56 protein-coding genes (1 of these 56 running past the window's edge) are annotated in these 56,315 nt (G+C 60.2%); 30 read left to right on the plus strand and 26 right to left on the minus strand.

Features of this window, described 5'->3' with window-relative positions; genetic code table 11:
* Positions 1-1,715: hypothetical protein (locus Q0936_RS16665; protein ID WP_299378268.1), on the minus strand; the 1,715-nt coding region annotated here is incomplete at its 3' end.
* Between the two features lie 116 nt (positions 1,716-1,831).
* On the opposite strand from Q0936_RS16665, the gene Q0936_RS16670 reads away from it, so the two are divergent.
* From Q0936_RS16670 to Q0936_RS16695, 6 genes are all read left to right on the plus strand, one after another.
* Positions 1,832-2,113 (plus strand): rod-binding protein, encoded by a 282-nt coding sequence (locus Q0936_RS16670; protein WP_299297850.1) that lies wholly within the window; start codon positions 1,832-1,834, stop codon positions 2,111-2,113.
* Positions 2,103-2,462 (plus strand): flagellar biosynthesis protein FlgN, encoded by a 360-nt coding sequence (locus Q0936_RS16675; RefSeq protein WP_299378271.1) that lies wholly within the window; start codon positions 2,103-2,105, stop codon positions 2,460-2,462. The genes Q0936_RS16670 and Q0936_RS16675 overlap by 11 nt, the downstream gene beginning before the upstream one ends.
* Positions 2,463-2,667: 205 nt before the next feature.
* Entirely contained in the window at positions 2,668-4,041 is a 1,374-nt protein-coding gene (locus Q0936_RS16680; RefSeq protein WP_299140017.1) for a flagellin, read from the plus strand.
* A gap of 68 nt (positions 4,042-4,109) precedes the next feature.
* Positions 4,110-4,487, plus strand: coding sequence for a flagellar biosynthesis regulator FlaF (gene flaF / locus Q0936_RS16685; RefSeq protein ID WP_299140020.1), 378 nt, complete (start codon positions 4,110-4,112; stop codon positions 4,485-4,487).
* Positions 4,484-4,885, plus strand: a complete 402-nt coding sequence (gene flbT, locus Q0936_RS16690; protein WP_299140022.1) for a flagellar biosynthesis repressor FlbT — start codon at positions 4,484-4,486, stop codon at positions 4,883-4,885. The genes flaF and flbT overlap by 4 nt, the downstream gene beginning before the upstream one ends.
* A 2-nt stretch (positions 4,886-4,887) precedes the next feature.
* Positions 4,888-5,676 (plus strand): DUF1217 domain-containing protein, encoded by a 789-nt coding sequence (locus Q0936_RS16695; protein ID WP_299297846.1) that lies wholly within the window; start codon positions 4,888-4,890, stop codon positions 5,674-5,676.
* 42 nt (positions 5,677-5,718) lie between these two features.
* Here the strand turns inward: Q0936_RS16695 and Q0936_RS16700 are convergent, their stop codons facing one another.
* Complete coding sequence (locus Q0936_RS16700) at positions 5,719-7,083, minus strand: FliI/YscN family ATPase (protein WP_299378275.1); 1,365 nt, start codon at positions 7,081-7,083, stop codon at positions 5,719-5,721.
* Positions 7,084-7,164: 81 nt separating this feature from the next.
* On the opposite strand from Q0936_RS16700, the gene Q0936_RS16705 reads away from it, so the two are divergent.
* Genes Q0936_RS16705 through Q0936_RS16745 form a run of 9 tightly spaced genes read left to right on the plus strand, consistent with a single transcriptional unit; the run spans position 7,165 to position 11,719 of the window.
* Positions 7,165-7,557: a FlgB family protein gene (locus tag Q0936_RS16705; protein ID WP_299140029.1), complete on the plus strand. Its 393-nt coding sequence runs from the start codon at positions 7,165-7,167 to the stop codon at positions 7,555-7,557.
* Between the two features lie 11 nt (positions 7,558-7,568).
* The gene (gene flgC / locus Q0936_RS16710) at positions 7,569-7,961 is read left to right on the plus strand and encodes a flagellar basal body rod protein FlgC (RefSeq protein ID WP_299140032.1); all 393 of its coding nucleotides are present in this window, start codon (positions 7,569-7,571) and stop codon (positions 7,959-7,961) included.
* 25 nt (positions 7,962-7,986) lie between these two features.
* On the plus strand, positions 7,987-8,271 hold the full coding sequence (gene fliE / locus Q0936_RS16715; RefSeq protein WP_299140035.1) for a flagellar hook-basal body complex protein FliE: 285 nt from the start codon (positions 7,987-7,989) through the stop codon (positions 8,269-8,271).
* Position 8,272: 1 nt separating this feature from the next.
* Positions 8,273-8,542 (plus strand): flagellar biosynthetic protein FliQ, encoded by a 270-nt coding sequence (locus tag Q0936_RS16720; RefSeq protein WP_299140038.1) that lies wholly within the window; start codon positions 8,273-8,275, stop codon positions 8,540-8,542.
* 1 nt (position 8,543) lies between these two features.
* Positions 8,544-9,263 carry a flagellar hook-basal body complex protein gene (locus Q0936_RS16725; RefSeq protein WP_299140041.1) on the plus strand — a complete coding sequence of 240 codons (720 nt, stop codon included), beginning with the start codon at positions 8,544-8,546 and terminating at the stop codon, positions 9,261-9,263.
* A 10-nt stretch (positions 9,264-9,273) separates the two neighbouring features.
* Positions 9,274-10,059 carry a flagellar basal-body rod protein FlgG gene (gene flgG / locus Q0936_RS16730; RefSeq protein WP_299297844.1) on the plus strand — a complete coding sequence of 262 codons (786 nt, stop codon included), beginning with the start codon at positions 9,274-9,276 and terminating at the stop codon, positions 10,057-10,059.
* Positions 10,056-10,472, plus strand: coding sequence for a flagellar basal body P-ring formation chaperone FlgA (gene flgA / locus Q0936_RS16735; RefSeq protein WP_363323318.1), 417 nt, complete (start codon positions 10,056-10,058; stop codon positions 10,470-10,472). The genes flgG and flgA overlap by 4 nt, the downstream gene beginning before the upstream one ends.
* Positions 10,469-11,221, plus strand: a complete 753-nt coding sequence (gene flgH, locus Q0936_RS16740; RefSeq protein WP_299297842.1) for a flagellar basal body L-ring protein FlgH — start codon at positions 10,469-10,471, stop codon at positions 11,219-11,221. Before flgA ends, flgH begins: the two co-directional genes overlap by 4 nt.
* Positions 11,222-11,230: 9 nt before the next feature.
* Positions 11,231-11,719 (plus strand): flagellar basal body-associated FliL family protein, encoded by a 489-nt coding sequence (locus tag Q0936_RS16745; protein ID WP_299297840.1) that lies wholly within the window; start codon positions 11,231-11,233, stop codon positions 11,717-11,719.
* On the opposite strand, the gene Q0936_RS16750 is transcribed toward Q0936_RS16745, so the two are convergent.
* From Q0936_RS16750 to Q0936_RS16790, 9 genes are all read right to left on the minus strand, one after another.
* Positions 11,720-12,136 (minus strand): hypothetical protein, encoded by a 417-nt coding sequence (locus Q0936_RS16750; protein ID WP_299297838.1) that lies wholly within the window; start codon positions 12,134-12,136, stop codon positions 11,720-11,722. It lies immediately after the preceding gene.
* On the minus strand, positions 12,130-13,218 hold the full coding sequence (locus Q0936_RS16755; RefSeq protein ID WP_299378278.1) for a flagellar biosynthesis protein FlhB: 1,089 nt from the start codon (positions 13,216-13,218) through the stop codon (positions 12,130-12,132). Before Q0936_RS16755 ends, Q0936_RS16750 begins: the two co-directional genes overlap by 7 nt.
* A complete protein-coding gene (locus tag Q0936_RS16760) occupies positions 13,215-13,955 on the minus strand; it encodes a flagellar biosynthetic protein FliR (RefSeq protein ID WP_299166200.1) in 741 nt (246 codons plus the stop codon). Before Q0936_RS16760 ends, Q0936_RS16755 begins: the two co-directional genes overlap by 4 nt.
* Before the next feature lie 26 nt (positions 13,956-13,981).
* The gene (gene flhA / locus Q0936_RS16765) at positions 13,982-16,078 is read right to left on the minus strand and encodes a flagellar biosynthesis protein FlhA (RefSeq protein WP_299378281.1); all 2,097 of its coding nucleotides are present in this window, start codon (positions 16,076-16,078) and stop codon (positions 13,982-13,984) included.
* Positions 16,079-16,306: 228 nt separating this feature from the next.
* The gene (locus tag Q0936_RS16770) at positions 16,307-18,595 is read right to left on the minus strand and encodes a hypothetical protein (protein ID WP_299295674.1); all 2,289 of its coding nucleotides are present in this window, start codon (positions 18,593-18,595) and stop codon (positions 16,307-16,309) included.
* Positions 18,592-19,461, minus strand: a complete 870-nt coding sequence (gene motA / locus Q0936_RS16775) for a flagellar motor stator protein MotA (RefSeq protein WP_299140066.1) — start codon at positions 19,459-19,461, stop codon at positions 18,592-18,594. Before motA ends, Q0936_RS16770 begins: the two co-directional genes overlap by 4 nt.
* A gap of 67 nt (positions 19,462-19,528) precedes the next feature.
* Positions 19,529-20,134, minus strand: a complete 606-nt coding sequence (locus Q0936_RS16780; protein ID WP_299295676.1) for a hypothetical protein — start codon at positions 20,132-20,134, stop codon at positions 19,529-19,531.
* Complete coding sequence (locus Q0936_RS16785; protein WP_299295678.1) at positions 20,134-20,508, minus strand: hypothetical protein; 375 nt, start codon at positions 20,506-20,508, stop codon at positions 20,134-20,136. Before Q0936_RS16785 ends, Q0936_RS16780 begins: the two co-directional genes overlap by 1 nt.
* 9 nt (positions 20,509-20,517) lie before the next feature.
* Entirely contained in the window at positions 20,518-21,006 is a 489-nt protein-coding gene (locus Q0936_RS16790) for a flagellar basal body-associated FliL family protein (RefSeq protein ID WP_299295681.1), read from the minus strand.
* Positions 21,007-21,127: 121 nt separating this feature from the next.
* Between Q0936_RS16790 and fliF the strand changes: the two genes are divergently transcribed.
* From fliF to fliP, 4 genes are read left to right on the plus strand one after another with little or no spacing between them, the layout of a single operon-like run.
* The gene (fliF, locus tag Q0936_RS16795; RefSeq protein WP_299295682.1) at positions 21,128-22,759 is read left to right on the plus strand and encodes a flagellar basal-body MS-ring/collar protein FliF; all 1,632 of its coding nucleotides are present in this window, start codon (positions 21,128-21,130) and stop codon (positions 22,757-22,759) included.
* Positions 22,759-23,367: a hypothetical protein gene (locus Q0936_RS16800; protein ID WP_299140076.1), complete on the plus strand. Its 609-nt coding sequence runs from the start codon at positions 22,759-22,761 to the stop codon at positions 23,365-23,367. Before fliF ends, Q0936_RS16800 begins: the two co-directional genes overlap by 1 nt.
* The gene (locus Q0936_RS16805; protein ID WP_299140078.1) at positions 23,351-23,644 is read left to right on the plus strand and encodes a FliM/FliN family flagellar motor C-terminal domain-containing protein; all 294 of its coding nucleotides are present in this window, start codon (positions 23,351-23,353) and stop codon (positions 23,642-23,644) included. The genes Q0936_RS16800 and Q0936_RS16805 overlap by 17 nt, the downstream gene beginning before the upstream one ends.
* A gap of 3 nt (positions 23,645-23,647) precedes the next feature.
* A complete protein-coding gene (gene fliP, locus Q0936_RS16810; protein ID WP_299295684.1) occupies positions 23,648-24,373 on the plus strand; it encodes a flagellar type III secretion system pore protein FliP in 726 nt (241 codons plus the stop codon).
* Between the two features lie 303 nt (positions 24,374-24,676).
* Here fliP and Q0936_RS16815 read toward each other — a convergent pair whose 3' ends face one another.
* From Q0936_RS16815 to Q0936_RS16835, 5 genes are all read right to left on the minus strand, one after another.
* The gene (locus Q0936_RS16815; RefSeq protein WP_299295686.1) at positions 24,677-25,777 is read right to left on the minus strand and encodes a flagellar basal body P-ring protein FlgI; all 1,101 of its coding nucleotides are present in this window, start codon (positions 25,775-25,777) and stop codon (positions 24,677-24,679) included.
* Positions 25,774-26,781, minus strand: coding sequence for a flagellin (locus Q0936_RS16820; protein ID WP_299295688.1), 1,008 nt, complete (start codon positions 26,779-26,781; stop codon positions 25,774-25,776). Before Q0936_RS16820 ends, Q0936_RS16815 begins: the two co-directional genes overlap by 4 nt.
* 2 nt (positions 26,782-26,783) lie before the next feature.
* Positions 26,784-28,238, minus strand: a complete 1,455-nt coding sequence (gene flgK, locus Q0936_RS16825) for a flagellar hook-associated protein FlgK (RefSeq protein WP_299295690.1) — start codon at positions 28,236-28,238, stop codon at positions 26,784-26,786.
* 40 nt (positions 28,239-28,278) lie between these two features.
* Positions 28,279-29,580: a flagellar hook protein FlgE gene (locus Q0936_RS16830; protein ID WP_299146122.1), complete on the minus strand. Its 1,302-nt coding sequence runs from the start codon at positions 29,578-29,580 to the stop codon at positions 28,279-28,281.
* Between the two features lie 91 nt (positions 29,581-29,671).
* Positions 29,672-30,511, minus strand: coding sequence for a flagellar motor protein MotB (locus Q0936_RS16835; protein WP_299295692.1), 840 nt, complete (start codon positions 30,509-30,511; stop codon positions 29,672-29,674).
* 130 nt (positions 30,512-30,641) lie between these two features.
* Here Q0936_RS16835 and Q0936_RS16840 point away from each other — a divergent pair, with 130 nt between their 5' ends.
* Entirely contained in the window at positions 30,642-31,868 is a 1,227-nt protein-coding gene (locus Q0936_RS16840) for an MFS transporter (RefSeq protein WP_299295695.1), read from the plus strand.
* On the opposite strand, the gene Q0936_RS16845 is transcribed toward Q0936_RS16840, so the two are convergent.
* Positions 31,844-32,767, minus strand: a complete 924-nt coding sequence (locus tag Q0936_RS16845) for a rhodanese-related sulfurtransferase (protein WP_299295758.1) — start codon at positions 32,765-32,767, stop codon at positions 31,844-31,846. The genes Q0936_RS16840 and Q0936_RS16845 overlap by 25 nt on opposite strands.
* An 85-nt stretch (positions 32,768-32,852) precedes the next feature.
* On the opposite strand from Q0936_RS16845, the gene pncA reads away from it, so the two are divergent.
* The 3 genes from pncA (at position 32,853) to Q0936_RS16860 (ending at position 35,622) form a co-directional block, all read left to right on the plus strand.
* Positions 32,853-33,449, plus strand: coding sequence for a bifunctional nicotinamidase/pyrazinamidase (gene pncA, locus Q0936_RS16850; protein ID WP_299295698.1), 597 nt, complete (start codon positions 32,853-32,855; stop codon positions 33,447-33,449).
* Between the two features lie 57 nt (positions 33,450-33,506).
* A complete protein-coding gene (pncB, locus tag Q0936_RS16855) occupies positions 33,507-34,799 on the plus strand; it encodes a nicotinate phosphoribosyltransferase (RefSeq protein ID WP_299295701.1) in 1,293 nt (430 codons plus the stop codon).
* A gap of 109 nt (positions 34,800-34,908) precedes the next feature.
* On the plus strand, positions 34,909-35,622 hold the full coding sequence (locus tag Q0936_RS16860; protein ID WP_299295703.1) for a hypothetical protein: 714 nt from the start codon (positions 34,909-34,911) through the stop codon (positions 35,620-35,622).
* On the opposite strand, the gene Q0936_RS16865 is transcribed toward Q0936_RS16860, so the two are convergent.
* Positions 35,611-36,510 (minus strand): DMT family transporter, encoded by a 900-nt coding sequence (locus Q0936_RS16865; RefSeq protein ID WP_299295706.1) that lies wholly within the window; start codon positions 36,508-36,510, stop codon positions 35,611-35,613. The genes Q0936_RS16860 and Q0936_RS16865 overlap by 12 nt on opposite strands.
* 184 nt (positions 36,511-36,694) lie before the next feature.
* On the opposite strand from Q0936_RS16865, the gene Q0936_RS16870 reads away from it, so the two are divergent.
* A complete protein-coding gene (locus Q0936_RS16870; RefSeq protein ID WP_299295708.1) occupies positions 36,695-36,874 on the plus strand; it encodes a hypothetical protein in 180 nt (59 codons plus the stop codon).
* Here Q0936_RS16870 and arfB read toward each other — a convergent pair.
* The gene (gene arfB / locus Q0936_RS16875; RefSeq protein ID WP_299295711.1) at positions 36,871-37,293 is read right to left on the minus strand and encodes an alternative ribosome rescue aminoacyl-tRNA hydrolase ArfB; all 423 of its coding nucleotides are present in this window, start codon (positions 37,291-37,293) and stop codon (positions 36,871-36,873) included. The genes Q0936_RS16870 and arfB overlap by 4 nt on opposite strands.
* A gap of 77 nt (positions 37,294-37,370) precedes the next feature.
* On the opposite strand from arfB, the gene Q0936_RS16880 reads away from it, so the two are divergent.
* Positions 37,371-37,760 carry an STAS/SEC14 domain-containing protein gene (locus Q0936_RS16880; RefSeq protein WP_299295713.1) on the plus strand — a complete coding sequence of 130 codons (390 nt, stop codon included), beginning with the start codon at positions 37,371-37,373 and terminating at the stop codon, positions 37,758-37,760.
* A gap of 236 nt (positions 37,761-37,996) precedes the next feature.
* Here Q0936_RS16880 and Q0936_RS16885 read toward each other — a convergent pair whose 3' ends face one another.
* From Q0936_RS16885 to Q0936_RS16905, 5 genes are all read right to left on the minus strand, one after another.
* Entirely contained in the window at positions 37,997-38,638 is a 642-nt protein-coding gene (locus tag Q0936_RS16885; RefSeq protein WP_299146112.1) for a queuosine precursor transporter, read from the minus strand.
* Positions 38,639-38,703: 65 nt separating this feature from the next.
* Positions 38,704-39,534, minus strand: coding sequence for an esterase-like activity of phytase family protein (locus Q0936_RS16890; RefSeq protein WP_299295715.1), 831 nt, complete (start codon positions 39,532-39,534; stop codon positions 38,704-38,706).
* Positions 39,507-40,427, minus strand: coding sequence for a penicillin-insensitive murein endopeptidase (gene mepA / locus Q0936_RS16895; protein ID WP_299295718.1), 921 nt, complete (start codon positions 40,425-40,427; stop codon positions 39,507-39,509). Before mepA ends, Q0936_RS16890 begins: the two co-directional genes overlap by 28 nt.
* Before the next feature lie 2 nt (positions 40,428-40,429).
* A complete protein-coding gene (locus Q0936_RS16900) occupies positions 40,430-41,794 on the minus strand; it encodes an MFS transporter (RefSeq protein ID WP_299295721.1) in 1,365 nt (454 codons plus the stop codon).
* Positions 41,795-41,860: 66 nt separating this feature from the next.
* Positions 41,861-42,427, minus strand: coding sequence for an acyl-CoA thioesterase (locus tag Q0936_RS16905; RefSeq protein ID WP_299295723.1), 567 nt, complete (start codon positions 42,425-42,427; stop codon positions 41,861-41,863).
* A 123-nt stretch (positions 42,428-42,550) separates the two neighbouring features.
* Between Q0936_RS16905 and Q0936_RS16910 the strand changes: the two genes are divergently transcribed.
* The 3 genes from Q0936_RS16910 to yaaA all read left to right on the plus strand — a co-directional run bounded on the left by Q0936_RS16910 (position 42,551) and on the right by yaaA (position 45,770).
* The gene (locus Q0936_RS16910) at positions 42,551-42,832 is read left to right on the plus strand and encodes a YggT family protein (RefSeq protein WP_299146107.1); all 282 of its coding nucleotides are present in this window, start codon (positions 42,551-42,553) and stop codon (positions 42,830-42,832) included.
* A 92-nt stretch (positions 42,833-42,924) separates the two neighbouring features.
* Complete coding sequence (gene recQ, locus Q0936_RS16915) at positions 42,925-44,967, plus strand: DNA helicase RecQ (RefSeq protein ID WP_299295726.1); 2,043 nt, start codon at positions 42,925-42,927, stop codon at positions 44,965-44,967.
* A gap of 29 nt (positions 44,968-44,996) precedes the next feature.
* Positions 44,997-45,770 (plus strand): peroxide stress protein YaaA, encoded by a 774-nt coding sequence (gene yaaA, locus Q0936_RS16920; protein WP_299295729.1) that lies wholly within the window; start codon positions 44,997-44,999, stop codon positions 45,768-45,770.
* Here the strand turns inward: yaaA and Q0936_RS16925 are convergent.
* Positions 45,767-47,941 (minus strand): response regulator, encoded by a 2,175-nt coding sequence (locus Q0936_RS16925; protein ID WP_299295731.1) that lies wholly within the window; start codon positions 47,939-47,941, stop codon positions 45,767-45,769. The genes yaaA and Q0936_RS16925 overlap by 4 nt on opposite strands.
* 148 nt (positions 47,942-48,089) lie before the next feature.
* Between Q0936_RS16925 and Q0936_RS16930 the strand changes: the two genes are divergently transcribed.
* Together Q0936_RS16930 and pbpC are read left to right on the plus strand one after the other, a co-directional pair.
* Entirely contained in the window at positions 48,090-53,468 is a 5,379-nt protein-coding gene (locus Q0936_RS16930; RefSeq protein ID WP_299295733.1) for an alpha-2-macroglobulin family protein, read from the plus strand.
* Positions 53,465-55,459 (plus strand): penicillin-binding protein 1C, encoded by a 1,995-nt coding sequence (gene pbpC, locus Q0936_RS16935; RefSeq protein ID WP_299295735.1) that lies wholly within the window; start codon positions 53,465-53,467, stop codon positions 55,457-55,459. The genes Q0936_RS16930 and pbpC overlap by 4 nt, the downstream gene beginning before the upstream one ends.
* Here the strand turns inward: pbpC and Q0936_RS16940 are convergent, their stop codons facing one another.
* Positions 55,460-56,315 carry the end of a hypothetical protein gene (locus Q0936_RS16940; RefSeq protein WP_299295737.1) on the minus strand. It continues 1,187 nt past the right edge of the window, so only the last 856 of its 2,043 coding nucleotides appear in the window; its start codon lies beyond the right edge, outside the window — the gene reads right to left on this strand; its stop codon occupies positions 55,460-55,462.

Here is a 56,315-nt window from a genome sequence, read left to right on the forward strand (position 1 = left end):
GCCGATGCCGATGCCGATGCCGATGCCGATGCCGATGCCGATGCCGATGCCGATGCCGATGCCGATGCCGATGCCGATGCCGAGGTTGCAGTTTCACGACCCCAGACAGTCGACGGCAGTTGGGTCGAGGTCGGCATATCTTTCATCGGTAGCCCGTCGGTTTTGACTTGCACCGGGTACGCTTCGACTAGGGCATCCGACTTTGACATCATTGGTGATGGACGTGTTTCCGGCGACTCAGTTGGTGTTCTTGAGGTGAGCGGGGCGTGTTCCAGTCTGGTCACGACAAAACTGGTTTCATGGCGGGGCGTACTCACGCGACGAACTGGAGTCATGCGTGGGGATAACAAATCCGTTTCCAGTTTCCTCGCTGGCAGTGTCAGAGTCGCTGCTTGCCCAGACAGGTGACGTTCAAGCGTGGTCATCGGCTGGTGATTTGCTGTCCCCGTAGCAGTCGTCGACGGAATGGGCTTTGTCGCGGGCGCATCGTCGAGGTTGGTTTTGACAGTTACATCAGGTTGTGAAGTTCGATTGGGCAATTGCGTATGGCTATTGTCGGATGGCAATCCGGCCTGAAGTTTTGCCGCTGTAGTTACGTCTGCATCCAGAGGCTGCCGTGTTTGCTGCGCAATTTTTGCCGTGGCAGCGACTTCGACCCCTTGAGTGGGCATGTATACCTTGGCCGCAACTTCGCCAGGCGCGATACGTTCAACTACACCTACGTTTTGCGCAACACTTGGTGTAGCGCTTTGTGGGGTTGCTTTAGTAACCTGCGAGTGTGCTTGTGCCTTTGTCAAAGAAGGTGTGGTCGGTGCCGGTGCAAGAGGCCTGCCATCTTGACGTGTCTGCAAGTCGGGGTCTGGACCCGGTTTTGCAAGGATCGCCTCACGGGCGTCGGGTCGAACCTGACCAAGCGACTGCGCAGTTTGACCCGCGGGCGCATTGACCGTTTTCGAAGACGGCACAGGGGTTTCGATTTCCGTCCGGATCGCCGTTTCGATGGGGGTAGAGTACCGCGCTGGAACCACTGGAACGGGTTCGAGCGAGTGTTGCCGCGTCCGGTCAATATCGGCCGCCTTGTCTATCGGCGATGGAGCGGCGTTTTCATGCGGGGCGGTTGGCGTAGCTTTTGGAACGTCGACGGCCTTTGCCCCTGTACCTCGATCGACATGCTTTTCAATGGTTTCAGTCTTGGCCACAAAGGCTCGCTCTGGGCCAGGTACTTCGGTGGCTGTCCGGACCTCTGAATGAACCAGTTGCTCCGGCTCTGCAGGAACGCGCGCGCTTTCCTTTGGAGGAACTTCATTCTGCGACAGCGCGTCGTTTTCATCCAACGGATGAGCAGATCGATGAACCTTCTCCGGAGCGTCACGCGCCACCGCTCGGTCATCAAAACCAGTGGTTCGCGCCTTTTCGGTGGCGTCGATGTCGACATCTTGATGCGTTCTGCCAGCTTCCAATTCCCGTTCAGGATCATCTGAGGGTTGTTGGTCTTGATCCGCGCCAGTGGGCGCTTTCGCGCTATCATGATCTGTCTTGTCAGTACGCAGCGGGACACGGGCATCTTGGCGAACTGTGACAACGTCTGGAACAGGGCGCTGCGCGTTCAATGTCGCCTCGAATGTCTCACCTGTCCGCGCGTCCAAAACCAAGGCGTCTGACGCTCGTGCATGCACCGCTTGCGGCTTTGCGTCGTTTAACAGCGGTAAGTCCATGCGGTGCTCCGGGATTTCTTCCTCGTCACACCGACAATGGCTCAGGGATAGTTACCGGTTCTTTACCGATCGTCTGCCATGCTCCGGAAAATCGTTCGAATTGAAAGGATATTGGAATGGACGCTGCACTGGCTGTTTCTGGCGCGACTGCGCGGAAACCTGAGCGAAACGCTGACTTGTTTGGCGCTGCGCAGAAACTCGAAGCGACGTTTCTGGCGGAAATGTTGAAGTCTGCCGGTCTTGGGCAATCCCGTGACAGCATGGGTGGCGGCGCAGGTGAGGATCAGTTTTCATCTTTTCTGGTTCAGGCGCAGGCAGAGGAATTGGTGAAAACGGGTGGAATCGGGCTTGCCGAGGCACTGTATGAATCGCTGAAGGAGCGCCAAAATGAAGGATGATGCCATCGCCCATATCGTGGACGCCCTCGACGATCTTCTTGACGCTGAACGTGCCGCCTTGCTGCAGGGTAATCTGGATGATGTGTCGCGGCTTCACGCGCGAAAGGAACGCTTGATCGATGCGTTGAATCGCGAGGACGCGCTGGATGCTCAGTCATTCCTGCCCTTGCAAAACAAGGTTGCCCGCAATCAGGATCTGCTGAATTCCGCGCTGGAAGGTGTGCGTTCGGTGGCGCGCAGGCTTGCCGCAATTCGTCGTGTGCGCAAATCGTTGGAAACCTATGACGCGCAGGGGAAAAAGACCCAGGTGGACATTCGAACGGAACGGTCTGTGGAGAAGCGGGCGTGATTGTGTTGATTCAAATCCGAGACATCTGGATGGGGTGATTTAGGATTCCATTAGGGACTGGGACGCCATGGTGTCCGTGCACTCGGAAAGAGTGGCGCATGGTCCTGAAAAAGGGTGTGCATCTGTCAGAACGGCATTGGTCCGCCCCTTTTGTGGGGCGGCATGTAAACCCTGGCGCAAAGCGCCGAGATAAAAGGAAATGCACATGTCGAGCATTCTCACGAACAACAGCGCAATGGTTGCGTTGCAGACACTGAAATCCATCAACAAGAACCTGGCAATGACACAGGGCGAGATTTCGACCGGTAAATCCATTGCAAGCGCCAAGGACAACTCGGCCGTTTGGGCCATCTCCAAGGTGATGGAATCGGACGTCGCGGGCTTCAAAGCCGTGTCGGAAAGCCTGTCGCTGGGCGAAAGCACAGTCGCTGTTGCGCGTAACGCATCTGAAACCGTCACCGACCTTCTGACCGAGATGAAGGGCCGCATCGTTGCCGCCCAAGAAGAAAACGTTGATCGTGATGCCATCCAGGCGGATATCGACGCTCTGCAAGATCAGATCAGCTCGGTTGTTGGCGCGGCACAGTTCAATGGCCTGAACCTGATTGATGGCAGCAGCACCGATGCGCTGAACATCCTGTCTTCGCTGGATCGTGCGTCGGACGGCACTGTCTCGGATCGCCAGATCTCGGTTGATCGTCAAAGCCTTGCCGTTACAGGCACTGTTTCCGCGCAAGCTCTGGGTACGACGGCTGCGGGTACAGCGACCGCCGGTGGTGGTGATCAAGATGTCGCCAACGAGTACATTCAGGCTGGGGCAGACGATACCAACTTCGTCCTTGCGACCGACTACGACCGTGATGATGCCGCGACAGCGACGTCGACAATTGCTGACGGTGGCACATTGGACTTCACGTTCGGCCAGGTTGCCGAGGGTGTCAGCTACAGCATCACGCTGGATGACCTAAACATCAACACTGCCGATGGCAGCAGCACGCTGGGTATTCGCACGTTCGAATATGTCGCGACTGCGGATGACAGTGTGAACGATGTGACCAGCCAGCTGGCCAACCAGATCCAGTCCTTCTTTGACGCGGCGACTGACTCGGGTGAAGGTTACACCGTGACCGTCGATCCGGCAGGTACAGGGGCTGACAATGTTCTGCGCATCGGGAACACTGCCGGTGGTGGTGCTGATCCAATCCTGGTGTTCACCGAAGTGTCTGAAGGTGGAACACCGGGTGCTGGCGGGACTGATGGTCTGGCCGCAGTGCAAACCATTGATGTGACCAGCGATACGGGCGCAACCAATGCTCTGGGCGCAATTGATGCTCTGATCCAGACGTCTATCGACGCGGCAGCCACCTTTGGTTCGGCACAGAACCGGATTGAGACTCAGTCTGACTTCATCGGGCAATTGTCGGACTCGCTGAAGTCGGGCATCGGTTCCTTGGTGGACGCCGACATGGAAGAAGTTTCGGCCCGTTTGCAGGCGCTGCAAACACAGCAGCAGCTGGGTGTTCAGTCCTTGTCGATTGCAAACCAGGCGCCGCAAACCATCCTGTCGCTCTTCCGTTAAGCGATTATGGCGAGGCGCTAGTCTAGCGCCTCGCCCCTGATATTTTTCTCTTTTCAATGGGTGCAAGCGTGAACGCGACGTCTCAAGCAATGCGCGGCTACAACGAACATGCCGTTTCCACACGAAGTGACAGGCGCGCCGAATATGACGTCATCGCGCGCGTGACCCAAGGTCTTCGTGACCGAGCCGTCAACAGTAAGTCGGACTATGCCGGATTTGCGGAAGCGCTGCACACGAACCAACGGCTGTGGACCGCTCTTGTCGTGGATGTATCAGACGAGAAGAACCCACTTCCCGCTGAGTTGAAGGCACGCATCGCGTATCTTGCCGATTTTACCCGCCAACACACCCGCCAGGTTCTGCGTAAGAAGGCTTCGGTTCTTCCATTGTTGGAAATCAATATGGCGCTGCTGCGGGGTCTCAAAACAGAAGGTGCGCCGGTATGAGTGGTCTAATTCTGAAGTTGAGCCCCAAAGAGCGCGTTCTGATCAACGGGGCCGTCATCGAGAACGGTGATCGTCGCAGCCGTCTCGCCATTCTGACTCCTGATGCGAATATCTTGCGTCTGCGGGATGCCATCCACCCTGAAGAAGCCAAGACGCCTGTTCGACGCGTCTGCTACGCCGTTCAACTGGTCCTGTCAGGCGATGCCGTAAAAGACGATGCTCGACCGGCCCTGCTGCGTCACATCGAAGAGTTGAGCCAGGTTTTTGTAGACCCGGATAGTCGGAAACACCTGGATCTGGCGTCGCACGCTCTTGTGGTTGACGATCACTATCGGTGCCTGAAGGCATTGCGCATGCTTCTGCCCAGAGAAGAGCGCCTGTTGGCAGCCGGAGCTTAACGATGTTCCAGCCTGTTCTTGTCTCTTCGGGTATTGTTGGATGGCAATTTCTCCAACGGACCTACGATCAGCAGCTTGAGACTTTCTCTCAATCGGCAGCACAAAAACGGGACACTGACCATTTTGTCGAAAAGATCCGTTCGGTCACAAGCGCCGAAGAGCTGGTTTCGGACCGTCAACTGTTGACCGTTGCACTTGGCGCATTTGGTTTGCAGGACGACATCGACAACCGTTACTTCATCCAAAAGATGCTCGAAGAGGGCACGACGGCGGATGATGCACTGGCCAACCGATTCACAGATTCCCGCTACACTGAGTTTTCCGCGGCATTTGGCCTTGGACCTGGGGAAATCCGTGGCAGCCTACGCTCTGGATTTGCCGAAGGCATAGTTGACAGGTTTCAAGCAAACAGCTTTGAAATTGCTGCCGGTGCGCAAGATGAAACAATGCGTATTGCTCTTTATGCCCAACGTACCCTTGATGAAGTCGTCGGAGGGTCCGGGTCGGAAGCGCAAAAATGGTTCAGCATCATGGGCCAGCCCCCGTTGCGTACCATGTTTGAAACTGCGTTCGGCTTGCCTTCGTCCTTTGGTCAGGCGGACATTGATCTGCAACTGGGCGTGTTCCAGGACAGAGCACAGCGGAGTTTTGGTGTGTCAGACCCGTCGGAGTTTGCAGATCCGGAAATCATGGATCGCTTGATCACAACATATCTTGCGCGTTCCCAAATCGCGAATGGCGGGGCAGGCGAGTCTGGCGCATCAATTGCGTTGACGCTTCTCAGTTCGTAGTTTGTGAAGTGCTCAAAAATCAGTGCTGACAAGCGCACTGACCTAGGGTTTTCGCGGTTTGGCACGAGTTGTCATAGCTGTCCGAGCACCTCGACGCAGGGCCAGTTTCAACTGGTCGAAGCTGTGCTGACACCCTTGGAAATGCGTCATCGCCATAAGGCCATCCAAACTGGGCCAGAGCGAAATTGCCTCGTCAATCTCAGGGTCAGCGCCTTGGGTATAGAGGCCAGCAGAAATCATCATCTGGTTTTTCGCATATACACTCAGGTGTTTTCGTGTTTGCGAGATCGCTTCGTTTTCATCCTCGGATGCTGCTGCAGGCAAACTCCGCGAAACGGAACGTAAAATATCGATGGCGGGAAATCGGCCGCGCTCGGCGATTTCACGGTCAAGCACGACATGACCGTCCAGCACGCCCCGCAAAATGTCCGCAATCGGTTCATCCATGTCGGACCCCGCTACCAAAACGCTAAATACGGCTGTGATGTCGCCCTGACCTTCGCCGCCGGGACCGGCCCTCTCGCACAATGACATGATCATGTGCGACGTCGATGGCGGGTACCCGCGCAAGACAGGTGCTTCCCCAGCGGCTACCGCGACTTCTCGGTGGGCTTCCGCAAAACGCGTAATCGAGTCTGCGAGCAGCAAGACACACATACCCTGATCACGAAAATGCTCTGCGATTGCCATTGCGGTCCAGGCGCAGCGGCGCCGCAAAAGGGGTGCCTGATCTGACGTCGCTGCGACAACAATGGCGCGCGCACGACCTTCTGGCCCTAGAACATCGTCTACAAAATGGCGGACCTCGCGGCCACGCTCTCCAATCATCGCAATCACAACGATATCGGCTGTCATCACTTGCGCCAGGCGCCCCATCAAACTGGATTTGCCAACGCCGGAACCGGCAAACAACCCGATCCTCTGCCCCTGTACGATTGGCAGCATTGTGTCAAAAACCACGTGACCGGTGTCCAAACGCGTACCCAGCGCACCGCGAGAAGCGGCAGGCGGTGGCGCGGACTGCAAGGGCCGCGGAACGGGGCCTTGGGTCAACGGCGCGCCATCCAACGGTGCGCCATCCGGGTCGACGATGCGACCCATCCAAGTGATGTCGGGTGAAATGCCCACGTTTCGGTTCAGCGTTGCGCGATCTGCCAGCGACACGCCGGTGACCGAGGCATCCGGCAAAACAATCGCATCCGTTTCGGACAGCTGAACAACCTCACCGGTCAGCGTTTTGCCATCTCGGCGCGTAATTTCTGCCCGATCCCCAATCCGCGCGTCGTGACCGAGGCCCGCAATGGTGAGAACGCCCCCCTGAACACCAATGACGCGCCCCACCGACCGCACAGGTTGAAGGGCCGACAAATGCCGTTGCAGGGCTTTCATGCGTACAGATTGCTGCATTGGGTTCTCCGAATGGCTGCAACTGTTTTTTAGGGAATCACAGTTAAGCCTTGGTTGAAATTGCTCGAGGGAGAAGCCCCGATGTTCCAGAACCTTACCGTTTTCGAAACGGCCTACGCGATGGCGACCCATGCCGGTCAACGACAAGCCGTTGTTGCTCAGAACGTGGCCAATGCTGACACGCCCGGATATGTCGGCCGTGATCTACCCAGTTTCCAAGAAATGTACGCGCCCAGCGAAAGCGGGACCTTGATGCAGCGTGCCACGCGGTCCGGGCATATGCACGGATCAACCGAGGGCACCATGGAAGGTGTGATGCGCGAAGACCGAAGCTTTGCCGCGCCGGATGGCAACACTGTGTCCATCGAAACCGAGATGATGCGCGCGACCGAAGCCAAGCGACAGCATGACCGTTCTCTGGCGATCTACAAATCAGCAATGAACGTCATTCGGTCCAGCCTCGGGCGGCAATAAAGGGTTTCAATATGAGTGAATTTACCAAAGCGCTCTCCGTTTCGACCAGCGGACTTCAGGCGCAGGCATCGCGGCTACGTCACTTGTCAGAGAATATTTCGAACGCTGACACGCCGGGTTACCGTCGCAAGACCGTGCCGTTTCGTACAGAATTCGATGCTGGACAAGGCGTCGCGCGGGTCGAAGTTGGGCGAATGTCACTGGACGACCGACCTTTGGAACGGGTGTACGACCCGTCGCACCCAATGGCAGACGAGAGCGGTCATTTTGACGGCTCAAATGTCGATCTGCTGATCGAGCTCGCGGACGCACGAGAGGCGCAGCGAAGCTATGAAGCAAACCTGAAAATGTTTGAGCAGGCCCGGCAGATGTCGTCCGGCTTGATGCAATTGCTGCGCCGCTAAACGGCGCGTTTCAAGGAGATCCAGAATGGATTCAGCAGCACTTTCCGCAGTTCAAAACTACACCGCGTCCCGGCCTGCAACGCAGCCAGGTAACACACCCGGCGACAGCATGTTCGGGCGCATGGCCATGGATTTCGCGCAAACCTTGTCGCAGGGCGAACAAGTGGCGCAACAAGCGATGGTGGGGGATGCCGATCCCCACGCTTTGGTTCAGGCCCTGGCCCAGACGGAACTTGCGGTCGAGACCGCTGTGACCGTGCGCAACAAGGTGGTCGAAGCGTATCAGGAAATTCTGAGGATGCCGGTCTAGCATGCTGAACGAGGTCATCTTCTTTGACACTATGCGGCAGGGCCTTTGGGTGGCGGTCATCGTTTCGATCCCCATTCTGACGGTTGCACTGGTTGCAGGTGTCTCCATCGGGCTGGTCCAGGCGCTGACCTCTATTCAGGAAATGACGCTGACATTTGTCCCGAAACTCGCGGCCATCATGGTCGTTTTCTGGATGTCGATGGGCTTCATGACACAGACCATGGTTTCGTTTTTTCACGACCGCATCATTCCGCTCATCATCGGAGGCTAGAATGGACAGTACAGGCTATATCACATTGACGAGACAGTCGGGTCTCATGCGTGAAATGCAGGTTGTTGCCAACAACATCGCAAACACGGCCACAACCGGATACCGGCAAGAAGGCGTCATTTTTTCTGAATATGTTCATGGCATTCAAGGTGGTGCATCCTTGTCAATGGGGCAGGGCAACGTCCGCCAGACGTCCTTTGAACAGGGCGCGTTGTCCGAAACCGGCGGCACGTTTGATTTCGCAATCGAAGGCGATGGCTATTTCCTGATCGAAACGGCGGAGGGCGAACGCCTGACACGTGCGGGCGGGTTTTCTCCTAACGGCGAAGGCGACTTGGTTACCGCTGATGGTCTGCGGGTTCTGGACGTCGGCGGCGCGCCCGTCTTTGTCCCACCAGACGCGCGCAGCATTTCCGTATCACCGGACGGAACGATCAGTGCAGATGGAAACCTGGTTGGGCAGATAGGCCTTGTCCAACCAATTGACGCCGGCGACATGACGCGCCGATCTGGCTTGATGTTTGATGCGCCCGGCGGTTTCGAACCCGCGGAAAACGGACGTATCCTGCAGGGTTTCGTCGAGGCATCGAACGTGAATCCGATCGGTCAATTGACCCGGATGATTGAGATTCAACGCGCCTATGAGATGGGCCAAAGCTTTCTCGATTCCGAAGATGAACGCGTCCGTCGAGCGATGGATGCCATGTTGAAATCCAACTGAGGAGACCGAGATGCGCGCACTTAAGATCGCTGCCACCGGGATGCTGGCCCAACAAATGCGGGTGGAGACAATCTCGAACAACCTCGCGAACATGAGCACGACCGGGTACAATACCCGTCGCGCAGAGTTTGCGGATCTCCACTACCAACAGATGACCAGACCTGGCGCGATCAACGCGTCCGATGGGACGGTGTTGCCAACTGGTGTGCAACTCGGGCTGGGCGTTCGACCCGCAGCGGTTTCCGTTCATCTAGCGCAAGGGTCTCTTGCTGCGACGGGAGGCGATCTGGATGTGGCCATTGATGGCAACGGCTATCTCGAAGTGACTTTGCCATCCGGGCAAACCGCCTACACCCGTGATGGTGGGCTCAAGCGCACAGGCGATGGCCTGATTGTAACCTCGGATGGCTACCCAGTTGCGCCCGACATCGTCATACCGGCGGACGCCCGCAGTATTTCGATCAGCGGCGATGGCGAGGTGTACGCTTACTTTGCCGAAGCAGTTGCGGGGCAATTGATCGGTCAGTTCAATCTGACGGGTTTCACAAATGCCAAAGGCCTAGAGGCGTTGGGCAGCAACCTTTTTGTAGAAACTGAGGCCTCCGGACCTCCAATCGTCTCGACGCCCGGTTTGGATGGTCTGGGTACGCTGCGCCAAGGGTTTCTCGAGGAAAGCTCGGTCGATGCCGTACGCGAGATTACCGATCTGATCGCCGCGCAACGTGGATACGAAATGAATTCCAAGGTTATTTCGGCCGCCGATCAGATGATGGGCGCGATGACGCAGATACGATGATGCGGTGGCTTTTCCTCTTTCTCGTGGGTGGCACGATGGCGTGCGCCGATGTCGTGACGCCAACCCGTACGCTCAGACCGGGTACCGTCATTACCACTGCCGATCTGCGGATCGCGGCGGGCACCCAAGACGGCATGTTTGACCGCATTGCCGATGTCGCCGGACAAGAGGCGCGGGTTGCTCTCTATGCTGGCCGGCCCATTCCGTTTGAAAGCATCGGACCTCCTGCATTGGTACACAGAAACCAGATTGTGCCGCTTCATTTCCGGACCGGCGCATTGACGATTACCGCTGAGGGTCGCGCGCTTGAACGCGGCGGGATTGGCGACCGCGTGCGGATTATGAACCTCAGTTCTCGCGCAACTCTGTTCGGTTTTGTCCAGAATGACGGCTCCATAAAGGTAACCCAATGACTGATGTTTCACCCTCCAAAGCTGTCCACATCGCATTCACGCTTGCCCTTCTGGGAGGCGTCGCCGCTTGTGGTCGGTCAGATCACATTGGCAAAGCGCCGACGTTCTCAAATCCTCTCGCCACCCGAGAGCATTCGGCCATGGTGTCGACGGCTCTGCCCGCTGTGATCGAAGAGCAGACGGCACTGGATCAAGCGTCACTTTGGAGCGGTCAGCGGTCCTCTTTGCTGGGTGACCGCCGCGCAGTGAGACAGGGCGATATCTTGACCGTCGTGATCGAGATTGATGAGCGCGCCGAGATTTCAAACGAAACGGACCGGTCTCGCAGCGGTTCAGAGTCCCTTGGCATCCCACAGCTTGGCGGCTTGCCCCAACGGCTCGATGACAAGCTGCCCGAAGGCGCGTCGAGTTCGGAATTGGTGGCCATCAATTCCAACAGCAGCTCAAGTGGCGACGGTTCGGTCAAGCGTAATGAAAAGCTCACACTGCGGGTCGCGGCGACGATCGTGGATATCCTCCCCAATGGTGTTTTGTCGATTTCGGGTTCGCAAGAACTACGCGTAAATTTCGAAATGCGTGAACTGTTGGTCTCTGGCTATGTCAGGCCAGAAGATATCTCGCGGCAAAATGAAATCACCTACGACAAGATCGCGTCCGCGCGCGTGTCCTATGGCGGGCGTGGCCAAATCACTGATGTTCAGCAACCGCGCATTGGTCAACAGGTGCTCGATGCGGTCTTGCCCTTTTAGGAGCATATCATGATCAAGAAACTTCTTCCTTTGGTGTTGCTTCTCATCGGTGCAGGTGCCGGAGTCGGCGCCGGCATTTTCCTGCGTCCGACACCAGAGCCCGTTGAAATGACGGAAGACGCCGAAACGCCGGATGTCATGGTCAAGGAAAAGGCCGAAGACGAGCCACAGCTCGATCGTGAATATGTAAAAATGAACAACCAGTTTGTCGTGCCGATCGTCAATGGCGACAAAGTCCAAGGTTTGGTTGTCATGTCGCTCAGCCTGGAGGTTCCCGCAGGGCAAAAAGATCTGATTTATGCGCGCGAACCCAAACTGCGCGATTCATTCCTTCAGGTGTTGTTTGATCATGCAAACATTGGGGGGTTTGACGGTGCATTTACCAACGCCAACAACCTGGCTGTTTTGCGTGGCGCTTTGCGCGAAGTGGCGCAAAAAGACATGGGTGACGGGATCACTGACGTGCTGATCATCGAAATTGCACGCCAAGACTACTGACTAACTCTTTTCCCTGTGCACCATGTGTGTGATCGCGCGATCGAGTGCCGCATGTCGGGATGCCTTTTGATGTGTTGATTGCGCCTGCTCAACCAAAGTCTCTGCGACCAGTTTCTTGCCATGCGCGCGCCGGTGCTGCGCCATGAGGCCTTCTTTCTCCGCCAGGACCTGAGCCAAAGCGATATTGAGCTGCCTTTGAGCTTGTCCCAACCACCGCAGCCAGATCACATCCGCGCCAATTGCTCTGATTTGTGCATGTTCCGGTTGCTGCGATTGGGTCTCCACCGTCAAATCCCGAAGCCTTTTAAGCTCTGCACGCAATTCTGCTTCCTTTGCGTTCAATATCGCGACCGCAGCCTCGCTTTTTTGGTATTTCAACGTCGTCAGCAATCGGACTTGATCAAGATCGCTTACCATGTCGCTTGCCTCGCACGCGCGCGCATTTGATCGGCAAACCGAATGGCGGCTGCCACGGTTTCGTAGTGCTCCGGCGCAACCTCGTCGCCAATGGATGTTACAGCGTGCAGGGCGCGTGCTGTTGGTGGGTCGCTGTGAATTGGGACGCCCGCTTCATTTGCGGTTTCTCTTATCCTCAATGCGATTTCATCTACCCCCTTGGCGACGCAAACCGGCGCGGTTCCTGCCGCCCGTGACCACTTGAGAGCGACGGCGTAGTGTGTCGGGTTGACGATAATGACATCGGCGCTGGGCACGTCGGCCATCATTTGCTGTGCTGCAATGGCCTGCGCGCGGGCGCGACGCTCCTGTTTCATATGCGGATCGCCTTCGGAATTCTTGGTCTCGTCCATAATCTCTTTGCGAGACATGCGATTTTTCCGAATGTGCTCTTGATGTTGCCACACCGCGTCAATCGCGCCGAGGCAGGCGCTGATCAATACAACGACGAGCAAAAATGCCACGCACAACTCAGCCAGAATCAAAACGACTGCGCCAGGACCCGCGTGGATAACGGATACCATGTCGGGCAATCTGGCATTGAGAAACAATGCAAGGCAGGCAGAGTAGAGCACGAGTTTGGCAAAGCTCTTGCCAAACTCGAAAAACCCGCCACGTCCAAATTTTTGCTTGGCGTTTTGCAGGATCGAAACCCGCGAGAGCTTGGGTTGCAATTTGGACGGAGCGACTACAAACGCGCGTTGCGCAAGGATTGTGCCCAAAACGGCTATCGCGGGCAAAGTGAAGATTGGCAAAAGGGCCAAGGCACTATGCCAAAGGATGCCGCCCATTGTGGCTGTCGGGTTTCCTCCGAAAACGACGTCCGACAACTCTGATGCCTGGTCGAGGATGACCTGAAGATGTGTGCCAAAGGATAACACAACCTGCGCACCCAAAGCCAAAAACGCGATGGTCAATCCTGCGTAGGCGGCGGCAGTTTGCAAATCGGCCGAACGTGCGATCTCGCCTTTCTTGCGCGCCTCAAGGAGTTTTTGCGGCGTCGGATCAAAAGACTTGTCGGTATCGTCGTCCTGTCCGCTCAAGGTTGCCCTCCAAACGGGTTTGCCATGAAGGTATCAAGAGCAGAGAGCCAGACCCCCAGCATTGTTGGCGCAGCAAGAAACAAAAGGAACAAACCGCCAAGTGTGATGACGGGAGCACCCACAAAAGCGACCATAAGCTGTGGCATCGCTTTGTTGATGACGCCGAGCGCCAGGTTGTAGAGCACGGACATCAAAACGAATGGCGCCGCTAACACGAAAGCCAACTCGAAAGCCCGCGCGACCTGCTGCAAACCCCAGTCGGCGACATCGCTGCCTCCGTAGAAAATCCCGATGGGCAGTAGTGTGTAGGAGTGTATCAGCAATTGTGCGGCTTTGACGTGTAACCCTGTCATAACCGCCAATGCGATCGCGCCGACGGTCAGGACATACCCCATGGCCGGCAAAGGTTCTGTCGCAGCGCCGCCTAGAATTTGCGAGAGGGATGTCGATTGCGCCGCGATGGCACCGGCCGTTTGCAGTGCAAGAATAAACAGACGGATGCCCAGCCCTAAAAGAACACCGACCAGCGTTTCCGTCAAAACGACTAGAGGCAGAACACCAAATGAATATGGCGGCGCTGCAATGCTGAGGGCGGGTGCCACGATGAGCGTGAAAGCAATGGCGATGGTCAGCTTAATGCGCATCGGTACAGTCCGCTCCCCGAACGCAGGAATGAGCGAAATCGTGGCGGCGACGCGCAGAAAAACAATGAAACCGATCCAAAGTTGATCGTTCATCAACCCCAAGAATTCGGAAAGGCCCATCACGCCGCGACAACACCGACAAGCGCGGGGCGTGCATCAATGCCGATTTCTTCAAACGACAGGACCGGGTTTGAAATACCTTTGGCGCGCATGAGTGTTTTTACAAAACGCCGACGTCGCGTGTTGGTCACCACAGCTGGGAACACGCCTTGTTCACTTACATCGTGCAGCTTTTCTGACATGTTTTCGGCCAAACGATTGAAGAGATCCGGTGGCAGTGCAACATCCAGCCCACGATCCGCGTCTACCTGATAACTGACAAAGGTGTCTTCCCACTCGGGCGCGAGTTGGATCAAGGGTAGGCTACCATCAGGCCGTCGGATTTCCGCGACCAACTGGAAGCCCAAACGCTGCCTGACATGCTCACAAATCGCTTCCGGTTGCGCATTGACCGCGCGTGCCTCGGCAGTTGCCTCGAGGATCAGCGGCAGGTTTCGAATAGAGACTTGTTCATCCAAAAGGAGGCGCAAGACAGCGTGCAGTACATCAACCGGCACCTTGTCTGGAATAAGCTCATCCAGCATTTTCTTGTTGGCCTCTGCGCGGCCCGGATCTGAAATGGTGGTCATTTCGTTCAAAAGGCGCCGCAGAGACTTCAGAGTGAGCAATCGGCTGAAATTACGTTTCACGACTTCGAGCAGATGGGTGGCCAGAATCTCGGTTGGCGTGACCATTGTGATACCAGAAAGCGCTGCTGTCTCTTGGTCAGCAGTTGCAATCCACCGCGCTGGCGCGCCGTAAACCGGTTCTGTCGTGTCTTGGCCTGCGGGCAGCAAACTCTCGTTGTCCGGGGTCAAAGCAAGAATTTCTGAAGAGCGCAGCGTGCCCTGTGCCTGTTGGACCCCTTGGATGCGCAGCACGTAGACGCCAGAATCCAGTCCAGGATTATCGGTCAGTCGAATCTCAGGCAAAATCAGCCCGAAAACGGATGCAACATGTGTGCGCATGTTGGAAATGCGGGCGTCCAAACCGGTGCCGGGATCAAGAACCAAGTTGACGAGGTCGGGCGCAAATTCCACATGGATATCGTCCAGTTCCAACACATCACCTAGGGTTTTTTCTGGAGCAATTTCGACTGGATCTGCGATGTCCGTGGGCTCCAACTTTGCTTTCTTCAGGCGCTTATTCATGAAGAATGCCGCGACAGCCAAGCCGATTCCGCCGACCATGAAGGGCATGAATGGAAGACCTGGAAACAAGCCAAACATCATCATCAAAACGGCAACCGTGGTGAGCGCTGCGGGGTGCTTGCCGAGCTGGTCGAACACTGCGGTATCTGTTGCACCCTTCGCGCCCCCGCGTGCCAGCAACAATGCTGATGCGATCGAGATGACGACTGCGGGGATTTGCGAAACCAGTCCGTCACCTACAGTCAAAATTGCGTAGGTTTCAAAGGCACTTGCGAGCGGCATGCCGTGGACAACTATGCCCATGACGAGTCCAGCAACCAGGTTTAGCAAGGTTATCAAGAGGCCTGCGACAGCGTCCCCTTTCACGAATTTTGATGCGCCGTCCAATGAACCGAAGAATGTCGTTTCGGACTGTTCGAGCTCGCGACGAGATTTGGCTTCCTGATGGGTGATCGCACCAGCGGACATGTCGCTGTCGATCGCGAGTTGTTTCCCGGGCATGCCGTCCAATGCAAAACGTGCGCCAACTTCGGCCATACGCGTCGCACCTTTCGTGATGACCATGAAATTCACGATCAACAGAACACAGAACACGACAAGCCCGAGAAAGACACTTCCGCCCATGATGAACTGGGCAAACCCTTGGATCACATCGCCCGCTGCTTGTGTCCCTGTATGACCTTCCCCAATGATCAACTTGGTTGATGAAACGTTCAGAGAAAGACGTAGCATCAATGATGCCAGCAAAATTGTAGGGAATGCGGAGAAATCGAGGGGGCGTTCGATAAACAGTGTGATGGTGAAAATAAGGATTGCGAGGGCGAAGGAGGCGGCCAATCCAATGTCGAGCACCCATGCTGGCATAGGCAGGATCATCATCACGATGATAGCCATCAAAGCGACTGCGAGCAGAACGGTCGGGTTGAAGAGAGCAGCCGCGCTAAACTTGACTGCTCTGTCAGACATTGGTGTATCCGATGACGTTAGGCGTGTCGGCCGACACGCGCCGCGAACAGCTGAATAACTCTGGTTTGGAAAGATACGCGTCCGCTGGTTTCGTCATGCACTTTGATACAAATTCGCTCATTCGCGACCCATCCATGGATTGACCCGTCACGTTCTATGACGCTTCATGGATACTGTATTCGTGGTTTATAAATCGTAACCAAACGGCCGTAATATCAGGCCGTTACCCTATGGTTTGAGAGCGTCTGACTTCAAAAAAGCTGCCAACGTATCTCTGGTAGATTCACTTTGAGAAATTGCCGCCGCGGCCCGCGCAAGCATGCCCTGCGCGTCTGCCGAAGTATCAAGCGTCTCTCGCGCAATTTGGGACACGGGGCCGAACCCTTCAGCGGTTTCTTCGATCATGGAGGCCCAGTTTTCTGACAGCCAGGCCGACCTTGTGTGGTTCTCCGCATCGCCGATTTCCGAATAGATTCTGCTAGCTTCTTCAAATTCATCAGCTGCCAATCGCGCTTTCGCTCGAAGAGTATCTGCTGCCTCGCCCGAAACACCATGTAAATGCGCGATCGCCTCATACGGTCGAGACAAAGCCATTGAGAGTTCGGCGCGCAAAATTTTCTGTTCGGAAGTTTCTGGTGATAGGGCTCCGGCAGACACGACTTGCTCAGCTTGTCTTGCAAACCCTAGAGAATTTAATCGTTTAGCAATTTTCATTCTGGTGGTCATAGGGATCGATTCAGGTGACACAGCAGTTTGATCAAAGCTGATATTGAGAAACACAACATCATCCGCATTCGTACTCAACAACTCCAGTAGCGACCCACGAAGCTCGTCATCGTTGTCCGCGTTTGCCCGCTCACGAATTCGGTGTAGCGTCGAAAATGCCTCCTCAAACTGATTTGATTTCGCCAACGCCAAGGCATGAGCGCGCCGCAAATCTGCCCCGAGCGGGTCATCGCGCATCTCAAGTGCATAGGCTTCCACCAGCGTTGCGACGTCAGCCCCAATTTCCCCGTTTGCTTCAAGTTGTGTCTCGACGAATTTCACAAGTGCTTCGGCGGATTGTTCAGCATTGGAAGACACAACTTGGACAAGTCGTTCCTGAGCCAAATCCGTCTGACCTTGGGCGAGCTCAATGTTCGCTTTCGCTAGATTTGCATTGGCAGAGAGTGGCTCCGCTGTGCGTTCAACGCTTCGTAGCGCTGCGGACGCTGCAGCCTCATCTCCATATTCTAGCAGCTTTCGGCTAAGTTCAGCTGCAACGAATGACCGCAAATGTACCGGCAATCCGGTCAGAGCGCGAAGCGCCGCATTCACGTTGATTGTCTGCGAAGGCTCCAGTCGATCGGCGGCCAAAACCGCCCACAACGCGACATCGCTGTCACAGTCAACGAAGTGTTCAAAATAGTCAGCATCGCGTTCATGCCCGTACTCGAGAATGTATGACATACTCAACAGTGGAGCATTTGCCCCAGCCAAGTCGCCGCTCATATGCAAAACTTGTCGCGCCTCGGCTCCGAACCCGAAATAGATGTACGTGCGCACCAGGCGTTTAGCGACCTCATCGTCTAGTCGATCAAACTCTGTGAAAAGTCCGGCTCGTAGTTCAGCTATTTCGGAAGCAAAGCTGTGTTCTGGTGCCCAAGCATTAATGTCAACCAGTGTTGGATCGATGCATCTAACACCCAACGTGGTCGATGTGGTGAGAGCGCGATCATTTTGGAACGGGATGTCCGAACTGGATGACACCCTTACATTCCCACCTGTCGGTGTATCCACGGTCAAACTTGTCTGTTCAGCCAGTGACGAGTCAAAAATTGTTACGTCGATTTGTGGGTCATTTGACGCAATTGGTAGTTCGATTTGAGATCTGCTTGGGCGCAACAGGCCACGTGTTGCGGCGCTACTAATTCTCTCCACAATCTTACTTTGAGCTTGCTGCAAGCGCGCAGTTTCGCCCACGTCTCCGTCCAATGTCTGGCCTCCGGCGATAGCTTGGTCAGTTTCCACTGGTTCAAGCGCAACCGTCTGCTCTTGAAGGGTTCGTCTGGAGGGCGCAGGTTGTTCTTCTTGGTTGCGCCCCGAAGTGAATCGCAAGGTGCGCTCGCCAACGAAGCGCAGGTCCGCACTTAGAGTGCTATCTACTTCTGTGACCTCTCGCGTGTCCGGTTTGGCCGTAACATCAATGACAATCATGTTGGGCCCTTGTGCAAAGGCTTCAGCAACACAGTTGCAGGCAAATTCAAAGGCAATGCTGTTGTTCGTGCTCTGAACGGCACGAATGTAGGTCCTGTCAATACGATCAAAGACTTGGTTTGTATCAAAGCCCCCTGAGTGACCCGCAATAACAACACGAGCTCCGTCCTGTGTATCCTCCACACGCCAGTTTCTCGCCGAGGAGGTATCCAAAACTACGCGCGCAAATCCATCATGTGCACCAGATCTGACATTGATCTCCTGGCCAAATGCGGGTGAAGAAAATGCCAGCAGCAGTAGGCTCCAAACACGCATGTTCATGCTGCGTTTTGCTTGACTGCCTTCAACGCATCTTCCAACTCTGAGAATGATGGCCGACAGTGTGATGGAGTGTTTTGCCGACCGACCTCAATGCAGATGTTGGTGGCATGGTTGTGCAGGTTCGCAACAAGCACCTCGCGGATCAGTTGGTAGAAGTGACCATCTTCCTCGACAACGGCTTTGACCTTGGATGCGAATGGCCCCACGAGGCCATAAGCAAGGAAAACACCCAGAAAGGTCCCAACCAAAGCGCCGCCGATAAGTTTACCGAGAATTTCAGGGGGTTGGTCAATGGAGGCCATTGTCTTGATCACACCAAGAACAGCCGCAACAATTCCCAAGGCAGGCAAACCATCCGCGACAGTTTGCAACGCGTGGCTCGAGTGCAGGGCGTGATGCATGTTTGCGTCGATCCGTTTTTCTAAGACCTCTTCGACCTGGTGCGGATCATCGTAGTTCATCGAGGCTGAGCGCATTGTGTCGCTGATGAGAGCAGTCGCTTCTTTGTCGGCTACGATTTTGGGGTAGCGTGAAAAAATCGTCGAGTTCTCCGGATCCTCGATATGCTCTTCGATCGCGACAGGGTTTTGGCGCGCCAGTTTTATCAACTCGAATAAAAGGCAGAGCAGGTCCTTGTAGTCTTCGTGCAGCCACTTTGGACCTTTGAACACTTTTCCAAGGTCCTTCATCGTATGTTTCACTTCGGACATGGAGTTGCTGATGAGGAACGCGCCCACAGCCGCGCCGAGAATCATTGTCATTTCGAAGGGCAGGGACTTGAGGATGATCCCCATTTTGCCACCAGCGGCGAGATAGCCGCCGAAAACCATGACAAAAATCGTAACAATTCCGATTATTCCAACCACAGCAAGAATCCCTCATTTTTGACATCTGCAATCTGACAGAGGGCAGTTAACAAACACTGTCCAAGTGTCAGCTTTTAGGGGCTTTTGCGTTTCGTCCAGCAAGGATTGCACTGATGGAATATGCCACTTGTGGATCGAGTCCTGACATGACCTTGGCGGCGGCATCAGGGCGCATCCGGGCGAGAAACCCAGCCGCAAACTCAGGCTCCATCGCGCCAAAAAGTGCCGCCGCGTCTTTTGGTTTCATGCTTTCATAAACCGTCGTTAGCCTCGCTAGGTCGTCCTCTGCAGCCGTTTGTGCCAAGGCGAGGGTCGAGCGAAGTTGCTTTTCCGTTTGCTGCAAAGCGTCCATGCGACGCTCAACTTCGATTTGCGTCACTTCCAGGGCCTTGGCGCGCATCTCCAAAGCCATTTCCTTTTTCTTCACAGCCTGTTCACGGTCTTGCAACGCTTCCAGCAGCGACTGTACCTGCTGTGTATCATCGCTGGTTGTCTTGGTTGCTTCTGACTGTTCGGTCGGCAAGACCAGTTGCATGCCTAAATCTGCTTCGGCAACCGCTGCGCCCGCGCCAATCGCAATACGCAGCGCGGCTGAACCAATCAGTAATGCAGAGATCAGCAAGATAGAGCCACGTCCGGCCATCGAACGTCTTTTGCGAGTTTTTGTTGCCATTACCGGCCCCCTGCCACGCGGCGCGTAAAGATGGGTTCACTGCTTGTTTCCGGTGCTGACACGGGTTGCGGCTCTGGCGCTGGTTTCACTTCAGGAATATCGTGCAACGACGCCATTTGAAGCTCGAGCTTCTTCGACGTCTGTTCCGCGCGCATCGTCATATCGCTGAGTGTTTCAGCTGACTCAGCAGCGGTATTTTGTGCCGCCGCCAGCATCTTGGTCAGATCGTCGACCTGCGCGGACAAGACTGCGACCGCACCGCCCACTCCTTTTTCAAGGTTGTTGAACCGGTTCAATCGGCGCCCCAAAACAAAGCAGTAAAATCCGGCACCAAGCGCGCCTGACGCCAACAGGATATCAGCAATCAATTCCATCTTTTGTCCTCAATTCAGCACGAATTCCATAATCAGCAAGTCGTTGATACGCCCGGGCCCTGCCACGATTTGCACGCGTCTCAGCATTTGCGCGCGCAGTCGAGTCAGTGCAGACGGGCTTTCTATGTCTGCCGTTTCGAGCGCGCGTAGATATCCGTTCAACACATCCACCACACGCGGCAAAATCGATTCCACATCGGACGCGTATTGAGATGGGACTTCCAATTGCGCGCGGAATCTTAGGTGTCTGCTCTGTGCGCCGGGGCTCAGTGAGACAACCATCGGGTCAACTGCCACAAATGCCACATCAGGCAGAGCATCTGGTGCGGTGTCTGTTTGCTCGGCCGACTCGGTCGATTCGTCACCAAACAACATCCCTGAATATGTCGCGTAAAAACCGCCGCCGCCGCCAAGCAGCGCGGCAACCAGGCCGAGAATCAAAGGCAACTTTGAAGACTTAGGGGTCTCCTGCGGGGCTTCTGCCACTGCGTCTGTCATTTGTGTCCCATCCAATGATGTCGAAAACATCTTTGGCACAGATCAACTAACCGATTGTTAAGGCTGATCAGTCATTGCTGGGTCAACGTCGGGCAGAACGCGCGGCAGGACGGAGGCGATTGTGCAGCAATTACTGAATGTCTGGATGACTCTGGATATCAAACGACAAATTACAGTTGTCGTGGCGACAGTGGCGGTCTTTTTTGCGGTGTTGGCGATGTCGCGAATCGCAACGGCACCGTCCATGACGCTGCTCTACGCGGGGCTCGAAAATGGCGCTGCCGGTGAAGTCGTGCGTTCTCTTGAACAGCGTGGCGTGGCCTTTGAGGTCCGCGGCGGCTCGATCTTTGTCGACAGCACCGACCGCGATCAGTTGCGGATGACGCTGGCCAGCGAAGGGCTGCCTGCGAACAGCAGCCGCGGCTATGAGTTACTGGATTCATTGTCCGGCTTTGGCACCACGTCACAAATGTTCGACGCAGCCTACTGGCGCGCCAAAGAAGGGGAGTTGGCTCGGACAATTGTATCCAGCCCCAATGTCGCGATGGCACGCGTTCATATTGCGTCGACCGGGTCGAACCCTTTCCAGCGCAGTGTCACGCCAACGGCATCGGTCTCGGTGACGCCCAATGGCGCTGCAATATCCTCTCAACAGGCGAAATCGATTCGCTTTCTGGTGGCGTCCGCCGTGTCTGGCCTGGCGCCGGAAGATGTCGCCGTAATTGATGCGAATGGCACATTGATTGGCTCGGCAGATGATGCGGTGCCCGCGGCCGGTGCAGATGATAAAGCGCAGATGCTCAAAGAGCGTGTCGAACGCCTCCTCGAGGCGCGTGTCGGCTTCGGCAATGCTGTAGTCGAGGTCAGCGTCGACACAGTAACGGAAACAGAGGAAATCCGCGAACGGCGGTTTGATCCCGCGTCGCGCGTCGTCATCAGTACGGACACTGAGGAAAGAACCAGCAACTCGAACGAAGCTGGCAACGGCGATGTGACCGTCGCGTCCAATTTGCCAGACGCCGAAGGCGGGGGAGGTGACAGCGCATCATCCCAGAACTCCGAGACCCGCGAACGTATCAACTATGAAGTGTCGGAAACGGAGCGTGCTATCACGCGGTCGGCGGGTGCAGTCAAACGGATCACCGTTGCAGTGCTTGTCAATGAACCCGTAACAGCCGAGGCGCCTAACGTCGATCAATCGGCGCGGTCGCCGGAGGAGCTGGAGGCGCTGCGCGAATTGGTCGCCTCTGCTGTCGGTTTCGACGAGTCCCGTGGCGACGTGATCACTATTAAATCCATGGCTTTGCAATCGGTGACACCAGCCGGGACCGAAGTGCAATCGTCTCTCCTTGATCGTTTCGAGCTGGACGTCATGTCAGCTATTCAGATGGCAATTTTGGCGATTGTTGCGCTTGTCTTGGGCTTGTTTGTTGTGCGCCCGGTGTTGTCTCGGCCAGTGCAAAACGGGTCCGCCGATACACTCAGCTTGCCGCCCTCCACCCCCGATTCTGCAGCACTCACAGGTGAGATTGACGATGCAGATGATGCATTTCCTGACATTCCGATGATGGGGGGCAGCAATCCTGAGAACCTCCCCGATGTGTCTGCGCTCAACTTCGGCTCAGATGATCCGAACGGTGCGATTGAGCCCACCGATCCCGTCGAGCGGCTGCGCGCCATGATTGGTGATCGTCAGGAAGAAACCGTTGAAATTCTCCGCAGCTGGCTCGAAGATTCAGAGGAGCGGGCGTAATGGTTCCGTCACATCTGTTCCAGGACTTTGGCACCGCGCAACCTGCAAAAGACGTTGGCGAAAAGGCGAATCTCGAAGAAATCGAAGATCTCAAACTCGAGTCCTTTGAGGCTGGATATCAGGCCGGCTGGGAAGATGCAGTAAAGGCGCAATCCGACACGCTCACCCATGTTTCATCGGGCCTGGCCGCAAGCCTGCAAGCCGCCTCGTTCGATTATCACGAATTGCGTGCCACCCTGAACACGTCGGTGCAAACGATCATGGAGCAAGTTGTTTCGATCATCTTGCCACAAATGGCGCACGCCAGTCTGGGCACACATGTCCGGGATCAAATCGTTGGAACGACCCGCGAGGCTTTGGATCGGCCGATCGAAGTGGTCGTCGCGCCAGAGGCCAAAGACCCCATCCAAGGCGTGTTGGCCGATCAATTGCCCGAACCGTTTACACTCATTACCGACCCGCTGATGGCGTCCACTCAGGTGGTTGTGCGTCTCGGTCAACGCGAAACTGAAATCAATCTCGACAAGGTCACATCAGACATTCGGGCGGCGATCGACGCCTTTTTCGACACCCAATCTCCGGAGGAGCGCAATGGCGGATCTACCTGACACTCAGTCGCTGGCATCAGACACACACAACCCGTTCACGGCAGTCCCCATTGAAATCACAGTATCCGTGGGGCGCGCGCGCCCGTTGGTTCGTGACCTGGTCATGTTGGGTGCGAACGCCGTTCTGACATTGGACAAGCGTGTCGATGACCCTGTGGACCTGTTCGTCGGGGACAAGTTGATTGCGCGCGGCACGCTCGAAGAAGCAGAAGGCTCAGATGATGGACAATTGGTCGTCCGATTGACCGAAGTGCTTGATCTGTCAGCAGGCGTCTGACGGATGCTGGTTCGGTGGTGTCTGATCGCGCTGCTTTGCGCGTTTCCCGCCACAGTATGGGCGCAGGATATCGCCATTTCGCTTGGCGATGAAACGTCGCTGAGCGCCCGCACGCTCCAGTTGATTGCATTGATCACAGTGCTCAGTTTGGCGCCAGGTTTGGCGATCATGGTGACCTGTTTTCCGTTTTTGGTAACTGTGTTGTCCATTCTGCGGCAGGCCATTGGGCTACAGCAATCGCCGCCAAATATGCTCATTGTCAGCTTGGCTTTGTTTCTAACTTACTTTGTCATGGAACCCGTCTTCGCGCAGGCTTGGACTGAAGGCCTCCAACCGCTCACCAATGAAGCGATTGACCCTGAGACCGCGTTTATCAGAACTCTGGCGCCGTTTCGTGACTTCATGGCCGCCCGCCTCGATCAAGACACGTTTCAGGCAATGGCCGACTTGCGACCCGATACCCAAGGGTTACCCCTGACGCCTGATGCACCACTTTCAGTGATGATCCCAAGCTTCCTTCTGTCCGAAATTTCGCGCGCATTTCAGATCGGGTTTCTCATTTTTCTGCCCTTCCTGATCATAGATTTGGTTGCCGCTGCCGTCCTAATGAGCATGGGGATGATGATGGTGCCGCCCGCCATCGTTTCGCTCCCATTTAAGCTGGCATTTTTCGTGGTAGCGGATGGATGGAGTTTGATCGCAGGTAGTCTGGTACGTAGCTATTTTTAGCGGTCGGAGAGTCCAAAGTCCCCGAAAGATTAGGGCGACAAAGCAACACCAGCATCACAGATTTATTTGTGGAAGTCTGCCCCCTCTTGGCTGAGGTTCCTTGGCTTACCCATCCCTGGTAGCTTAGATCCCAGTGCTAGGGTCCTGACCCTAAGGCCGCTAGTGATCCCCATCACTGCAGTCGAGAGCCATAGAGTTCCGGTTGGAGAGACAGAAGACATTACTTGAGTAGTAGAAGCACAGAGCCGGTATTCTATTCTCAAACCGCCCATGTTGGCCCGGGTTTTCTAACTGATCCTAAGCTCACCGCACGATAAACTCGGCATGAAGTGCGCCAGCAGCTTTGATGCTCTTCAGAATGTCGATCATGTCGCGCGGAGCGACACCTAGTGCATTCAACCCACCGATGACTTCCGACAAAGACGCGCCGTCCGGTATTTCGGCCAACCCTGGCCCTTCTTCGTCTTGAATGTCGACGGTCGTCCTAGGAACGACCACCGTTTCGCCTTCTGCGAAGGGATTTGGTTGAATTGCGATTGGCTGCTCTTGTATGCGAAGTGTCAAATTGCCCTGTGAGACAGCCACGCGAGAAATGCGTACGTCACTTCCCATGACAATCGTTCCAGACCTTTGGTCGACAACAACGCGTGCCTTTCGCTCAGGCTCAACTTCAATGTTTTCAATCCTTCCGAGCGCATGAGCAACTGATCGCATACCTGTCCGTTCTACGTCCAAACTTACAGTGCCAGAATCCAACATGGTCGCAACACGGCGCCCAAAATTGGCGTTGATTGCAGTTTCGATGCGGGCAGCTGTTGTAAAATCTGCATCGCGCAGCGCCAAACGCATGTCTGCCAAGCTGCTCAATTGGAAATCAATCTCGCGCTCGACCCGCGCACCCGATGGGATGACGCCGGCGGTTGGTACACCCTGGGTGACCCGGGCGCCGTCACCTTCTGCAACAGCGCCACCAGCAATGATGGTGCCCTGCGACACAGCATAGATTTCTCCGTCCGCCGCGTTCAATGGGGTCATGATGAGCGTGCCACCCAAAAGGCTCTTGGCGTCTCCGATCGCAGACACGGTGACGTCGATTTGTGATCCTGCGCGCGCGAATGGAGGCAGGGTCGCAGTTACAAACACCGCCGCCACGTTCTTGGGGCGAAACTGTTCCCCTGTGACGTTCACGCCCAATCGTTCCAATATGTTTGTCATGATGTCTTCGGTGAACGGCGCGTTTCGCAGCCCGTCCCCAGTGCCGTCGAGGCCGACAACCAAGCCGTATCCGACGAGATCGTTTCCTCGAACGCCATCGAATTCAACCAGATCTTTGATGCGGATCGAACTGGCTATGGCCGCATGCGCGGAAAAGACCAAAATCAAGAGTCCAAAAAGAAACCTCATCTGATGAAGTTCACAAAAGACAGATCGGACATGCGCGCGGTCAAGGTGTACAGGCTTTGAAGCTGAAATTGTACGGCCTCCAGGTTTGTTGCGGTTTCGTAAGGATCGGCCTGTAGCAGAGCGCCCTTGGCAAGTGTCAGGGCCGTTTCTTCGGTGGCATTGCGCGTCATCAAGGTGTCTATCCGCGCCTGCGCCGCACCCACATTAGCGCGTGTTGCGGTCAGCGATGATTGAACGGTGAACAATTCCGATCCGGTCTCGGCCAACAGTGTCTGTTGTTCTTCCGTGCTCAGCCCAAGTGACGCGCTGCCAGCGAGTGCAGCCAGCGCCGTATTCATCAAAACATCCCGAATGACCGGGTCATCTGCACGCAATTGAACGCTTACCGCTTCGTCCTCCGACACTCGAAAGGCATTGATGTCAGTGTCGGCACCGCCATACGCCGTCGCCGTGAAACCTACCGGGTCGTCAAACCACGCTTGCGCCGCTGCTCTGATAGTGTCTGCGGATGTTGCGCCTGCGATTGCGGTCCTCAAACCAGTCAGGATGACATCCGCACTTTCGATCGCCTGTTGGTCCGACGCGGCGCCAGAAAACAACGCGCGACCGCCTGTGGCTGTGTTGAGCGTGCTGACAATGGCGCGCAGGTTTGTTTCCGCATCCGTCGACAATTGATCCAAAACGGGGCCCAACGCGCTACCAGCGGTGGTGACCAATGCACTGCCTAGTGAGCCGACATTTGTGTCGATACGCTCCAAAGCGATCTGAACGCTGTTCGTAAATTGCGCCGCTTCGGATGCCGCGACGCCATAGCCAGAGAGGGTGCGTAGATCCTTTTCGATGTCTGCCAAATAGCTGACATTTCCAGCCAAAACGGATTTCACATCGCTGACCTGTCCCGTGGCCAACTCTTCGTTCAATCGTGTCATGTCAGCCTTCAATGCCGCGCCACGTCGTTGCAGCATGAAGGTCTGGGCCAAGTCGCCGAGTGAAAAATTACTCATCTTCAGATCCTCAACAACGAGTCGAACATTTGGTCGACGGTTTCGATCACGCGCGCGTTGGCGGCATAGGCTTGTTCAATGATCATTAGGTTTTGCAACTCGACATCGGTATCAACGCCCCCTGCCAATTCGCGCTGTGTCAGTTCATAGAACTGGGTCGAAGCAAAGCTGAGCTTTTGATCCTCGCGCAGTCGGTCAGAGCCAAGTTGCGACGCGACACTTGCAATCATGTCGCCCGCGGACAAGGCGGATGCTCCAAAGCTCCCCGAAGTTGCAATTCTTGGATCCGACAAGGCGGCGTTCAACGCATTGAGCAGGGTGGAATCGCCAACCGGTCCGGGTGCCACCGATCCCAATCCGTCACGCATCATGCGCGTTTCTCCGGACTGTGTTGGATCGACCAGCGCGTTGATGCTCAGGCGATTGGCCAGACCGGTTTCTGCCGCTGGATCAAGTGGTGCCCCATCATCCGTGAAAAGGCCCGGATCGCCGGGGGACAACGTTGGATCCACGGCGGCATCTTCGAACCGTTCAACAAGATTACGGGCAAGCGCGTCGATTTTTGACTGCGCCTCTGGCGCCAATTCATCGCGTATTTCGAATTGCGCGCCCAAGGTGCCACCTTGCAAGCGACCGCCCGTCGATGTGGTGTTGACCGCAAATCCGTTGATGGTGAGGCCGGACAAAGATCCATCGTCGATCGACATATAGGGTGTGACGACGTTTGACGTCTCAAACCCAATTTCTGCTGCACGCCCATCGATCAAAATGGCGCCCCCGGTCGAATACAAGGCAACAGCGCCGTGATCGCGTTCGATCATACGGACCGGCACCATTTCCGAGATCTCGTCGATCAACACCTGCCGTTGATCCTGCAGGGCGAATGTATCCGCGTTCCGCGCATCTGCGCCCGAGATTTGCGAGTTTAAAAGTTGAACCGCCTGCAAGGCGTCGTTCAGGCGCGTGACCTGAGCGCCAATTTCACTGTCGGCCGCTGTTCTGGCGGTCTGGATGCCGTCCGCAACAGAATTCACCGCCACCGCCAGGTCACGTGCGCTGTGCGCTGCAGCGTCCAGGCGTTCAGCTGCATCCGGGCGGCTTGCCGCCGTGATCAAACTGTTTTCAAAATCCGCCAAACGGGCAGACAGGGACCCGGATTGATCCGGCGTTCCGATCAGATCCTCGATCCGGGACAGGTAGTTGGTCGTCGCTGACCGGTATCCAAACTCCGATCCCGCAAGCCGACGGTCAGCGATCACCTGGGCGTCGACATGCCGCTGGATGCCGTCGATCCTGACGCCACCCGCTGCGCCGATTTCTGATGAGGATACCGACAAAGTGCGGCGCGCATAGCCCGGTGTGGATACATTTGCGATGTTGCTTGAAACAAGCTCCGACGCACGGCTCGCGGCGCGCAGCCCCGACATGGCAGAATTCAGTGCACTTGTTATGGTCATGACACGGCCTTCCGATGGGTCATTGGGCTACGCGCTCAGGTCAGCGCTTGATGTTGGTGGTTTCCTGCAACATCTCGTCTACGGTCTGGATCACCTTGGCGTTCGAGGAATAGGCACGCTGGGTCTGGATCATCGCGGTCAGTTCACCCGCAACATCCACGGCGCTTTCTTCACGTGCGTAGGAAACGATATCGCCTGTTGGCCCGTCACTCGCATCCCACAGGAAAAAGCTGCCGCTTTCGGGTGAGGGCAGATAGGTCTGCTGATCCAGTGCTACCATGCCGTTGGGGTTGGGCAAGTCGACCAGCGGGATTTGATAGATCGTCCGGTTGATGCCAGTGTCAAAGAACGCTGTGACAAAACCGTTCGCGTCCACTTCGACGTTGGTCATGTTGCCCACCGGCGACCCGTCTTTGGAGATCGAAACCGGCGCAAAGCTGTCGGACAGCTGTGTGATGCCGTCACTGTCGCCCAGCATGCCGATGTCAATTTCCAGCGGCCCACCTTCGGCGTTCACGATGATCGACCCGGTGGCCGGGTCATAGGCGCCGCCGCTGGTTGTGGTCACCGACGCCAACGTGCCACCCGATGTGCGGCTGTCATCAAATGTCAGCACATATTCCCCGATCACCGCGCCATCCAGCGCCGAGTCGGTCAGTTGAACCGTCCATTCGTTGGACGATCCCGTGGCCGGAACAGTTGGGGTAAAACTGATATTGATGTTTTCGGACGTGCCAAGATTGTCGAAATACTCGACAGACAGATACTGCACCTCGCCTGCGGCACCAGCGTCCGTATCAGTCGCGGGTAGGTTCACACCCAGTGACATCTGCGTCGTCGGCTCACCCGAGAACTGGTTCACGTTGATCTGAACCGGCTCCAACCCTGCGGATGTATCACGCGGGAAATTCGGAACATTTCCATCGGGTTGTGCGGGCCAACCCAGCAGAACAAGCCCGGATTCAGAGACCAGGTACCCTTCGGCGTCCGTACGGAACGACCCGGTTGTCGTCAGGTGCATCAATGGATCGCCGTTGGCGACCTCGATATCCGCGGCCTGCGCAACAGGCAGCATGCCACGGCCCCGCACCGCCAGATCAGTTGCGTTCGATGTCGACACCAGCGAACCGCTCTGGTCGATGACCCGCGACGTGGTCGCACGCACACCACCCGCGGAATATGTCCCGCCAGAGGACGAAATCACCATCGAATGGAAATCCGTTTGAACCCGTTTGTACCCGTAGGTCGAAGAGTTCGCGATATTGTCGGAGATGGACGCCAAACGCGTCGCGTTCGACTGAAGCCCTGCAACGCCTGCATTGAGGGACGAGGAAATGGTCATGGACACGCCTTTCTGCTGTATCAACCCGAATTGGGTCCACAGATAGGCGCGCCTGCTTAACGTAGGGCTAACAGATAAAATCCGACCTATATCACTCGCGCAAAAGCACGATTTCCAACCGGTTGTTGCGCGTGGCCATTGGGTTCGCCACAGCTCTTTCGCGATCGGCATGCCCTGTGACACGCTGGATTCGCGCGTCGGCGACACCAAAATCCTCAAGCAATTTGCGCATGGTGGTCGCGCGATCCGCCGACAGTTTCCACGTAGACCGCTCCGCCACCACAATCGGCTGCGCCTGAACGTGGCCGCCGATGGCGATCCCGTTTTCGACCATGCGGGTCGATTCCGAAATCAGGCGGGCGAGGTTTTCCAACAAAGGTGTCGGTTCATCAGTCGCGCCTTCGAACAGAGGCGTGTCATCCAGGGCAAAGATCTCGATCACCAGCCCTTCGTCAGTTAGCCGCGTAGTGATGTGCTGCATCTCGTTGTCCATCACCTTGGATTCGCCGCCATGCCCGATCAACTGGGCCTCAAGGGACTCGAACGCTTCGTCCTGCGCGGCCAAGGCATCGCCTGTATCGGACATGCCGGTTTCGCCGCGGGCCTGACGTGATTCCGTCGGTCGCTGAGACGAGGCACCAGTGCCATTCTGCGGCAAAGTCACCTCGGAAAACACGCTGTCGCCGCCAAAACTGCCATCACCACCGCCCGACACCCGGTTGATCGGGATCGTCGGCGAAAAGTAGTCGGCAATGCCCTTGCGTTGCTTTTCCGTTGTCGCGTTCAGCAGCCACATCAACATAAAGAAAGCCATCATCGCGGTCACAAAGTCCGCATAAGCCACTTTCCAAGCGCCACCATGGTGACCACCGCCACCGACGACCTTTTTGCGCTTGATGATGATTGGCCGCACATTTGCCTGCGCGCTCATATCCCACACCTCATTTTTCACCCAAGCCAAGGGGTAACGCATCCGCTGTTACGGCAGGCTTAACATCTCGAATTGTCGGCAAATGTCTTGCGGCCTTGTGTTGTCGTGCGGTGCCTGCGCACTGTGCGGCATGACCTCTGCAACCCATGACAGCACCTATTCCTGGACGCGCTTGTGCCTGACCTTGATGGTTGCCTTGGTGGCGAACGCGGGTATGTGGGCGATCATCGTGATCATGCCCGCCGTGCAGGCCGAGTTCGGCGTCAGCCGCGCGGATGCCAGCCTGCCCTATACCCTGACGATGATCGGTTTCGCGGTGGGCAACTTTGTTGTCGGGCGCGCGGTGGACAAATGGGGCGTTACGCCGGTGCTGGTGGTCTGCGGGTTGATCATCTCGGGCGGCTACGGCCTTGCCATGCTCAGCGGGTCGATCCTGTGGCTGTCACTGGCACAGCTTGTGGTGGGCTTTGGCACCTCCGTGGGCTTCGGACCGCTGATCGCGGACATCTCGCACTGGTTCATGAAACGGCGCGGCATCGCCGTGGCGATCGTGGCCAGCGGCAACTACCTGTCGGGGGCGATCTGGCCGCTTGTCCTGGCCCGCGTCCTGGCCGAGGACGGCTGGCGCGCCAGCTACGCGGTGCTGGCCCTGGCGACGCTGGTGGTTGTGCTGCCGCTGGCCTTTGCCCTGCGGCGTGCCGTGCCGGACACCGCCCACCAAATGGCCGAGGCCGCCGCCCTCTCCAACGCGCAATCCTCCGGCCTGTCCTCGCGCGCGCTGGCCTGCCTGCTGGGGCTGGCGGGCGTCGGGTGCTGCGTGGCGATGTCAATGCCACAGGTCCACATCGTCAGTTATTGTGTCGATCTGGGCTATGGTCCCGCCGTGGGCGCGGAAATGCTGTCTCTGATGCTGTTGGGCGGCGTGGCCTCACGGCTGGTCTCCGGCCTGCTGGCGGACAGGCTGGGGGGCGTGCGCACGCTGCTGCTGGGGTCGGTCCTTCAGGCCATCGCGCTGGCGCTCTACCTGCCGTCGGACGCGCTCATCTCGCTCTATGTGGTCAGCCTCGTCTTTGGCCTGTCCCAAGGTGGCATCGTGCCCAGCTATGCGCTGATCGTGCGCGAATACATGCCCGCGCGGGATGCAGGCACGTGGGTCGGCTTTGTGCTGATGGCGACGATCATGGGCATGGCGCTGGGCGGATGGATGTCGGGCTGGGTCTATGACGTCACCGGCAGCTACCAAATGGCGTTCTGGAACGGCATCGTGTGGAACGGGCTGAACATCGCGATCATGGTCTGGCTTTTGGGCCGCAGCCGCCCGCGCGCACCGGCTCAGCCCTTGTCAGGCACCATCTGACCGGTCAGGTGATCGGTCCCGCGCGCGCGCGCCAGGGCCACCTGTTTCTGCCGCTCCCGGAACCGCGCCTTGTCGGCATCCGTGGTCTCGGCGACACAGTGATGACAGCTCACGCCCTGCTCGTATTCCGCCCTGTCGCGATCCTCGGGCAGGATGGGCCGCCGACACGCATGGCACAGCAAATGCGGCCCCACGGCCAAACCGTGCCCGACACTCACCCGCCCGTCAAAGACGAAACAGGACCCGTCCCAGGTGCTCTCGGCCTCCGGCACCTCTTCGAGGTATTTCAGAATGCCGCCCTTCAGGTGGTACACATCCTCGACCCCCTGACCCAGCAGGTAGTTCGTCGACTTTTCACAGCGAATGCCCCCGGTGCAGAACATCGCCACCTTCTTGTTGTGAAACCGATCCTTGTTCGCCTCCCACCACGCCGGGAACTCGCCAAAGCTGGCGGTCTGCGGGTCGACCGCGCCCTCAAAGGTGCCAATCGCCACCTCGTAATCGTTGCGCGTATCGATCACGACCACATCGTCGCGGGTGATCAGGTCATTCCAGTCGGCGGGTTGGACGTAGTGCCCGGTGCGCGCGGCCGGATCGACATCCGGCTGGCCCATGGTCACGATCTCGCGCTTCAACCGCACCTTCATCTTGCCAAAGGGGGGCGTCGGGCTCTGGCTTTCCTTGTGCTCCAGATCGGCGCAACCGGGCAGGGCGCGGATATGCGCCAGCACCGCGTCAATGCCCGCACGCGGCCCCGCAATCGTCCCGTTGATCCCCTCGGGCGCCAGCAACAGCGACCCGCGCACACCCTGCGCCGCGCACAGGTCCAGCAACGCAGGTTTCAACCCGGCGGGATCGGCAAAGCGGGTAAAGTGGTACAGGGCGGCGATGGTGAACATGTGGCGGAAATAGGCGATGCCCCGGCCCTTGTGCAAGGGGTGGGGCGATGCAAAGAAGGGACCAACAGACGCAGGAGAGCCCGAAATGACCCATGCCCTGATCGTAATCGACGTGCAAAACGACTTCTGCCCCGGCGGCGCGCTGGCCGTACCGGGCGGCGACAGCATCGTGGCAGGGATCAACGCGCTGATGGATACGGCCGAGGCGGTTGTGCTGACGCAGGACTGGCACCCAGGCGGCCATTCCTCATTCGCCAGCAGCCACGCAGGCCGCGCGCCCTATGACCTGATCGACATGCCCTACGGCCCCCAAGTGCTCTGGCCCGACCACTGCGTCCAAGGCTCGGACGGCGCGGCCTTCCACCCGGACCTGAACGCCGACCGCGCCGACATGATCGTGCGCAAGGGCTATCGGCCCGAGATCGACAGCTACTCCGCCTTCTTTGAGAACGACCAAACAACCCCCACGGGCCTCGACGGATACCTGCGCACGCGCGGTATCACAGCTCTGACCATGGTGGGGCTGGCCACGGACTTCTGCGTCAACTTCTCGGCGGTGGATGCGGCGAAACTCGGCTTTGACGTCACCGTCCGCATGGACCTCTGCCGCGCCATCGACCTCGACGGATCGCTTGCCGCCGCCCGCGACGGCATGGCGGCAGCGGGTGTCACGCTCACCTGACTTGCCCTTGCGCCCCCGGTTCGGCACAACTGTGCACGCAGTCTCAAGGAATACTCCATGGTCGATATCGCCACCCGTGTCTGGAACCACAAATGGAAGATCGACCCCATCGTGCGGTCGCTCATCGACACGGATTTCTACAAGCTGCTGATGTGCCAATCGGTGTTCCGCAACAAACCGGACACCCAGGTCACCTTTTCCCTGATCAACCGATCCAAACACGTCCACCTCGCCAAACTGATCGACGAAGGCGAGCTGCGCGAACAACTGGACCACATCCGGTCCCTGTCGCTGAAGCGCGGCGAAAGCACGTGGATGCGCGGCAACACGTTCTACGGCAAACGCCAGATGTTCACGCCCGAATTCATGGACTGGTTCGAGGCCCTGCGCCTGCCCACTTACCACCTCGAGCGGCGCGATGATCAATACGAGCTGACCTTCGAAGGGTCCTGGCCCGAGGTCATGCTGTGGGAAATCCCTGCGCTCGCCGTACTGATGGAACTGCGCGGCCGCGCTGTCCTCAACGAGATGGGCAAGTTCGAACTGCAAGTGCTCTATGCCCGCGCGATGACCAAGCTGTGGGAAAAGATCGAGCAGCTCAAAGGCCACGAAGGGCTGCGCGTGGCGGATTTCGGCACCCGGCGGCGGCACTCCTTCCTGTGGCAGGACTGGTGCGTGCAGGCCATGGGCGAGGGGCTGGGGTCCCAATTCGCCGGCACGTCCAATTGCCTGATCGCCAAGAACCGCGACCTCGAGGCCATCGGCACCAACGCCCACGAACTGCCCATGGTCTATTCCGCGCTGGCGCAGGACGACGCGGCGCTGGCCCGTGCGCCCTATGACGTGCTCAGCGACTGGCACGACGAACATGACGGCAACCTGCGCATCATCCTGCCCGACACCTACGGCACCCAAGGGTTCCTCGACAACGCGCCCGACTGGCTGGCTGGCTGGACCGGTATCCGCATCGACAGCGGCGACCCCGCCACCGGGGCCGAGGTCGCGATCAAGTGGTGGCAGGACCGCGGCGAAGACCCCCGCGACAAGCTGGTGATCTTCTCCGACGGGCTGGACGCGGCCAAGATCATCGAGCTGCACAAGCAGTTCAAAGGCCGGGTCAAGGTATCCTTCGGCTGGGGCACGATGCTCACCAACGACTTCAAGGGCCTGACCCGCGACGACCGCCTGGCCCCGTTCTCGCTGGTGTGCAAGGCGGTGTCGGCCAACGGCAACCCGACCGTCAAACTCTCCGACAACCCGAACAAGGCGATGGGGCCAGAGGACGAGATCGCCCGCTACAAGCGCGTATTCGATGTAGGCGCGCAGGATGCAATGGACGTGGTTGTATAGACCTGCGGTTGAAAATGCCGCGCGTTTCCGAATTTCGGACAATTGCCTAAAATTGACCACATTGTGCGTATAGCCGTCGGCCCAAGTTCAAAAAGAAACGGGCAGATTAATGCAACGCACTCTCCTAATTCCGTCATTGGTCTTCGTGGCTGCGCTTGGGGCATGCGCGCCGGGTGCGCAGGATACAACGCGCCTTGATACCGGGTTGTTGACGGCATCGGCGTCCGATGTGGACGCCACCGAGATCGAGGATCAGGCCGAGGCGTTGAACCGGATGGCACGCGACCTCGTGCGCCGCTCGACCGCGAAATCAGCGGCACAGGGTGCCTTGGTCGGGTGCAGTATCGCTGTCGTCACCAACGCGCCAAATCGTTGCGTGACAGGCGCCGCAGCAGGTGTCGCAACCGGCGCGATTGTCGGCCACGCCAAGGGCAAGCGCGAAGTCACCAAGCGGGTCGAACTGGTATCCGCCAATGCGCTGGTGCGCAGTGTGCGCGGCATGAACGGCCAAATGGACACGCTGCAACTCAGCCTGCCGGACCTGCTGGCCGAACAGGACGCAGAATTGCAGGACCTGAAAATCCGCCGCGACGCGCAAGCCCTGTCACAGGCCGATTACGAGACCGGCGTTGACGCCATCCGCCAAAGCCGCGCGCGCATCGCCGAGGCGCTGACCGCCACAATCCACAACGCCGAACAGGCCCACGCCAACCTCGAGGACGCCACGCGTCAGGGGCAGGATGGACTTGACTGGCACCTCAGCGCCACGTCGCAACTGGCCCGCGAGGCACACTCCGCCCGGTCGAGCATCTCACTGCTCTGACCCGCGCTGCATCCGGCGTTCCCGCCACAGGATCATCAGCCCCCCGGCCGCAATCAACAGCGCGCCGGGGAACAGCGCATCCCAGGGCGCTTCGGCAAAGAACACCCAGCCCAGCACAAAGGCCAGCGGGATGCCGAAATAGCTGAACGGGGCCAGATTGCTGGGTTCTGTCATCCGGTAGCTGACCACCAGCAACAAAACCGCCGTGCCCCCGAACCCGCCCATCGCGACGATCCAGCCGAAATCGGCAAGGCTCCGGATCGGGGAAAACCCGCCCAGTGCCAGCGCCAGCAGCACCGAACACACCAGCGCCGCCGCCGAGGAATAGAGATTGACCAGGGGCGTCGGCACATCATCATCCACCGTCCGCGCCTGCACCGTCACCAGCGCATATAGCGCCGCCGCCCCCAGGGGCAGCAAGGCCACGGGCGTGAACGCATCCGACCCCGGACGCAACACCAGCATAACGCCGACAAACCCGATGCTCACCGCACCCCAGCGCACCAACCCGACCCGCTCGCCCAGCAACGGCACCGATAAGGCGGTCAGAAACAACGCATTGGCATAGGTGATGGTCGAGGCGGTGGCGAATTCCATCTTGCCCAGCGACAGGTAGAAACACAGCTGCGCCAACGTCACCACCGCACCCCGGCTCAGGCCCAGCTTCCACTGCCGCATCCGCATCCTGCGCCCCGACTGGTGCCAGCCGCGCGACATCGCCAAGGCAACGACCGCCGGGATGATCCCAAAAAGGTTGCGCCAGGCCGACAACTCGGCGGCACTGTAACTGGCGGACAGATGCTTGATCACCAGCCCCATCGCATCAAACAGCACCAGCGCCATAAGACTGAGAACAATGGCAAGGCCGGTGCGGTCGGTGGGGCGCATGATGTCCTGCGGGAAAAGGGGTCGCGCCAGCTTTGATCGCTTTGCCCGGCTTTGTCACCCCATGACCAATCTCGAAGTGAACATGCAAATTGTCGCTTATTCCCGAACAAATGCCCCATGGCCGCCACATTTCAGGGGCATGTTATCAACAATACACAAGCAAACAGAGCTATTGAGCAGAACAATGAAACATACCTTTTTGATTATCGCACTGGCCGCCATCAGCGGTGTCGCCGCCTGCGGAGGCGGGTCACACGACGTGACTCAGGACAATTTCAAACCCTTGGGAATCGGCAGCTACAGCCCGGACTATTCCGGCGGCACCTCGACACGCTCGTCCTTCGACCTGCTGTCGCTGGGTTAATCCGTCGGATCGACCCGTCCGCGCATCACTTTGACCTCGCCGCGGACTTTCTTGGCCTTGAGCCTGCGCTTTTTTGATCCCAGCGTGGGCTTGGTGGCGATGCGCCGTTTTGGGGCGACCATCGCCTTTTGCACCAGATCGATCAACCGCTGCCGCGCAATATCGCGGTTGCGGGCCTGACTGCGCGTCTCGTCACACTGAATGATCAACGCCCCCTCAAGGGTCCAGCGCCGCCCCGCCAACCGCTTGAGCCGCGTCTTGACCGGACCGGGCAGGGACGGCGACCGCGCCGCCTCGAACCGCAATTCGACTGCGGTGGCAACCTTGTTCACGTTCTGCCCACCAGGCCCTGACGCCCGGACAAAGCTCTCGCTCAGCTCCCAATCCTGAATACTGATATCGTCACTGATCCGCAGCATACCGTGTTCATCCCATGGAACCCGCACCGGTGAAAGCGCGTTTCCCCTCCAACGCACATTAACGATGGAGAGCAATCATGTTCAACACACCGGGTATCACCCAGATCGCCACCGACCGCCCCGACCTCTATGCCTTCCGCATCAGCGGCAAGATTTCCGACGACGCGATGGAGGCCATGGCCGAACACATGAACGCCGTGTTCGACGCACACACGGACAAGGTGGACATGCTGATGATCTTTGACGGCTTTGAGGGGACCGAATTTGGCGCAAGCTGGGACTGGGACGTGATCAAAAGCCGCTTCCGCGCGCTTAGCCATGTCGACCGCTACGTCGTCGTCAACGCGCCGGGTTCCGCGGACCAGATGATCGACATGCTCGACAGCATTCTGCCCGTGCAGGCCGAAACCTTTGATGACGTTGCTCTGGCCTGGCAATCGCTGCAGGCCCGCGCCATCGCCGCCTGATCAACACACCAACGAAAAAGGGCCGCTCCTCACCGGGGCGGCCCTTCTCGAAATGTTTCGGAGGTTGTGTCGGTTAGGTCAACCGACCAACTTGGCGGTCCTCACCGCAAAGGGTTGCCTCAGCAGGCGACCTCCCAAGTTGTTCCGACACCTCTCTCCAATACCTTTCTTGACACTGGATCACCTCCTTCCGATTTGTTGAACTCAACCCGATGGTGGCACAGCGCCGATGAAAGTCAACGAATTTCGGCAGCCGTCGGCGCATTCGCCGTCAGCCAGCGGAACGGTGCCAACGCAATAAGCGCGAGGCTCAGCTTGACCATCCAGTCGGCGACGGCCAGCGACACCCACAACGGGGCTTCAGGTCCCACACCCAATAGCGGCAGAACCTCACCGGCCCAGGACACGTCATTGCCCGGCTCCAGCATGGTCAGGCTTGCCGAAAACGCGACGGTGAAAAAGATCGCCGTGTCCACCGAACTGCCGATGATGGTCGAGGCCAGCGGCGCTTTCCACCACGCACCCCGGCGCAGCGCCGAAAAGATACCGACATCCAGCAACTGCGCGGTAAGGAAGGCAAGGCCCGACCCGATGGCAATGCGGAATGTGACAGCCGGATAGGTGAACCCATCGCCCTGCAACATGATCTGGGTGCCGATCAGCGAACAGAACACGCCGACGATAAAGCCGACGAACACAACCGTGCGCGCCGGACCCGCGCCATAAACGCGGTTCATGATGTCAGTGACCAGAAAGGCCAGCGGATAGGTGAACGCTCCATAGGTCAGCCAGTTGCCGAACAGGAACTGGACCAGAACGTTAGAGGCCACAACGATGATGGCCATGGCAATAATGCCGGGAAGGTGTGCGCGTGTCATAATAAGGTGCCCGTTTTTGCAAGGTTGCGGCGACTTGGCCCGGCGACATGCCGGACGGGCGCTCTCTAGTCGCAGGTGCCGCCCGAGGCAAGCGTTTCCGTCAGGGCGTATTCCACCAGTTCGGTGCGCTGCACGGAGAGAAAGTTGTCGTCCGACACCATCGTGAGGCAGGTCGCCCCGCTCTCCGATTGCCAGATCGCCAGCCCTTCGAGGTTGTCGTGCCGCCCGGCGGGCGTGGTCAGCAGGGTGTCGATTGTATCCGGGGCGTTAGGGTCGAGGCGGCGAATGCGGCTGCGGAACCCCAGCGGTGTGAACGCGCGTTCCAGAACATAGAGCAACCCGTCCGGCCCCACATCCGCCCCCGCAGGCAGGAACGGACCCTCACGCGGCAGGGTGGCGGCGATGTCCCACGCACCGTCCCGATACCGATAGACCGGAAACCCGCGCGCGGGGTCACCCGACCGTTCGGGCAGGGTGTAAATCGTGCCATCCGGCGTTGCGGCCAAGGCCTCCAGCGACCCGTTGGGCGGATAGGTGGCAAAGTCGGGATGCGGTGGAACCTCGGTGCCGTCATGGGCCACAATCGCGCCCGGTCCCTCATAGCTGAAAAACAGGGTGTCGCCACTACGGGCCAGCCCTTCGCTGTCGCGGGCCGGATGAGGCTGCGTGGTCTTGTCGATCTCGACGCGCCGCGTGGTCCGGTCCAGCGTCAGCGCAAAGGCGGCCCCCCGGTCGGACAGCACCACAGCGGCACTGCCGTCCACCATCTCGATGGCCGACAGACCCCCAAAATCCCGCCGCTCCGAAGACAAAGGCCATGTCTGCACGTGGCTCAGAGTGTCCGCAGCGCCGGTTCCGGCGATGCAGATCAGCGCGAGGCCAGAACGCCAGCGCATTGTTGCGGCAAGTCCCCGACACGCAGCTCGCGGCGCGGTTTCGGGGCAGGGGCGTTGGGATTTGGCGGCGGTGGGTTCAGGATATTGTCGACCCACTGCTGTGCGTCGGCGCACCCATCACCGGGTGGGGGCGGTGACTGGTTGACACACGCACTGTCCCCACGGGGACAGTTCAGCCGTACATGGAAATGATAGTGATGCCCCCACCACGGTCGCACCTTGCGCAGCCACGACCGATCCCCCTTGGCGTCCTTGCACATCTGCACTTTGGCGCCGGGAAAGACAAAGATGCGCGCGGTGCGCTTGTCTGATGCGGCGGCCTTGATGATCTCGTGATGCGCGCGGGTCCAGTTGGAATTGGTGTAGGCCCCGTTGGCCCGGCGGGTCGAGATCGAGCTGATGTTCTCGCGCTCTGCAGCGCTCAGGGTCAGGTTGCGCGCAGGCAGCATCCAAATGTCGGCATCCAGCCCAATCTGGTGACTACGGTGCCCGGTCAGCATCGGCCCCCCACGCGGCTGGCTCATGTCACCGACATAGAGGCCCGCCCAACCCGGCTGCGCCGCGGCCTTGCGGCTCAGATCCTGCACATAGTCCACCAGTTCGGGATGACCCCAGTTGCGGTTCCGCGACAGGCGCATCGCCTGCCATGTCGGCCCGGTCTCGGCCAGCTGTTCGGCCCCCGCGATGCAGCCCCGCGCATAGCCACCCAGCGGCGCAGGTGCCTGCGCCGACGCGCGGCGCTTGGCCCCGAATTGACCTTTGGCAATGTTCTGCAACGTGGCCGGATCGACATCCGGCAACGGCGTGCCGTCAATGTTCGTATCCGCCCCGCCCGCACAGGCGCACAAGACAAGTGTGGCAATCAGCGATAGCGAACGTCGAACAGAAGACACAATCAAACCTCACCTTTGGGATTGACCCAGCGTAGCATGATCAGCCCCAAAAGGAAGAGAAAGAGCAGTGGCGATACCCCGAGCTGCGTGCTGCCCGTGACCGCTGTGGCGACACCGATCAGGAACGGTGCCATGAACGCCGTGGCGCGCCCCGTCAGGCCATAGAGGCCAAAGCTCTCGGTGGGTGCGGCGGGATCACTGTGGCGCACCATCAAGGTCCGGCTCGCAGCCTGGATCACGCCACCCATACCACCGATCAGCACGCCGCAGATGTAGAACACGATATCCGGCACAGCGGACCCTGCGGCCAACTCGATCCCGAACATGCTGTCGCGTGACAGGTTCACCAGCATGAAACACACGCCCATCAGCACCCAGATCGATGCAATGACCACAGGCTTGGGGCCAAACCGTTTGTCCGCAACACCGCCCACATAACTGAACACCGACGCACCAATGGCCGCGATGATCCCGAACACACCGACCTGCACAACGCTGAAATCCAGCACCAAAAGGGCAAAGGTCCCGCCAAAACTGTAGAGCCCGTTCAACGCGTCACGATAAAGCATCGAAGACCCGAGATAGGTGAACAGGCTCCGCTTGGCAGGCAGGGCGCGAATGGTGCGCCAAAGCCGCGACAGCGCGGCCGCAACCGAGGTGCGCGCATCCGTGGGCGCCACATCGCGCACCCACAGGAAATAGGGCACCATGAACACCACGAACCAGATCGCTACAAAGGGTCCGGCACTGCGCGTGCCTTCACGCGCCTCCGCGTCCAGCAGACCAAAGAGCGGGTCCAACCCAATCAGCGTCTTGCCATTCGGCTGCTCGACAAAAATCAGCAGGATCAGGAACAGCGACAACACCCCGCCCGCATAACCAAAACTGAATCCCGATCCGGAAATCTTGCCAATTTCTTCGTCCGTGCCCAGCGTCGGCAACTGCGCATTGATAAAGATCAGCGCAAATTCAGCCCCGATAAACCCAAAGGCAAAGGCCATCAGCATCCACGTCAGGTTGCTGCCATCCGGGGCCGTGAACCACAGGCTGCCCGCTCCCGCGACCAGCATCAGCGAAAAGCCTATGACCCAGGGAATCCGCCGCCCACCCGTGTCCGCCATGGCCCCCAGGATCGGCGCACCAAAACCGATCAGCAACCCGGTGATTGTCAGGGTAAAGGACCACATCGCCTGCGCGTTGGCCTTGGCCAACTCCGTCTCGATCCCATCGGCCATGAAACTCTCGCTGGCCAGCGAGACAAAGAACGGCCCAAAGATAAATGTCAGCAGAACGGTGTGGTACGGTTGGCTGGCCCAATCAAAAAAGAACCATCCCCAAATGCGTTTCTTCAGGCTGATCTCTGCCACGCCCCGTCCCCCCGTTTTTTGTTAACGGGACCAAAGCAGGCCGAACGCCCAGTAGCAAGGAAAGGTTTACGCGACGCTCTTGAGTGGCGCAGGCGTGGTGTCCTGCATGGGGGGCCAGGGGCGCTGGGCCTCGGCCTTAATCCACGCGGCGATCCAGTCCGGGATGGGCGGCGACACCGCGTCTTGGCCCATGGCTTCGAGCACCTTGTGCGGCGGCACGATCCCATTCTTGTCCGTCACCGCTGAGCGATAGAGCACGTGGCTCGCACATTCGCCATCGGGCTTCCACATCGACTGTTCGAGATAGGTGAACTTGTCATCCCAGCAGACCGCGCGGCTGCGCATCTCGAACTTATGAAACGCGTGCAACCTTCGGCGATAGCGCACGGACGATCCCGCCATGGTCAGGCCCCAGCGCTGTTTGCGCAGGGTATCGATCAGCCCGACCCGCTGGCCCAGACCCAAACGGCCCAGATCATAGAGCGTCAGCGCCCGCCCGTTGTTCAGCTCGAGAAACCCATCCAGATCCCACGGCCACACACGGTGCTGCGTGACATGCAGATCGGTCAGCCCAAGGGGCGGCTGACGGCGGGCTTTCACCATCTCTTTGGCAAGGCGGACAAATGGAAACATGGGCTTAACTCCTGTGGTCTTAAAATGCGGCGCTGCGGCGAAAATTCAATGCCTGGCCTGCGTGACCTTGCGCCACATGCGCCTTCGGCCTAGGTCTTGTGCACAGTCAAAAGGAGCCCGCGCATGCTGGTGATCTATCAATTGCTCGACCTGATCCTGGGCGTCGTCTACTGGATCATGATCATCCACATCATCATGAGCTGGCTGATCAGCTTTCAGGTGCTCAATATGCACCAGCCCTTTGTCGGGCAGCTGTGGACCGGCCTGAACAAGCTCTTGGAACCGATCTATCGCCCGATCCGGCGGTTCATGCCGGACACGCATCCGCTGGACCTTGCGCCGCTGGTGGCCTTTGTCGGGCTGATCGCCCTGCGCAGCATCATCCTGCCCGCCATTTTCTTGTAAGCCCGCCGCGCGCAGGTCTTGTTCACGCGCTGTTAAAATGTGAGTCTGTATCCAACGAGCAGACTACATAAAATTTGACAGGGTTTTGACACATGGCCAGCGCTGCCACGCTGTTGCAGGATGTTTTCGGGTTCGATGGCTATCGACCGGGGCAAGAGGAGATCGTTGACGCTGTTGCGGCGGGCGAGAACTGTCTTGCCATCATGCCGACGGGTGGCGGCAAATCCCTGTGCTTTCAACTGCCTGCGCTGATGCGCGAGGGGGTCACGGTTGTGATCTCGCCGCTGATTGCGCTGATGCGGGACCAGGTGCGCGGCCTGCAAGAGGCGGGCGTGCAGGCGGGGGCGCTGACCTCTGGCAACACGCCTGAGGAAACCGATGCCGTCTGGGAGGCGCTGGAGCGTCGCGAGCTGAAGCTGCTCTATATCGCGCCGGAACGGCTGGCGGCGGGGTCATCCATCGGGATGCTGCGCCGCATCGGCGTGAACATGATCGCCGTGGACGAGGCGCATTGCGTCAGCCAATGGGGCCATGATTTCCGCCCGGATTACCTGCGCATTGGCGAGTTGCGCCGCGCCCTCGATGTACCTTTGGCCGCGTTCACCGCCACGGCAGATGCGGAAACGCAGGTCGAGATTGTTCAAAAGCTGTTCGACGGGGCGCAGCCGCGCACGTTCCTGCGCGGGTTCGACCGGCCCAACATCCACCTCGCCTTTGCCGCCAAGAACGGGCCGCGCGCGCAGATCCTGAACTTTGCCAGCGCGCGCAAGGGGCAGTCGGGCATCGTCTATTGCGGCACGCGGGCCAAGACGGAAACGCTGGCGCAGGCGCTGCGCGAGGCCGGGCACAGCGCGATCCACTATCACGGCGGGATGGAGGCGGACGACCGCCGCATCGCCGAACGCCGGTTCCAACAAGAGGACGGGTTGATCGTCGCCGCGACGGTGGCCTTTGGCATGGGCGTGGACAAGCCCGACATCCGTTGGGTCGCCCACGCGGATCTGCCGAAATCCATCGAGGCCTATTATCAAGAGATCGGGCGCGCCGGCCGGGATGGCGCGCCGGCTGAAACGCTGACGCTGTTTGGCCCGGACGACATCAAGCTGCGCCGCACCCAGATCGACGAGGGGCTGGCCCCGCCCGAACGGCGCATGGCGGATCACGCGCGGCTCAACGCGCTGCTGGGTCTGGCCGAGGCGCTGGAATGTCGGCGCAAGACGCTGTTGGGGTATTTTGGTGAGACGCAAGTGACCTGCGGCACCTGTGATCTGTGCGACCAACCGGCGGAGGTGTTCGACGGCACCACGGCGGTGCGCAAGGCGCTGTCGGCGATGCTGCGGACCGAGGAATGGTTTGGCGCGGGTCACCTGATCGACATCCTGCTGGGCAACCAGACCGACAAGATCCGCCAACGCGGCCATGACAGCCTGCCGACCTATGGCGTGGGGCGCGAATATACCAAACCGCAATGGCAGGCCGTGTTCCGGCAGATGATGGGGCACGATCTGGTGCGGCCCGATCCCGACCGCTATGGCGCGCTCCGGATGACCGATGCCGCCCTGCCGATCCTGCGGGACGAGGCGCGGATCACCCTGCGGCAGGACACGATCAAAGCCGCCGCCGCACGTCGCCCGGTGGTCAAGGCGATGGTTTCCGAAGAGGACGCGCCGCTGCTCAGTGCGCTCAAGGCCAAGCGCCGCGGGCTGGCCGAGGCCGCCAAGGTCCCGGCCTATGTCATTTTCCCGGACCGTACATTGATCGAAATGGCCGAAAGGCGCCCCGCCAACCTGGACCAAATGGCCCAGATCAGCGGGATTGGCGCGAAAAAGCTGGAGAAATTCGGCACCGCGTTCCTTGAGGTGATCAATGGCGAGGCGGCGGCGTTGCATCCCACACGTCGCAAGTTGGCGGGGCACAGTGCGGGCACGATCTATGATCAACTGCTGGCGGTGCAGGCCGATCTGGCCCGTGGGGCGGACGGCACGGACAAACCGCTGAGCTGTTCGGCCTCGCAACTGGCCAAGGTCGCGCAGCTGCGCCCCGGCGACGACGCCGCACTCGAACGGCTGTTGGGCGACCGCAAGGCCGAGAGGTTCGGGCCTGCGTTTCTGGACGTCCTGCGGGACGCGGGCTAAATGCGGCGAAAGACATTGGGGGTAGCGATATGTTGGTGGTGATTTCCCCGGCCAAACGGCTGGATTGGGCAGAGCGGGACGTGGCGATGACGGCGCCCGCGATGCAGGACGACGCGGTGCGGCTGGCGCGCACGGCGCGCAATCTGACGCTGGGCAAGCTCAAGGCGCTGATGGACCTCAGCGATGATCTGGCGCGCCTGAACCGCGACCGGTTTCAGGCCTTTGCCGACGCGCCGGGTACAGAGGTGACGCGGCCCGCGATGCTCGCCTTTGCCGGCGACACTTATCAGGGGCTCGACGCCGCCAGCCTGTCCGACGACGACACCGCCTATGCGCAGGACCACCTGCGGATTCTGTCCGGGCTCTACGGCCTGCTGCGCCCGCTTGATGCGATCCAGCCCTACCGCCTTGAAATGGGCAGCCGTTTGAAAACGCGGCGGGGTGCGTCGCTTTATGACTACTGGCGCACGGATATTGCCAAGGCGCTGAACACGCAGGCCGAAACCGTGGGCGCGGAACTGCTGGTGAACTGTGCCAGCCAAGAGTACTTCGGCGCGGTCCCGGTCAAGACGCTGAAACCCGAACTGGTCACCCCGGTGTTCATGGAAGACAAAGGTGCAGGCCCCAAGATCGTCAGCTTTTTCGCCAAACGGGCGCGGGGTGCGATGGCCCGGCATATCGTGCAGAACCGGGTGACGGACCGCGCCGGGGTCGAAGCCTTTGACGCGGATGGCTACGTGTTCCAGCCGGATCTGTCCGCGCCAGAGCGTCCGGTCTTTGTACGGCCCTATCCAGTGAACTAGGCGGCGTCCTCGCTGGTTTCGGGAAAGGGCGGCGTGACCTCTGGCGGGCACATGTCGCGCAATTTGCCGTGAATCTCGGGCTTGCGCAGCGGTTTAGTCAGGTAGTGGTCGATCCCTGAGGCCAGAATCCCCTGATCGTCCCCATCCATCGCGTGCGCGGTCAGGGCGACAATGGGGATGTGACCGCCTGACGACGCCTCTATCTCACGGATCTTGGTCGCGGCCTCTTTGCCGTCCATCTTGGGCATCGAGATATCCATAAAGATCAGATCGGGCTGGAACGACTGAAAGTACTCGACTGCCTCGACGCCGTTGTTGGCGAATTTCAGGTCGATATCGGCGTCCTTGACCATCTTGCCGAACACCAACTGGTTGGTCTTGTTGTCCTCGGCGGCGAGGACGCGCATACGCCGTGGCACCGGGACCGCCGCCGCCTCGTCCGCGCTGATTAGTGGCCCCACCGATTGCAGCCGCGCAAAGAGATCGGCGCGTGGCACGGGTTTTTGCATGATCGCATGCAGATGCGCGGCACCCGGATCATTGGACGCGAAACTGGGGTTCGAGCTGAGCAAGAGGATCGGCGTGTCGCAGCCGGATTTGCGGATTTCGTCGGCCAACTCCAGGCCGTCCATCTCGGGCATGTTGTGGTCGGTCAGGATCAGGTCAATCTGGTCGAGATTGCGCAGCGCCTCTGCACCGGAGGAGCAGCAGACCACACCCAGCCCCATCTGTTCCAACTGTCTTTGCAGGATGGTGCGGTTGGCCTCGATGTCATCGACCACCAGCACCCGTCGCAGCCCATCCGGCACCGGGGGATGTTCCGGCAACGCCTTGTCGCTCAGTGACAGCGGAATGCGGAACCCGAAACACGACCCCACGCCATCCTCGGAGGTCACCCACATCTCGCCTTCCATCAGCTTGACCAGACGTTGCGAGATCGCAAGCCCGAGGCCGGTGCCATCGAATTGGCGATTGCGCTCGTTTTCGACCTGATTGAACTCGCCAAAGATGTGGTCGATCTTGTCCTCGGGGATGCCGATGCCGGTGTCTTCGATGACAATCGTGACGTCCGCATGGCCGGTGTCGGGGTCCGGAATGCCCGTCACGCGCACCAGAACGTGCCCCTCGGCGGTGAACTTGACGGCATTGCCCATCAGGTTGGTCAGCACCTGCCGGATGCGCCCTGGATCGCCCACATAGGTGGTGGGCAGGAACAGGTCGAAATCCACCAACAGCGTCAGCCCCTTGTCGCGGGCCGTGGGCTGGAGCAGCATGATCACTTCGTGAATGCTGCGCTCAAGGTCAAAGGGTTCGGGGTGCAGTTGCAGTTTCTGCGCCTCGATCTTGGAGTAATCGAGCACGTCGTTGATGATGACCAGCAGCGCCTCGCCAGAGTTGCGGATCGTGTCGACATAGAGCTGCTGTTCTTCGTTCAGGCCGGTATCACCCAACAGTTCGGCCATGCCCACCACACCGTTCATCGGGGTGCGGATTTCATGGCTCATGTTGGCGAGGAACGCAGACTTGGCGCGGCTGGCGGCCTCGGCTTCGGCGCGGGCGGCCTTGAGCTGTTTCTCGTACTCGACCGCCTCGGTGATGTTCAGGCCCAGCGAAACAATGTCGCCACCCTGCCCACGGCGGTCCACCAGTTTGATGTACTGGTCATTCCATAGCCGGACGGTGATGGGCGCCAGTTCCGGTGACAGCCAGCGTTCGGTCATCATTTGACGCCAATCGTCGGCCGCCAGACTGCCGGTGTTCACAATCCCCTCTTCGGTCAGCACCTGCAGGATGGTGACGTAGTTCACGCCGGGGCGGATCGCCTCGATCCTGTCGAAAATGGCCAGATACGCCTCGTTCGCGGCGATCATCTGGTTGTCGGAGTTGAAAAAGGCAAAGCCGTCCGTGATCGTCTGGACCGAATGCCACAATCGGCGCTCGGCAATCTCGACCTTTTGGTTGGCCTGCCCCAACTCGGTCTTGACCCGCTCGTTTTCCGTTTTGACGGTGGCAACCTCGGCGCGGGTTTCGACGATCTCACCCTGCAACGCCGCAGCATGGCGGCCCAGCTTGCGGTTTGCGGCCGACAATTCCGCCTGTTTCAGCTCAAGCAGCCGTTCAGCCGCCAGTCTGCCACGCCGTTCCTCGGCCAGCTTGTTTGCAAGGCTCATTCGCGTGCTCCGCCACACAATTCGCGCATCGGTATGTCATGTCGAAGGTGAATATGCCCTTAACCCCCGAGGGTGAATCGTTTGCATGGGCCGCACCCGGCATGGCAGGCTTGGCCCGTAACGTTCTGTCTGCCACCCGGAGGTTCCGATGCGTTCTGTTTTCCTGTCCCTGATGTCCGTGTTCTGGCTGAGCCTTGCCCATGCGCAATCGCTGGTACCGGATCACCGCTATGTGGTCACGCAGGACGTGGATTTCTTTGGCTCGGACCGGACCGCGCTGTTTGATACGACGTTCGACGCCTGCCAACGAGCGTGCAGCGCCGATGGTGCCTGTGTCGCCTTTACCTACAACAGCCGGTCAAACGCCTGTTTCCCCAAATCCGCAATCACCGATCAGACGGCCTATGTGGGCGCTCTGTCAGCGGAGCGTGTGGCGGCTGTGCCGGGTGCCGACGCACAAGCCGTGGCACGGGCCGATGCGCTGAACCTCACCGATCAGGACCGCGCCGCGGCCCTCAAGATGGCGCGCGAGATGGGGTCGCGGTTCCCCGTCAACGGTCAAAGCGTCGATACCCTGACGGACGCGGCGCGACGTGCGTGGCAAGACGGCAACCGTGCGCAGGCCCTGCGCTGGACGGGAGCGGCGGTGGCGCTGACTGATGCGCCGGACCTTTGGGGGCGCTATGCTTATGTGGCGCTGCGCTTGGGCGACACGGTTGCGGCACGCCCGCGTTCAACGGCACGCCGTGCGGCGGTGCCTGCGGCGATCAACGGGTACATCCGCGCCGCAACGCCGGGTGCGCAGGTCAGTGCACTCGAAATCCTTGCGGATGCGTTCGAGGTCAATGGCCGGGGGCGCGACACGGTGCGCGCGCTGCGTCTGGCGCAGTCCCTGCAACCGCGTGACGACATTGCGGCCGCGCTGGACGAGGCGATCGAGAAATACGGGTTCCGGGTGACGGACACGCGGGTCGACAATGACAGCGCCGCCCCCCGCATCTGCGCCACCTTTTCCGACCCGCTGGTGCAGGCGGGCGTCGACTATGAGCCGTTTGTGCGGACCGATGTGCCGGGCCTCGTGGTGCAGGCGGATGGCAATGATCTGTGCCTCGACGGGGTGCGGCACGGCGAACGCTACCGCGTGACGCTGCGCTCGGGTCTGCCCGGCGCAGAGCAGGAGGCGCTGCACAAGGACGTCACACTCACGCTCTATGTGCGCGACCGCACGCCATCGGTCCGCTTTCCGGGGCGCAGCTATGTGCTGCCCCGCAACGCGGGTGCCGCGATCCCCGTGGAAACGGTCAACCTGACCGAGGTGGCGCTGGTCCTCAGCCGGGTCAGTGACCGCAATCTGGTGCCATCGCTACGCCGCGATCTCTTTGGTCGGCCCCTCTCGCAGTGGCAAGAGGACCAGTTCCGCTCTGAAATTGCCGAAGAGATCTGGCGTGGCACCGGTACGGTTGCCAACACGCTGAACACAGACATGCGCACGCGCCTGCCGCTGGGCGATGTCCTCGCCACCCAAGCGCCGGGTGTCTACGTGCTAACAGCGCGCGCACCGGGTCCGGCGGGTGATGATGCGCCCGCAGTGGCGCAGTGGTTCGTTCTGTCCGATCTGGGGGTGAGCAGTTGGCAGGGCAGTGACGGCCTGACCGCAGCGGTGCGGTCGCTGGGCGATGCAGGTGCCGTGACCGATGCCAAAGTGCGCCTGATTTCCCGCGCCAACGCGGTGCTGGCCGAGGCCGCCACGGACGCAGACGGCTTTGCCAGATTTGGCGCAGGCCTGACGCGGGGGCGCGGGTCCGCCGCCCCTGCGCTGATCGAAGTTGAAACCGGCGACGACTATGTGTTCCTGCCGCTCACCGATCCGGCCTTTGACCTGTCCGACCGCGGTGTCGAGGGACGCCCACCCGCCCCGCCGGTTGACGTGTTCCTGACCACGGACCGTGGTGCCTACCGCCCCGGTGCGACGATCCACGCCACCGCACTGGCGCGCGACACCGGTGTGCGCGCCGTGGCGGGCCTGCCGCTCACCGCGATCCTCAGCCGCCCGGACGGCGTGGAATACAGCCGCACCACCAGCACCGCCGACCAACAGGGCGGGCACGTCCTGTCCCTGCCACTGGCGGCCAGCGCGCCGCGCGGCACGTGGCGGATCGATGTGATGGGCGATCTGGACGCCGCTCCGCTGGCCACGCAAACCGTACTGGTCGAGGACTTCATCCCGGACCGCATCGATGTCGATCTGGCAATGGCCGATGACCGGATGCGGTTGGCGGCCCCTGCGGTGGTGCGTGTCGATGCGCGCTATCTCTTTGGTGCACCGGGGGCGGATTTGCAGGTCGAAGGCGACGTGCGCGTGCAGCGGCGCGACAGCATCGAGGGCTGGGCCGGGTATCGCTTTGGCCGCCACGACGCGCCATTCTCGGTGCAGCGGACCTATTTCGACGGCGGGCGCACCGACGCCACAGGCCGCGCCACGGTCAGCTATGCCTTGCCCGACGTTACAGCCGAGGACGTGCTTCTGGAGGCGGTGACCAGCATCCGGGTGTCCGACAGCGGTGGCCGCCCGGTCGAACGCACGATCACGCGGCCCATTGCGTCAGGCGGGCCTTTGGCGGGGATCAAACCCGGCTTTGACGACAACCTGCCCGAAGGCGCGACAGCCACCTTTGACCTGGTGTCCGTGGGTGGGCCAATGCCGGTGCAATGGACGGTGAACCGGGTCGAGACGCGGTATCAGTGGTATCAGCTTTATGGCAACTGGAACTGGGAACCGATCACGCGCCGCATCCGCGTGGCGCGCGGCGAGATGCAGTTGAACGACACCCCGCAACCGCTGACCGTGGACACCGATTGGGGCGACTACGAGCTGGTGGTGGAGCGTGTCGACGGCCCCTATTCCGCCAGTTCGGTCGGCTTTGCCGCCGGATGGTACGGCGGCGGTGACAGCAGCAGCACGCCCGACCGCCTGGCCCTGTCGCTGGATGCCGCGCAATACGCGGTGGGCGACACTGCGCAGGTGCGCGTTGTGGCCCCGTTTGACGGTGTGGCGCTGGTGTCGGTCCTGTCAAACAGCGTCATCGCGCGACAGGCCGTCCCGGTTGCTGCGGGCGAAACCGTGATTCCGCTGGACGTGACCCAAGACTGGGGCACCGGCGCCTATGTCACCGCATCGGTCCTGCGCGGCGATGGCGGGGCAGAGCGTGGCCCCGCCCGCGTGTTGGGTGTGGCGCACGCCACCATCGACCCCGGTGCCGCCGCACTGCGTGTCGAGATCGACGCGCCGGACACCACCCCCGGACAGGCCGGCACCACTGATGTCACCGTGCAGGTCGATGGGCTGAACGGGGCCGAAGGTTTCGTGACCCTCGCGGCAGTTGATGTGGGCATCCTGAACCTGACGGGGTTCCAGGCACCGGCCCCGCAAGACCACTACTTTGGCCAGCGGCGGCTGGGGGTCGATCTGCGCGACATGTATGGCCGACTGATCGCAGGTGGCGGCGCGCCGGGCACGGTACGCTCTGGCGGTGACGCCAACGCGGGACTGCAACGGCAGGCCCCGCCACCGACCGAGGCGGTGATGGCTGCATTCTCTGGCCCCGTGCCCGTTGGGCCTGACGGCACGGCACGCATCACCATCCCGCGCCCCGACTTCAACGGCACAATCCGCCTGATGGCCGTGGCGTGGTCCGCAGACGGCGTTGGACAGGCGCAACAGGACTTGATCGCGCGCGACCCGGTGGTGATCTCTGCCGCCGTGCCGCGCTTTCTCGCGCCCGGTGACCAAAGCCGCGTGATGTTCGAATTCGTGCACGCCGAGGGCGCTGTGGGGGCCATGCCCCTGACCGTCTCGGCGCAGGGTCTGGATTTGGGCGCAGCCCCGTCAGAGATCACGCTGGCCGCCGTTGGCACAGTGCGTGTGGCGCTGCCCCTGACCGCTAACGCAATTGGCGACCACACGATCGCCGTGGCCCTGACCACCCCGGACGGCGCTGTCCTGACCAAAGAGCTGACGCTGGGCGTGCGCGCCAATGATCCCGCAGTGTCGGTGACCCGTCGCTTCACGCTGGGGGTGGGTGAGGCACTGACCTTTGACGACAATGTGTTGACCGGGTTCCTCCCCCGCACCGCACAGGCCACGCTGGCCGCCGGGCCGCTGGCGCGGTTCGACATGCCGGGCCTCTTGCGGCAGCTTGACCGCTATCCCTACGGCTGCACCGAACAGGTGACGTCGGCGGCCATGCCCCTGCTGTATCTGCCGCAAACCGCTGGGGCTGCGGGCCTCGACGATGTGCAGGCCCGCGTGGATCAGGCGGTCCGCCGTGTCCTCACCCGGCAAGCGAGCAACGGCGCGTTTGGCCTCTGGCGGGCGCAGTCTGGTGACTTCTGGCTCGACGCCTATGTGACCGACTTCCTCAGCCGCGCGCAGATGCAGGGCTTTGACGTGCCGGATGCGGCGCTGCGCCTCGCGCTCGACAACCTGCGCAACCGGATCAACTATGCCCCCGACTTTGACACAGGGGGCGAGGATATCGCCTATGCGCTGATGGTTCTGGCTCGCAACGGGGCCGCGTCGATGGGCGATCTGCGCTACTATGCCGATACCAAGGCCACGGCACTGGCCACGCCGCTCGCGCGGGCGCAACTGGGGGCCGCTCTGGCCAGCTACGGCGAACAGACGCGGGCCGACCGGCTCTTTGGTCTGGCGCAGGACATGGCGCTGACCGCCTCCGCCGACCACACCACCCTGCGCCGCGACTTTGGCACCAGCCTGCGTGACGCCGCCGGTGTGCTGCACCTCGCCGCCGAGGCGGGCAGCACGCGGGTCGATCAGGCCCGACTGGCCACACGGGTCACAGGTGGCACGGGGCGCTATTCGACCCAAGAGGCCGCGCAGGTTCTGATGGCGGCGCAGGCGCTGCGGTCCGGTGAGGGGCCTGCCGCACTCAGCGTGGATGACGTGGCCGTGCCCGGCCCGGTGGTCCAGACGCGCAGGGCGGGCATGCCCACGTCGGTGATCCGCAATGTGTCCGGCACAGCACAGGACGTGACCCTGACCACACTGGGTGTGCCAGAGATCGCCCCGGAGGCGGGCGGCTACGGCTATGCGATCACGCGCCAGTCCTTTGACCTAGATGGTGGCGCGGCCGTGGGGCCGTGGACCGTGGGGGAACGCCGGGTCATCGTGATCCGCGTCCAACCGTTCGAAGAGGTGGGCGCACGCCTGATTGTCGATGACCCGCTGCCCGCAGGGATCGAAATCGACAACCCCAACCTGATCCGCTCGGGCGATGTGCGGGGCCTCGACTGGCTGCGCCCTGCACCTGTCGAACATGCCGAGTTTCGCTCTGACCGGTTCCTCGCCGCTGTGGATCATCAGGGGGCCGAACCCTTTGTGCTGGCCTATATTGCCCGCGCGGTCAGCCCCGGCGACTTCCATCACCCTGCTGCATTGGTCGAGGACATGTACCGCGCCGAATACCGTGCCGTGACCGCCACGGCCCGCACGGTTGTGACCGAGTGAGGGCTGCCCACCGCCTCTGCTTTGCCCTGGGCCTGACGCTCTTGTCCAGCGCCGCACTGCGCGACGGCTGGGACGCATGGGTGGCGCGCACGGTGTTGCCCACGACCCTGACCGAGACGTCGGTCGAGATGCGCGACCGCGAGGGCCGTCTGCTGCGCGCCTTTGCGGTCGAGGACGGGAGGCTGCGTCTGGCCGTGGCACCCGGTGCGGTGGACCCCGACTCTGTCGACATGCTGATCGCCTACGAGGACAAGCGGTTCTACCGCCATGCGGGTGTCGATGGCCGCGCGATGCTGCGCGCGTTGGGACAGGCCGTGTGGGCGGGGGATGTGGTGTCGGGCGGTTCGACCCTGACCATGCAGGTGGCGCGGTTGCTCGAGAACTCCGGCACCGGATCGGTGCGGGGCAAGCTGCGCCAGATGCGGCTGGCTTGGGCGCTTGAACGGCAACTTACCAAGGACGAAATCCTGCATCTCTATCTGCAACACGCGCCCTATGGCGGGCGGATCGAAGGCGTGCGCAGCGCATCCCTCCTGTGGTTTGGCAAAGAACCGCAACGCCTATCGCCCGCGCAAAGCGCACTGCTGGTGGCCTTGCCCCAGGCGCCCGAGGCGCGCAGGCCCGACCGCTTTCCCGAGGCTGCGAAACAGGCGCGGGACCGCGTTCTGGCGCGTGTCGGTGCGGCGGCCACAGCGGCGCCGGTGCCGCGTGCGCTGCGCCCCTTGCCCCGGCACGCGCCGCATCTGGCGGATGCGCTGCGGTTGGGCGATCCACTGGCGGACCGCTTTGACACCACCCTCGATGGCCGCACCCAGCGCGAGATGGAAACGCTGGTCCGCACCCATGCCGCCGGGGCCGGGCCGGGCGTGTCCATGGCGCTGATCGTGGCCGACCACCAGTCAGGCGAGGTGCTGGCCCGCATCGGCGCGCCCTTCTATTCGGATGCCGATGGCGCGCTGGGCTTTGTCGACATGACGCGGGCCAAACGGTCGCCGGGCTCTACACTCAAGCCGCTGATCTACGCGATGGCCTTTGACCGGGGGCTGGCGCATCCCGAGACCGTGTTTGCCGACCGGCCCACCCGCTTTGGCCGCTATGCGCCACAGAACTTTGACGGCCAGTTTCGCGGCGACGTGACCGCGCGCGCCGCACTGGTACAGTCGCTGAACATCCCGCCCGTGGCGCTGACCGACGCGCTGGGGCCAGAGCGGTTGATGGCGGGTCTGCGCGCCTTTGGGGCCGAGCCGGAGTTGACGGGCGCGCCGGGGCTTGCGGTGGCGCTGGGCGGTGTGGGTCTCAGCCTCGAGGACCTGGTGCGGCTCTATGCCGGGCTGGCACAGTTGGGGCGTGATACGCCCTTGCGGACAACCGATGCGACGGGTGCCACGGGTGCGCAGGTGTTGGCCCCCCGTGCAGCGTGGCAAGTGGGGGACATCCTGCGCGGTATCGCGCCGCCGGGACAGGCGCGGGCGGGATTGGCCTACAAGACGGGTACATCCTACGGCCACCGCGATGCCTGGGCTGTGGGGTTCGATGGGCAACATGTGATCGGTGTGTGGATGGGTCGCCCGGACGGCACGCCGGTGCCGGGTGCCTTTGGTGGCGCGCACGCGGCGCCGATCCTGTTCGAGGCCTTCGGCCGTCTCAAGCCCGACTACGCGCCTGCACCTCCGCCACCTGCGGATACGCTGGTCCTGACCACTGCGGCCCTGCCCGCACCGCTGCGCCGGTTCGGCCATGCGGCCCAGGACATCGCGCGCCCCTCCGTTGCGTTTCCGCCCGATGGCGCGCGGCTTGCCCAGGCGGACACGGTGGTCAAGGTCGATGGGGGCGCGGCCCCGTTCACGGTCCTGATCAACGGCGTGCCAGTGGCCGCCCGCCAGCGCAGCCGCGCGATCCACATAGGCGCGCTCGAGCCGGGGTTTTCCGACATTGCGGTCATAGATGCGGCGGGCCGGTCGGCGCGGGTGTCGGTCGAGATGCGCCCCTGATTAACGGCGGCCCTCGCGCAGCCACGCAGCCGTGATAAACCCGGCCGCCAGCAACAGAACAAGCCACGCGGGCAACAGCGGCGTCTGCCGCACATCCAGCGTTTCATAAGCGTCACGCGGCGTGATTCCGATCCAACCGCGCCCCGCAGCAGGTCGCCCAGCACGCACTGCGCGGACGCGTGGCACGCCGTCTTCGATCCGCAGGACACCGCCCCGCGTTGCCGCCACCCGGTCCCCCAGAATATCCGCCGTCGCAATCGTCGCCTCGAACTCGCGCGGGGCGGCGGGGCCAAGGCCGATCACCGTGGACTGATCGCCGTTCTCTAGGCGATACAGCCCGATCTCTGGCCCATCAAAGCGGGTTTCAAACTGGCCGGGCTGGGCCTCTGTCATCTCCAGCTCGGTCTGGGTGCCATCGGGCGCGGTGATCACAACCGGCGGCACTGTCTCTTTGAGCGTGCGGCGCAGGATGCGCATCGACTGGCCCGTGGCCGCCGCGGTCAGCGCCTCTTCTTCCAGCTCCGGCTCTTTCATCATCCAGTGCGCCAGCCGCCGCAACAGCTCCAACTGCGGCCCGCCACCTTCATAACCACGGTTCCACAGCCACGCGTGATCCGAGGCAAGCAGCGCCACGCGCCCCTCTTCAACACGGTCAAGCACCAGCAGCGGGCGCTCGTCCACGCCCTCCATGACCACCGTGCCGGACCGGGCCTCGACGTCGATCTGGCGCAACCACCGGCCCCAGTCACCCGCACCGGGCAGGCCAGTGGTGACCGGGTGCCGTTCGCCGATGTCAGAGACAGTCGGGCGATACGCCTCTTCGAGCACGCGGGCGGACGGCATCGCGGGCATGACA

Source organism: uncultured Tateyamaria sp., assembly GCF_947488715.1.
Taxonomy (GTDB): Bacteria; Pseudomonadota; Alphaproteobacteria; order Rhodobacterales; family Rhodobacteraceae; genus Tateyamaria.

What these genes read in the sequence shown, in the direction of transcription:
- Q0936_RS16670 (WP_299297850.1), top strand. Translation starts at nt 1,832, where the DNA reads ATGGACGCTGCACTGGCTGTTTCTGGCGCGACTGCGCGGAAACCTGAG.
- Q0936_RS16675 (WP_299378271.1), top strand. Translation starts at nt 2,103, where the DNA reads ATGAAGGATGATGCCATCGCCCATATCGTGGACGCCCTCGACGATCTT.
- Q0936_RS16680 (WP_299140017.1), top strand. Translation starts at nt 2,668, where the DNA reads ATGTCGAGCATTCTCACGAACAACAGCGCAATGGTTGCGTTGCAGACA.
- flbT (WP_299140022.1), top strand. Translation starts at nt 4,484, where the DNA reads ATGAGTGGTCTAATTCTGAAGTTGAGCCCCAAAGAGCGCGTTCTGATC.
- Q0936_RS16695 (WP_299297846.1), top strand. Translation starts at nt 4,888, where the DNA reads ATGTTCCAGCCTGTTCTTGTCTCTTCGGGTATTGTTGGATGGCAATTT.
- Q0936_RS16700 (WP_299378275.1), bottom strand. Translation starts at nt 7,083, where the DNA reads ATGCAGCAATCTGTACGCATGAAAGCCCTGCAACGGCATTTGTCGGCC.
- Q0936_RS16705 (WP_299140029.1), top strand. Translation starts at nt 7,165, where the DNA reads ATGTTCCAGAACCTTACCGTTTTCGAAACGGCCTACGCGATGGCGACC.
- flgC (WP_299140032.1), top strand. Translation starts at nt 7,569, where the DNA reads ATGAGTGAATTTACCAAAGCGCTCTCCGTTTCGACCAGCGGACTTCAG.
- fliE (WP_299140035.1), top strand. Translation starts at nt 7,987, where the DNA reads ATGGATTCAGCAGCACTTTCCGCAGTTCAAAACTACACCGCGTCCCGG.
- Q0936_RS16720 (WP_299140038.1), top strand. Translation starts at nt 8,273, where the DNA reads ATGCTGAACGAGGTCATCTTCTTTGACACTATGCGGCAGGGCCTTTGG.
- Q0936_RS16725 (WP_299140041.1), top strand. Translation starts at nt 8,544, where the DNA reads ATGGACAGTACAGGCTATATCACATTGACGAGACAGTCGGGTCTCATG.
- flgG (WP_299297844.1), top strand. Translation starts at nt 9,274, where the DNA reads ATGCGCGCACTTAAGATCGCTGCCACCGGGATGCTGGCCCAACAAATG.
- flgA (WP_363323318.1), top strand. Translation starts at nt 10,056, where the DNA reads ATGATGCGGTGGCTTTTCCTCTTTCTCGTGGGTGGCACGATGGCGTGC.
- flgH (WP_299297842.1), top strand. Translation starts at nt 10,469, where the DNA reads ATGACTGATGTTTCACCCTCCAAAGCTGTCCACATCGCATTCACGCTT.
- Q0936_RS16745 (WP_299297840.1), top strand. Translation starts at nt 11,231, where the DNA reads ATGATCAAGAAACTTCTTCCTTTGGTGTTGCTTCTCATCGGTGCAGGT.
- Q0936_RS16750 (WP_299297838.1), bottom strand. Translation starts at nt 12,136, where the DNA reads ATGGTAAGCGATCTTGATCAAGTCCGATTGCTGACGACGTTGAAATAC.
- Q0936_RS16760 (WP_299166200.1), bottom strand. Translation starts at nt 13,955, where the DNA reads ATGAACGATCAACTTTGGATCGGTTTCATTGTTTTTCTGCGCGTCGCC.
- flhA (WP_299378281.1), bottom strand. Translation starts at nt 16,078, where the DNA reads ATGTCTGACAGAGCAGTCAAGTTTAGCGCGGCTGCTCTCTTCAACCCG.
- Q0936_RS16770 (WP_299295674.1), bottom strand. Translation starts at nt 18,595, where the DNA reads ATGAACATGCGTGTTTGGAGCCTACTGCTGCTGGCATTTTCTTCACCC.
- Q0936_RS16780 (WP_299295676.1), bottom strand. Translation starts at nt 20,134, where the DNA reads ATGGCAACAAAAACTCGCAAAAGACGTTCGATGGCCGGACGTGGCTCT.
- Q0936_RS16785 (WP_299295678.1), bottom strand. Translation starts at nt 20,508, where the DNA reads ATGGAATTGATTGCTGATATCCTGTTGGCGTCAGGCGCGCTTGGTGCC.
- Q0936_RS16790 (WP_299295681.1), bottom strand. Translation starts at nt 21,006, where the DNA reads ATGACAGACGCAGTGGCAGAAGCCCCGCAGGAGACCCCTAAGTCTTCA.
- Q0936_RS16800 (WP_299140076.1), top strand. Translation starts at nt 22,759, where the DNA reads ATGGTTCCGTCACATCTGTTCCAGGACTTTGGCACCGCGCAACCTGCA.
- Q0936_RS16805 (WP_299140078.1), top strand. Translation starts at nt 23,351, where the DNA reads ATGGCGGATCTACCTGACACTCAGTCGCTGGCATCAGACACACACAAC.
- fliP (WP_299295684.1), top strand. Translation starts at nt 23,648, where the DNA reads ATGCTGGTTCGGTGGTGTCTGATCGCGCTGCTTTGCGCGTTTCCCGCC.
- Q0936_RS16815 (WP_299295686.1), bottom strand. Translation starts at nt 25,777, where the DNA reads ATGAGGTTTCTTTTTGGACTCTTGATTTTGGTCTTTTCCGCGCATGCG.
- Q0936_RS16820 (WP_299295688.1), bottom strand. Translation starts at nt 26,781, where the DNA reads ATGAGTAATTTTTCACTCGGCGACTTGGCCCAGACCTTCATGCTGCAA.
- flgK (WP_299295690.1), bottom strand. Translation starts at nt 28,238, where the DNA reads ATGACCATAACAAGTGCACTGAATTCTGCCATGTCGGGGCTGCGCGCC.
- Q0936_RS16830 (WP_299146122.1), bottom strand. Translation starts at nt 29,580, where the DNA reads ATGACCATTTCCTCGTCCCTCAATGCAGGCGTTGCAGGGCTTCAGTCG.
- Q0936_RS16835 (WP_299295692.1), bottom strand. Translation starts at nt 30,511, where the DNA reads ATGAGCGCGCAGGCAAATGTGCGGCCAATCATCATCAAGCGCAAAAAG.
- Q0936_RS16840 (WP_299295695.1), top strand. Translation starts at nt 30,642, where the DNA reads ATGACCTCTGCAACCCATGACAGCACCTATTCCTGGACGCGCTTGTGC.
- Q0936_RS16845 (WP_299295758.1), bottom strand. Translation starts at nt 32,767, where the DNA reads ATGTTCACCATCGCCGCCCTGTACCACTTTACCCGCTTTGCCGATCCC.
- pncA (WP_299295698.1), top strand. Translation starts at nt 32,853, where the DNA reads ATGACCCATGCCCTGATCGTAATCGACGTGCAAAACGACTTCTGCCCC.
- pncB (WP_299295701.1), top strand. Translation starts at nt 33,507, where the DNA reads ATGGTCGATATCGCCACCCGTGTCTGGAACCACAAATGGAAGATCGAC.
- Q0936_RS16860 (WP_299295703.1), top strand. Translation starts at nt 34,909, where the DNA reads ATGCAACGCACTCTCCTAATTCCGTCATTGGTCTTCGTGGCTGCGCTT.
- Q0936_RS16865 (WP_299295706.1), bottom strand. Translation starts at nt 36,510, where the DNA reads ATGCGCCCCACCGACCGCACCGGCCTTGCCATTGTTCTCAGTCTTATG.
- Q0936_RS16870 (WP_299295708.1), top strand. Translation starts at nt 36,695, where the DNA reads ATGAAACATACCTTTTTGATTATCGCACTGGCCGCCATCAGCGGTGTC.
- arfB (WP_299295711.1), bottom strand. Translation starts at nt 37,293, where the DNA reads ATGCTGCGGATCAGTGACGATATCAGTATTCAGGATTGGGAGCTGAGC.
- Q0936_RS16880 (WP_299295713.1), top strand. Translation starts at nt 37,371, where the DNA reads ATGTTCAACACACCGGGTATCACCCAGATCGCCACCGACCGCCCCGAC.
- Q0936_RS16885 (WP_299146112.1), bottom strand. Translation starts at nt 38,638, where the DNA reads ATGACACGCGCACACCTTCCCGGCATTATTGCCATGGCCATCATCGTT.
- Q0936_RS16890 (WP_299295715.1), bottom strand. Translation starts at nt 39,534, where the DNA reads ATGCGCTGGCGTTCTGGCCTCGCGCTGATCTGCATCGCCGGAACCGGC.
- Q0936_RS16905 (WP_299295723.1), bottom strand. Translation starts at nt 42,427, where the DNA reads ATGTTTCCATTTGTCCGCCTTGCCAAAGAGATGGTGAAAGCCCGCCGT.
- Q0936_RS16910 (WP_299146107.1), top strand. Translation starts at nt 42,551, where the DNA reads ATGCTGGTGATCTATCAATTGCTCGACCTGATCCTGGGCGTCGTCTAC.
- recQ (WP_299295726.1), top strand. Translation starts at nt 42,925, where the DNA reads ATGGCCAGCGCTGCCACGCTGTTGCAGGATGTTTTCGGGTTCGATGGC.
- yaaA (WP_299295729.1), top strand. Translation starts at nt 44,997, where the DNA reads ATGTTGGTGGTGATTTCCCCGGCCAAACGGCTGGATTGGGCAGAGCGG.
- Q0936_RS16925 (WP_299295731.1), bottom strand. Translation starts at nt 47,941, where the DNA reads ATGAGCCTTGCAAACAAGCTGGCCGAGGAACGGCGTGGCAGACTGGCG.
- Q0936_RS16930 (WP_299295733.1), top strand. Translation starts at nt 48,090, where the DNA reads ATGCGTTCTGTTTTCCTGTCCCTGATGTCCGTGTTCTGGCTGAGCCTT.